The sequence below is a fragment of the Allobosea eneae genome, assembly GCF_042657265.1.
GTDB lineage: Bacteria > Pseudomonadota > Alphaproteobacteria > Rhizobiales > Beijerinckiaceae > Allobosea > Allobosea eneae.
In genome coordinates this window covers 1-55006 of record NZ_JBHSLW010000039.1, presented here as the reverse complement: position 1 = coordinate 55006, position 55006 = coordinate 1, and the positions used below count along the sequence as shown (strand labels likewise).

Sequence of the window (55006 nt, the reverse complement as noted above, 5' to 3'; positions counted from 1 at the left end):
GCGAGCGCTTGTAGCGCAGCACCGCGAGCGCAGCTTCTGCCGCGCCGCCGCCCTTGTCCATCTCGCTGCGGTTGGCACGGGCCCAGGCCTGGGCCTCGTTCTCGACGGTGAGGATGCCGTTGCCGAGCGGCAGGGCGAAGGCGACGGAGAGGTCCATCAGCGCTCGCGAGCTCTCGCCGGCGACGATGTCGTAATGGCCGGTCTCGCCGCGGATGACGGTGCCGAGCGCGACGACGGCCTCATAAGGATCGACCGCCTCGTCGGCGGCGCGCAGGCCGATGACGATGGCGGAGGGGATTTCGAGCGCGCCGGGCACGGTCACGACATCGACGCGGCAACCGGCCTTCTCGAGCACGGCGGTGGCGCCGGCGAGGAGCTCGTCGGCGAGCCCATCATAGAAGCGGGCCTCGACCACGAGCACGCGGGCGCCATCGAGTGGAGTGACCGAAACGGCCGATGATTGCCGGGGTCCGGCCATGGTGACATTCCTCGTCTGGGATTGAGGACGCTGGTTAGCCGCCCGGGCGCGCCTCCGCAAGCCGCGCGGCATACCTGGCCATCAGATCGACCTCGACATGGACGCCGTCTCCCTTGCGACGCTCGCCCCAGGTGGTCACGCTGAAGGAATGCGGGATCAGCAGCACGGTGAAGACATCGTCCTCCACGGTGTTGACGGTCAGCGATGTGCCGTCGAGGCAGATCGAGCCCTTGGCGGCGATGAAGCGGGCAAGCCCCTGCGGCGCGCGGATATGGAAGCGCGCGGTCGCGCCCCAGGGCTCGCTCGGATCGGGCGCGATCTCGTCGATCTTCAGGATGGTGCCGACGCCGTCGACATGGCCGGTGACGAGATGACCACCGAGCTCGTCGCCCATCTTCAGCGAACGTTCGAGGTTGATCTTCGTACCGGGCGCCCATTCGGCGACCCTCGTCTTGGCCAGGGTCTCGGCCGCGGTCTCGACCTGGAAGGTGCAGCCCGCCTCACCGTCCTCGCGCGGCTTGAGCGCCGTCACGGTCAGGCAGACGCCGGCGCAGGCGATCGAGGCGCCGAGCTCGATGCCGGCAGCTTCCCACGGGCAGGCGATGTCGAACTGCTTCAGGCTCGGGCCCTTGGTCTGCGCGCGGGTGACGGTGCCGATGGCAGTGACGATGCCGGTGAACATCAGGCGATCCTTGTAAAGACTTCGAAGCCGTCGCAGCCGATCTGCCCGGCTGCGCTGACGGCGTAGATTTCGGGATCGGCAAGCAGCGCCGCAAGCCCCGGCCGGACGGCGACGATACCCTCGGCGCCAAGCCGCTTCGGCGACGTCGAGATGATGACCTCGTCGGCGAGGCCCCGCAGCGCCAATTGCTCGCCGACCGTCGGACCGCCTTCCGAGAAGACGCGGGTGATGCCGCGGGTCGCCAGCAGGCGCAGGGCCTCGGCGAGATCGAGATGGCCATCGGCGCCACGCGAGACGCGCATGACCTCGACACCGGCGGCGACGAGCCTCTCCTCGGCGGCGACCGGTGCATTCTCGGCGGCGATCACCCAGAGCGGCACGGTCGCCGCGCCCTGAACCAGCTTGGCTTCGAGCGGCAGGCGGAGCGAGGAATCGAGCACGACGCGGATCGGCGAGCGGATCTCCATCCCCGGCAGGCGCACGGTCAGCAGCGGATCGTCGGCGAGGACGCTGCCGATGCCGAGCATGATCGCATCATGGCTGGCGCGCAGGCGATGCACCCATTCGCCCGATTCCGGGCAGGAGATGGCGAGGCGTGACCCCCCTGCCCCGCCGGCAAAGCCATCGGCGGTGCGCGCGACCTTGAAGGTCACCATCGGCCGGCCTTGCGTCACCCGCAGCACATGGCCGCGATGGCTGCGCTGCGCCTGATCTTCGAGCACGCCGGTGACGACCTCGACGCCCGCCATGCGCAGCAGGGCATGACCGAGGCCGGCGATCTGCGGGTTGGGATCGGCCATGGCCGAGACGACGCGCCTGACGCCGGCGAGCAAGGTGCGCTCGACGCAAGGCGTGCCGCCGCGGACGGTGCGATGCGAGCAGGGCTCGAGCGTGACGTAAAGCGTGCCGCCGCTCGCAGCCGCACCAGCCTGCTCGAAGGCCATCGCCTCGCCATGCGGGCGGCCGCCCGGCTGCGTATGCCCCTCGCCGACGAGCACCGGACCGTCCGGGCCATCACGCACCACCACGGCGCCGACGCTCGGATTCGGCCAGGTCCGGCCGAGCCCGCGCGCGCCGAGCTCCAGCGCCCGCGCCATGAAGGCGCGGTCGATCGCGTCCTGGTCAGGCATCGTCGCGAGCGGGGGCAGGCTTGGTGCCGGGCTCGATCTCGTCGCCGCCGAGCTGGCCGAGCAGTTCCTCGAAATCGCGGGCCTCGCGGAAATTCCGGTAGACCGAGGCGAAGCGGACATAGGCGACGTCGTCGAGCGACTTCAGACCCTCCATCACCAGCTCGCCGATGGTCGAGCTTTGAATCTCGCCTTCTCCGGAGCTTTCCAGCTGGCGGACGATGCCGTTGACCATGCGCTCGATCCGCTCGGGCGCGACCGGGCGCTTGCGCAGCGCCACCTCGATCGAGGTCTGCAGCTTGTCGCGGTCGAAGGCGGTGCGCCGGCCCGAGCGCTTGACCACGGTGAGCTCGCGCAACTGCACGCGCTCGAAGGTCGTGAAGCGGCCGCCGCAATCGGGGCAGACGCGCCGACGCCGGATCGAGGCGTGATCGTCGGTCGGCCGCGAATCCTTCACCTGGGTGTCGAGGGAACCGCAATAGGGACAGCGCATGGCGGGCTTTCAGACGGGTTGAGCTTCAGCCCCGGCCTCGTCGGCCACGGCTGCGGCAAGATTGGCGCTCGACCAGGACGGCCAGCCGGTGCCGGCAAAGTCGCGATCATGCGACCAGATATCGGCGTCATAGGTCCAGGCAAGCGCAAGGATATGCGCGTCATTGATGCTGCCGTTGCGCGAGCCGACGGCGCGCCGAAGGCTCTGCGCAGCGGCGCCAAGCCCATCGTTGTAGCGGACCTCTTCGACCATTTCGATCGCTTCGAGGATCTCGTTCGCGATCTCGATCAGGATCGGAGTGTCCGGCGCGAGCCGAGACAGCACATGCCTGACTTCCAGCGCAGCTCCTGACGAGATCACCAGCGCGCGCCGGGCGCCAATCTGCTCCAGGAGCGGCCGGGCCCGAAAACCGAGCACGGCACTCAGGATGATGTTCGCATCGACGACGAGCGTCTCCGAAGGCTTGCGCATCAATCGTCGCGTTCGCCGAGGAAGCGCTCGAGCCGCAGCTTCGTCTCGGGCGACAGCGCCGCATGATATGCGTCGGCGCGCTTCAGCGCGGCGGAGATCCGTGCGGTATCGGGTCGCTTGACCGGCACCAGCAGCCCAACCGTCGCCGAGCCGCTCTTGATCGGAACGGGATGCGGCAGGGCCTGGATGGCGCCCGCCGACATCTTCTGGAGTTCGCGCATGGTCACGCTCTGACGGCTCATATCGGCCTCCTTGCCGACATGTATGTAAACCCGTAGGGCGGCCTATTCAAGCCGCCCCTCAGAGCTCGCGTCCTCAATAGATCGGGAAGCGCGCGGTCAGCTCGTGGGCCTTGGTCTTGACCGCCTGCTCGACGGCGGCGTTGCCCTCGTCGCCACTGGCGGCGAGGCCGTCCAGCACCTCGGCGATCAGCTCGCCGACCTTCTTGAACTCGGCGACGCCGAAGCCGCGCGAGGTCGCTGCCGGGGTGCCCAGGCGGATGCCGGAGGTGACCATCGGCTTCTCCGGGTCGAAGGGGATGCCGTTCTTGTTGCAGGTGATGTGAGCGCGCCCGAGCGCGGCCTCGGCCGCTTTGCCGGTGACCTTCTTCGAGCGCAGGTCGACCAGCATCAGATGGTTGTCGGTACCGCCGGTGACGAGGTCGAAGCCCTTCGACTTCAACGTCTCGGCCAGCGCCTTGGCGTTGGCGACGACGGCGTGGGCATAGGTCTTGAACTCAGGCTGCAGCGCCTCGTGGAACGAGACGGCCTTGGCGGCGATGACGTGCATCAGCGGGCCACCCTGCAGGCCAGGGAACACGGCCGAGTTGATCTTCTTGGCGATCGCCTCGTCATTGGTCAGCACCATGCCGCCGCGCGGGCCGCGCAGGGTCTTGTGGGTGGTGGTGGTGACGACATGGGCGTGCGGGAACGGCGAGGGATGGGCGCCGCCGGCGACGAGCCCGGCGAAATGGGCGATATCGACCATGAAATAGGCGCCGACCTTGTCGGCGATCTCGCGGAAGCGGGCGAAATCCCAGTGACGGGCATAGGCCGAACCGCCGGCCACGATGATCTTCGGCTTGTTCTCGATCGCGAGGCGCTCCATCGCGTCATAGTCAATCAGTTGATCGACGACGCAGACGCCATAAGGCACGACCTTGAACCACTTGCCGGACTGGTTGACCGGGGCGCCATGGGTGAGGTGACCGCCGGCGGCGAGGTCGAGGCCCATGAAGGTATCGCCCGGCTGCATCAGCGCCATGAACACGGCCTGGTTGGCCTGCGAGCCGGAATTCGGCTGGACGTTGGCGAACTGGCAGTCGAACAGGCGGCAGGCGCGCTCGATCGCGAGCTTCTCGGCGATATCGACGAACTGGCAGCCACCATAATAACGCCGGCCCGGATAGCCCTCGGCGTATTTGTTGGTCATCACCGAGCCTTGAGCCTCGAGCACCGCCTGCGAGACGATGTTCTCCGAAGCGATCAGCTCGATCTCGTCGCGCTGGCGACCGAGCTCCAGCTCGATGGCGCGGGCGATCTCGGGATCGACATCGGCAAGACCGGCGCCGAAGAAGGAGTTGGAGAGGTGCTTGTCGCGCGCGGCGTCGGTCATGTCCGGCTCCTGAAAAATGCAGCGGCCGATCGCGGCCGATCCCCGCGCGGTCCCTATCACGCAGAGTGAGGCTGTCCAAGCGCTAGATGGACGCGGCTAATGAGCCTTCACCGCGCCCCGGATCGGACCGACGAGCGATAGACGAGCTTTCTGCGCGCAGCCGCCTGCATCAGCTTGCGGAAGCTCGGGCATTCCAGATGGCTCGGAGCCGGGCAATCGGCGACATGGCGCAGGATATCCCGCAGCGTCCGCAGCTCGGCCATCTGGCGCTGCAACTCGTCCGCCTTGTCGCGCAGCTGGTCGCGCGGGATGTCGGGCCGACCATCGCGCCCGAACATTCCGGCGATCTTCTCCAGCGAAAAGCCGGCCGCCTTGCCCATGGCGATCAGCGACAACTTCAGCAGCACGTCGGCATCGAACTGCCGCCTCAGGCCCCGTCGCCAGAGCGAGGCAATCAGGCCGATCTCCTCGTAATAGCGCAAGGTCGAGGGCGCGACACCCGAGCGCTCGGAGACCTCTCCAATGTCCAGAACAGGCATGCTTGACCTCAAGTCGACTTGAATTCGTACGCTCTGCCGAACGCATTATTTCGGCAAGAGGTTCATCATGGAAGCTGTTCATGTTTCGAGGCAAATTCCCGTCTGGCAGGATCGGCGCGCCATCGCCCTGCTGCTGGCGGCATCGCTCACCACCATGGCGAACGCGACGATCGCTCCGGCGCTGCCCGGGCTGGAACGACTGTTCACGGACGATCCCGATTCCGCGTTGCTGACGCGGCTGCTCGTACCCGCGCCTTCGCTCAGCGTCGCGATCGTTGCCCCGCTCGCCGGGGTCGCAGCCGACCGGATCGGACGACGCCCGCTGCTGCTCTTCGGCGTGATCCTGTTCGTGCTCTCTGGCTGCGCCGGGCTCGTCCTGCCCGACCTGCAGACGATCTTCATGAGCCGCCTCATGCTGGGCATCGCCGTCGCCCTGATCATGACGGCGCAGACGGCGCTGATCGGCGACTATTTCACTGTCGACACCCGCAATGCGTTGAGCGGCCTGCAGATCTCGGCCCGCAATCTCGGCGGCCTCGTCTTCATCCTGATCGCCGGGTGGGTCGCGACGCTTTCACCGCGCCTGCCCTTCGCGATCTATGGGCTGGCGGCCGTCTTTCTGCCGCTGATGTGGCTGGTGATCTTCGATCCGCCGCGGCAACTGCCAGCGGCCAGCGTGAGCCTGGCGAGCGATCGCGACGATGACCGATCCTGGCGGCTGCCTCTCACCCTGTTGGTCCTGCTGCAAGGCGCAACCAACATGATCTTCTTCATCATGCCGACGCAGCTGTCTTTCTTCCTGGATGCGCAAGGCTATGACAGCGCGATCATGACCGGTGTGGCGCTAGGCATGCTGATGCTGTCGGGCGGCGGCTTCGCCCTGCTCTATGCGCGTTTCCAGCGCGCCGTCGGCTATGCCGGCATTTTCGCGCTGGGCTATGGTGCGATGGCGCTCGGCTTCCTGCTGCTGGTGGCCGCGTCGACCACCCTGTCGATCTTCGCAGCCCTCGCCGCGATCGGCGCTGGTTATGCATTGGTCTCGCCAAGCTTCGTCGCGCTGGCCCTCAATTTTGCCCCGCCGCAGAAACGCGGGCTAGCCGGCGGCATCCTCACTGCCTCGATCTTCATCGGCCAGTTCTGCTCGCCACTCGCCAGCACGCCGCTGATCGCGGGATACGGCTACGTCCCTCTCCTTTGCGGCACGGCTGCCCTGCTCACCATCATGACGATGATCGCCGTGCTGGCGGGTGGCGCGAACCGCCTGCGCAAGCAATAGTGCGGCGATATGGAACGCGGCGTAGCGCCCGCTTTCCTCTATTCAGCGGTACAAGCCGGCCGACTCGTCGTCGAGCGGCGCAGCCGCCGGCCGCAATCGAACCGACATCGCGATGTCGCAAGGGCCCTGCGATATCGAGCAACGAGAAAAAGGGGATGCCGGCGTGACCCAGGATGCGCAGCAAATCGAAGCCGAAGCTCCGGACTGGCCGCCGAAACGCCGCTCGCCCCTGCACGCCTTCCTTGAGAGCGGCGCCGCCGCCGGCGTGCTCCTGGTCTTCGCCGCAGCGCTGGCGCTGATCATCGCCAACTCGCCGCTCGGCATCGTCTATTTCACCATCCTGGAAGCGAAGGTCGCCGGCCTTAGCGTCCTGCACTGGATCAACGATGCCCTGATGGCGCTGTTCTTCCTGCTCGTCGGGCTGGAGATCAAGCGCGAGTTCATCGAGGGCCAGCTCGCGACCTGGAGCCGGCGGGCCCTGCCTGCACTGGCCGCGCTCGGCGGCATGGTCGCGCCGGCGCTGATCTATGCCACGCTCGCCCGCAGCGACCCGGACGCCTTGCGCGGCTGGGCGATCCCCGCCGCCACCGACATCGCGTTTGCCCTCGGCGTGCTCGCCATCCTCGGCTCGCGCGTGCCGGTTTCGCTCAAGATCTTCCTGACCGCGCTGGCCATTCTCGACGATCTCGGCGCGATCCTGATCATCGCGCTGTTCTACTCGGGCAATCTATCGCTGCCGATGCTGGCCGGCGCCGGCGCCTGCCTTGCCGTGCTGATCGTGCTCAACCTGCGCGATGTCCGCTCGCTGCCGCTCTATCTCGCCATCGGCGCCGTGCTCTGGTTCTTCGTGCTGAAATCCGGCATCCACGCCACGCTCGCCGGCGTCGCGTTGGCGCTGACCATCCCGCTCGCCGGTCGCGGTACCGAGAGCGACGAGCCCGAGCACTCGCCGCTGCACACGCTCGAGCACCGGCTTCATCCCTGGTCCTCCTATTTCATCGTGCCGATCTTCGGCTTCGCCAATGCCGGCGTCTCGATCGCCGGCATGTCGCCTTCGCTGCTATTGACGCCGGTGCCGCTCGGCATCGTGCTCGGACTCTTTCTCGGCAAGCAGATCGGCGTCTTCGGCTTCGCCTGGCTCGCCGTCCGGCTGGGCCTAGGCACCATGCCGGCCAAGGCGACATGGGCGCAGCTCTATGGCGTCTCGCTGCTCTGCGGCATCGGCTTCACCATGAGCCTGTTCATCGGGGCGCTCGCTTTCGCGAACAATCCTGCACTCAACGATGCCACCAAGATCGGCGTGCTCGCCGGCTCGGCGCTGTCGGCGGTGATCGGCTATGTCGTGCTCCATCTCGCCGGCCGGCATTTGGCGACGCAAGAGGATGAACCCGTGCCGGCGGCGGTGCAGCGGCAACGGGCTCGCTGAGACGCGATCACGAAATTGTCGCAGCTGCGGCGGAACCAAGGCAGATGAAGCGCGTTGCCCTTCCAGCGGTGGAGGTGGCAATGGGTTTCAGTCTTGTAGAAATCTCGATCGTGATGGCGTGCATCTCGCTGCTCGGCTATCTGATAGCCGACGACATGGCCTGACCTGAACCGCTTGCGGCTGGGTCAGCTCGCCTGCACCAGTCGCCGCAGCCGTTCGCGCCCGGCGGCTCTGATGTGAGCGCGCGCTGCGGCCTCCGCGCTGGCGGCATTGCGAGCCTCGATCGCCGAGACGATCGCGTCGTGTTCGGCATGCGCCTGCGCCGCCCGGTCCGTATCGAGCAATGTCGAGGCTCCGAGCAAGGCGCGTGCGTCGCGCAACGCGCTCAGGGCCTTCAGCAGATAACGGTTATGGGCCGCGCCGTAGAGCGCCGAGTGGAAGCGTTCATTGTGACGGGCCAGTTCCGGCGGACGGGAGAGTAGCCCGGCCTCGATCGCATGGAGGTCGCGCAGCAAGGCGACCTCGCCGTCTGAAGCCTGGCGCGCGGCGAAGGCGGCGACGGTTCCCTCCAACACCTCGCGCATCGCATAAAGCTCGGACACCGCCTGATGATCGAGCGTCATCACGACGAGCGTGCGCGAATCGCGGGTGAAGAAGCCCTCGGCCTCGAGCCGGCGGACCGCCTCGCGCAAGGGCGTGCGGCTCATCGCGAGGCGTGCGGCGAGGTCCTCCTCGCGCAGGCGCATGCCCGGCCTGAGCTCGCCGGCATCGATCGCCTCGCGCAAGCGCGCATACGCTTGGCCCGCAAGCGAGCGCACCGGCTGGACATCCGCGAACACCGTCAAATTGCAACCTCTCCCACTACCCAATGTCGGCTGCGGTGATCGCCCGCCCCCACGCCGAAATCAACGCTTGCCGTCTGCGTCGTATTTCAGCATACTTCAGTATACCGAAAATGAGAACAGCCTGGGAGGCCACCTTGTCACGCCGGATCACGAGCCTGCTGCTCGCAGCCGCATTCACCGCCGCATCCGCCATCGCCGCCAAGGCCCAGAACTGGCCAAGCAAGCCGATCACCATGGTCGTGCCCTATGCCGCCGGCGGGGGCACCGACGTGATCGCCCGGGCGGTGGCGCAGAAGCTGCAGGATCGTCTCGGGGTCGGCGTCGTCGTCGAGAACCGCGCCGGGGCCGGCGGCAATCTCGGCACCACGGCCGCGGCACAGGCCCCGGCCGACGGCTACACCGTGCTGATCAGCAATATCGGCCCGATGGCGGTCAATCCGAGCCTGTTCAAGAACCTGAAGCACGACCCGGCCGAGGTGCTGGAGCCGGTGACGCTGATCGCCAAGGCGCCGCTGCTTCTGCTGGTTCACTCGTCGGTCAAGGCCAATTCGGTCGCGGAACTGATCGCGCTCGCCAAGGCGCAGCCGGAGTGGCTGACCTATGGCACCGCCGGGCACGGCTCGGCCAACCACATCGCCACTGCGCTGTTCGAGCTGATGGCAGGCGTCAAGCTGAAGCACGCTCCCTATCGCGGCGCCGGCCCGGCGCTCAACGATTTGCTAGGCGGGCATATCCCGATGATGTTCGCGACGCTGCCTTCGGCGATCGGCCATGTGAATGGCGGCGGCCTCAAGGCGCTTGCCGTCACCACGGCCGAGCGGGCTCCGGCCCTGCCGCAAGTGCCGACGCTCGCGGAAGCCGGCGTGCCCGGCTACGAGGCGAGCGGCTGGTACGGCGTCTTCGTGCGCAAGGGCACGGCGCAGGCGATCATCGACAAGTTGCGCAGCGAAGTCGCGACCATCATCAACCTGCCGGAGGTGCGCCGGAACCTGGAGCTGGAAGGCGCCCAGCCGATCGGCAACACCCCGGGCGAGTTCGCCGCCTTCGTCAAGGCCGAGCGCGAGAAGTGGTCGAAAGTCGTCGCCGAGGCCGACATCAAGATCGAGTGACGCTCCCCTTGTCGCAGCATTTCCTCACCATCCGACCAGGACCGACGCCGACATGACCGACGCGACATCCCCTGCCCTGCGCCTGCTCGTCCTCGAAGGGGATGGCATCGGCCCCGAGATCGCGGCGGCAACCTGCAAGGTGCTCGACGCTGCGAGCGCGCTCTTCGGCTTTGCCCTCTCCTATGAGCGGGCGGAGATCGGCTTCTCGGCGCTGAAGAACCAGGGCACAACCTTCCCCGAGACCGTCCTGGAGGCGGCGAAGCGGACGGACGGGGTCATTCTCGGCCCGGTCTCGCATAATGAGTACCCGCCGGCCGAGAAGGGCGGGCTGAACCCGTCCGGGCAGCTGCGCAAGCGCCTCGACCTCTACGCCAATATCCGCCCGGCGCGCTCGCGCGAGGGCTTTGCGCCGCGCTGCGGCAAGCCGCTCGACCTCGTCATGGTGCGCGAGAACACCGAAGGCTTCTATTCCGACCGCTCGATGCATCTCGGCCCCGGCGAGATCATGCCGACGCCGGACCTCGCCATGTCGTTCCGCAAGGTGACGCGGCAGGCTTCATTACGCATCGCCGACAGCGCCTTCGCGCTGGCCCGCCAGCGTCGGCGCAAGGTCACGGCCGTGCACAAGGCCAATGTGCTGCGCATCTCCGACGGGCTCTTTCTGGAATGCGTGCGCTCGGTGGCGGAGCGCTATCCCGATGTCGAATACGAGGAGAAGATCATCGACGCCATGGCCGCGCTGCTGGTGCGCGACGCCAGCGTCTTCGACGTGATCGTCACCACCAACATGTTCGGCGACATCCTCTCCGACCAGGCCTCGGAGATTTCCGGCAGCCTCGGCCTCGCCGCGTCGCTCAACGCTGGCGAGGACCATGCAGTGGCGCAGGCCCAGCACGGTTCGGCTCCCGACATCGCCGGGCGCGACCTCGCCAATCCGGCTTCGCTGATCGGGTCGGCCGCAATGCTGCTCGCCTGGCTCGGTGAACGACGGCAGGCCCCTGCCCTCCTCCAGGCCGCGCAAGCGATCGAGCAGGCGATCGACCTGACGATCAAGGCGCCTGAGCTGCGCACGCGCGATCTCGGCGGCCCACTCGGTACGCGCGCCTTCGCAAGCTGCGTTGCCGCCAATCTCGCCGAGGCGACGAAGGCTGCCTGATTCAGGCGCAACTGCCCGTCCCGCGGAGATTATGACGGCCGCGGGAACGCCGTCAGGGCTGGCGCATTGACAGGGTGCGCTTCCCTGGTCCGGGGCGCGGCTGGAGCCTTGCGATGTCGACTGCCGATCATTCCGTCACCTCAATCAAGCGCCTTGCCTGCGACCTCCAGCAATGGCCCTCCTCCCTGACCGCCAAGGCACTCGCGCGGACGGCGAAACGTGCAACAGCATCCGCCGAAGAACTCGCCCCCCACTTCAAGCGAGTCCATGCCGCGGCAAACGCACTGCTGAGGCCTGGGACCAGGCCGGATACCGCCTATGCCGAATTGCGGCAGGCTGTGGCGATCCTCGACAGCGTCGTGAAGGCTAGGCGAAAGGCAAAGACCAGCCTGCAATAGCCTGCCGTACAAACAAAAAGCCCCCGGCAGAAGCCGGGAGCTCAAACTGCAAAAAGCTGAATCCCGGATCGGGATCAGATGTCCTGATCACCCTGCAGAGCGGCGACGGCCGCCGGGCCGAGGCCATCCTTGTTGTAGATGTCGTCGCGGAACTGCACGCCGCCATCGGGCGTCGCCCAGGCGGTGATGTAGACCCAGTAGCACGGCACCGGATTGGCGATGCGGGCGTTGACGCGCTCGCCCGAGGCGATGGTCTCGTCGATCTTGGCGCGATCCCAGCCGGGCGTCTCCTTGAGCAGGAAGGCGATGTAGTCGCGCACGTTCTGGACGCGAATGCAGCCCGAGGAGACGAAGCGGAAATCGTCGCCGAAGATGCCCTTCGATGGCGTGTCGTGCATGTAGACGCCGTGCGGGCTTGGGATGTTGATGCGCACGAAGCCAAGCGAATTGAATTCACCACCCGGATCCTGGCGGAAGGTGTAGCGCGTCGCCTCGTCCGAGTTCCAGTTGACGCGCTCGGGCGGAATCTCGCCGCTCGGCCCGATGATGCGGATCTTGTTCTCGGTGAGGTAGCCCGGCTCCTTGCGCATCTTCGGGATCAGATCCTTACGGATGATCGAAGCGGGAACCGTCCAGGTCGGGTTGAAATTGACCTCGGGAATCTTCGTCTGCAGCAGCGGCGACTGGCGGTCGATCTTGCCGACGCCGGCAGCGTGGCGGGTCGCGACATGGCCGTTCTCGACCGTCTCGATCGCAGCCGCCGGGATGTTGGCCACGACATAGCGGTTGCCGAGATTGCCCGACCAGGTGCGCAGGCGCACGATATTGGTCTCGAGCTGGCGGATGCGGCGGTCGACCGGCACGTTGAGCGCAGCCAGCGTCGCACGGTTGATGCTGCCGGTGGTCGACAGGCCCATGCGCGACTGGAAGCGGCGCACGCCGCCCTCGACATAAGAATCGTAGATGTTGCTGTCGCCGGCCGAGGCGTCGAGATCGCCGGTGATGATCAGGCGCTGGCGCAACGCCACGACACTCGCGCCACGCGAGCCGACCGAGAGCCGCTCGCTGACCTGCAGGCTCGGCCAGCCGCCGCGCGCGGCGAGGTCCCGATACGTCTCGACAGCCTGCTCGGTCGCGGCCAGAGCAGCCGGCGACAACATCGGCGTCGAGGAGCGCTGCACGGCATTGCGCGAACCGGCATCATAGCTCTGGCGCCACTCGGCCTGCTGGGCGAAAGCCGGCAGGCTCGCCCCGGCGGCAGCAGTCGAGAGCAGGGCCAGAACCGTCTCGCGGCGGGTCAGGCGGATATTCGGCATCGATCGTTACCCCTTGGACTTCGCAAATCAATGGAGCGGGACGCGACCCGCCCCTTCGGCCAGGCATTACGCCACGGCCGGTCGCTGGGGACGATCCCTTACCACAGTTAACAGCTCATGATGAGCGCGGCATTTTTGAGGCGGCGATGCGTCGCGCTCACGCGGGTTTGATCGCTGGGGCCGAAGGCAAATCACTGTTGCCGGAAAGAAACAGGCGCACGCGCTCCGGCCGGGAGGCCGAAGCGCGCTGCGGGATATCCTATCGAATGGGGCCGGGCGCCCCGCCTCTCAGAGCTTGTAGCGGATCTGGTCGGTCCAGAAGCGCTCGAGGCGCAGCAAAGCGTTGTTCATCCGCTCGAAATCATCGGCCGCGATGCCGCCGATCTGCTCGACCGTGCGGACATGCTTGTCGTAGACGCCCTTGACGATGTTGTGCACCTCGCGACCCTTGTCGGTCAGGCTGATGCGCACCGAGCGGCGGTCGATCCGCGAGCGGGCATGGTGCAGGAAGCCGAGCTCGACCAGCTTCTTGACGTTGTAGGAGACGTTGGAACCGAGATAGTAGCCCCGGGTGCGCAGCTCGCTGGCCGAGAGCTCGGCGTCGCCGATATTGTAGAGCAGCAGGGCCTGCACGCTGTTGACGTCGTCGCGATTGCGGCGCTCGAACTCGTCCTTGATCACGTCGAGCAGCCGGCGATGCAGCCGCTCGACCAAGGTGAGAGACTCAAGGTAAAGCGGCTTCACCTTGAGCTCAACACCTTCGGACGCAGCCGGCTCCACAGTCTTTACATTGCTCTTCATGGTAATATCCCGCCTGTTGATTACCGGCCAGGATTTGTCTCCCGGTCCGCTTCTGAGAGACACCATAGGCGGGGCGGATGAAAACGAGTTTAAATATCAGGATGAATCAGGGATTTACCCATTTGGGTGAATCCAAAATGAACCGCAAATCCCTTAAGCTAAAGCGCTTCTTACCACAGCCCAGCGTATTCGACGCAGGAGCGCTGCCTCAGGATTCCTGGTTTTCGGCAGCCCAGGTGGCGAGGAAATAGGTCAGCATCAACGCGACATAGGTGCCGATCAAACCCGGCGAGAGCGTCAGCCAGCGCGGGAAGAAGAAGCCGAGCAACAACTGGCTGACGGCGGCGAGCAGCCAGAGCACGCCGCCCCAGGTCGCGGTCAGCCAAAGGCCGACGCCGGCGACGAGATCAAAGACCGCGAAATAGACGGTGATCGCCTGGAAGGTCAGCGGGCGCGTCTCGAAGGCAGGGCCGGGCTCGAACACCAGCCCGAGGCCGAGGATCGTCGCCCAGTGCATCAGGCCCTTGCCGATCCAGATCACCGAAAGCAGTCGCAGCAGCCAGACTAGGATCAGCCGCCAGCGTATGCCGCGCTTCCTGGCTTCGCCCGCCTGCGCCGGGCCGCGCAGAACCTCGCCGTCGCGCGATACCGCCATCTCAGCGGCTCAACACGAGTTCAGTCTCGCCAAGCGGCGCAAAATAGGCCGCGACCGCCGCCGAATCGAGTTCCTCAAGTGTCTGCGGCCGCCAGCTTGGCGCCTGGTCCTTGTCGATCACCACCGCGCGCACGCCCTCGTAGAAATCGTGGCCGTGCGGAATGCGCGAGACGATGCGGAATTCGAGCTGCATCGCCTCGGCGAAGCCGAGCGCGGCGCCGCGGCGCATCTGCTCGAAGGCGATGGCGACGCTGGTCGGCGATTTCGCCCGGATCGTGGCCAGCGCCTTGGCGGCGAAGGCATCACCGGCCGCCGCCTTGGCGTCGAGCCGGCCGAGCACGTCGGGCAGCGTCGCCGCGCCGAAGCAATGCGCGATCGTCGCGCGCTCCGGCGCGAGCTTGCCCGGTCCGGGATCGATGGCGAAACGGGCGAGCACCGCCTCGACCTGCTCCGGACCGGTCAGCGCCTCGGCGAGCTCGGCCATGCGGGCCGAGGGAACCGCATGTGTCGCGAGCCCGAGCGCCAGCGCATCGGCCTGGCCGACGCGGTCGCCGGTCAAAGCGAGATAGGTGCCTGCATGATCGGGCAGCCGTGGCAGGGCATAGGTCGCGCCAACATCAGGGAAGAAGCCGATGCCGACCTCGGGCATGGCGAAGAGCCAGCGCTCGCCGGCGATGCGATGGCTGCCATGCAGGGAGACACCGACACCGCCGCCCATGACGATGCCGTCGACCAAAGCGACATAGGGCTTGGGATAGCTCTTGATGCGGGCGTTGAGGATGTACTCCTCGCGCCAGAAGGCGAGCATCTCGTCATATTGGCCGGCCTTGCCGAGATCGTGCAGGGAGCGGATGTCACCGCCGGCGCAGAAAGCCTTCTCGCCCGCTCCGGTGACGACGACGCGTGTGACGGCGGGATCATGCTCCCAGGCGTCGAGCGCCTTGGCCAACTCACGCACCATGACGAGGTTGAGCGCATTCAGCGCCTTCGGCCGGTTGAGCAGGACAAAGCCGGCGCTGCCGCGGATGTCACAGATGATGTCCGGCTCGTCCGCCATGGCGCTCTTTCGTCTGCTCCGGCTCCAGGCCCGTGTTTGGGCGCTGGCCCCGGAGCTGTCAACGCGCCGGGCGGCGCATCGGCGCACGCTGCGCCTTCGCGAAGCGCCCACGCGCAGATGATCCGCGATGCGACCTTCATGCCTGTTTTGGAATGGTTCCGATGTGCTAAAGCATCGCCGGCGAACAGGTATCGGATTGCAAGCGGAGACGTCGATGGCATCGAAGGTTGTGCGCCCCTTCCCGGCGCCGCAGGAGCGGCAGGCCGAGGCTGCGGCCGCCATGACGGATTCGCTCGGCCTCACCCGCCGCATGCGCCGGAACCGCAAGGCCGAGTGGTCGCGCCGGCTGGTGCGCGAGAACCGCCTGACCAGCGACGACCTGATCTGGCCGATCTTCCTGATCGATTCCGCGGAAGCCGTCTCGCCAGTCGCCTGGATGCCGGGCGTCGACCGGCTCAACATCGACGAGGCCGTGCGCCAGGCCGAGGCCGCGGCCAGACTCGGCGTACCAGCCATCGCGCCCTTTCCTTATGTCGACCGTGCCTTGCGCGACGAGACCGGCTCGGAAGCGCTCAACAGCCGCAACCTGATGTGCCGGGCGGTGCGCGCGATCAAGGCGGCGGTACCGGAGATCGGCATCATCTGCGATGCGGCGCTCGACCCCTATACCTCGCACGGCCATGACGGCGTGATGGACGGGGAGCGCATCCTGAACGATGCCAGCGTCGGCATCCTGGTCCGGCAGGCGCTGGCCTTGGCGGAGGCCGGCGCCGACGTGATCGCGCCCTCCGACATGATGGACGGGCGTGTCGGCGCGATCCGCGCCGCGCTCGACGCCAGCGGCCATGAGGACGTGCAGATCATGGCCTATTCGGCCAAGTACGCCTCGGCCTTTTACGGCCCGTTCCGCGACGCGATCGGCACCAACGCCACGCTGATCGGCGACAAGCGCACCTACCAGATGGACCCGGCCAACAGCGACGAGGCCATCGCCGAGGTCGCGCTCGATCTCGAAGAGGGCGCCGACATGGTGATGGTCAAGCCCGGCCTGCCCTATCTCGACGTGATCGCACGGGTGAAGGACACCTTCTCGGTGCCGACCTTCGCCTATCAGGTCTCCGGCGAGTACGCCATGATCATGGCCGCAGCCAATAATGGCTGGCTCGACGGCGACAAGGCGATGCTGGAGAGCCTGCTCGCCTTCAAGCGCGCCGGCGCCGACGGGGTGCTGACCTATTTCGCGCCGCGCGTGGCGAAGATGCTGAAGGAGCGCGGCTGAGCAAGGGCCGTCATTCTCGGGCGAAGCGAAGCGGAGACCCGGCGCGCTCCTGAAAGAGATGCTCGGGTCGAGCATGACGCCATGCACGAGCGCTGTTCCGCCCTGTTGTGAAGCAGGCTAGCTTCCGCCGCGATGCGCGCCCTGCTCACGTCGATTCTGCTCTGCCTCGCGCTCGCCGCCTGCGGGCGCTTCGACACCGATCAGATTCGCGCCTGCCGGCTGGCGATCCCGGCGCTGAACCCGACCGACGCCGTCATCACCATCGAAGGCAGTGGTACCGGGCCGCGCGCCGACATCCTGCGTATCGTGTACCGGGCGCAGGCGCCGGGCGAGCAGCCCCGGCGGCGCACGATCGACTGCATTTTCGCTGGGGAAGGCACTGCGCTACAGCGCGGCGCGCTGGCGGGCCTAGCGTCCGACGGCGTGCCGATGACCGACGCCAGCTTCCTGCTGCTGCGGCGCTTCTATCTCGAATACAAGGCCGAGCCGCCGGTCGATCCCGGCATGTCGGCGGGCGCCGACCTCATCAGCCTCTCTCCCGGCCTCGCTTATGGCCTGCAACAAGGACTCGCCGCCCTGCCATCGGCCGCGATCTACGCGCTGCTCGCCAGCGCCTATGCGCTGATCTACGGGCTCAACGGCCGGATCATCCTGACCTTCGGCGAATTCTCGGCGCTCGGCGCGCTCGCCGCCGTGGTCGGCGTGGCGCTGACCTTGTCGCTTTCAGTCTCGACGCCGGTCTCGGGCCTGTTCATCGCCTTTGCCGTCGCGATCGCCGTGGCTGCCTTCCACGGCTTCGCCATGGGCCGTTTCGTGTTGCGCCATCTCAACAAGCGCAATGGCCAGCAGGTGCTGATCGCGACGATCGGGCTCGCCATCGCGCTCTCGGAATATTTGCGCCTGGCGCAGGGCGCCGAATTGCGCTGGCTGCCGCCGGTCTTCAACGAGCCATGGCCGCTGGCGCGGGCCGAGCAGTTCATCGTCACCGCGACGCCTGTCTCGCTCGCCATGGCGGCGCTCGGCTTCTCAGCCGCGACCTGCCTCATCCTTTACCTCGCCCGCTCGGCCTATGGCCGGGCCTGGCGGGCGGTCGCCGACGATGCAAGGACCGCCTCGCTGTTCGGGGTCGACACCGGCGCCGTCCATGATCGGGCGCTGATCATCGCTTGTGCGATCTGCGGCGCCGCCGGCGTCATCGTCACGGTGATCTATGGCGGGATGGGTTTTTCCGGCGGCTTCACGCTGGGCTTGAAGGCGCTGGTCGCGGCGGTGCTCGGTGGGATCGGCTCGGTGCCAGGCGCCTGCCTCGGCGGGCTCGCCATCGCCGCCTTCGAAGTGCTGTGGTCGGCGACGATGCCGCTCGAACAGCGCGACATCGCGGTCTATAGCTTGCTCGCCGTGACGCTGATCCTGCGCCCCGGCGGCTTCTTCGGCGACGGCGCGCTGACGCCGCGCCAGGTCTGACAAACGATACGACGGGGTAACGGATGGATAGCGGCTTCGCGATCAGCTTCGCCGATATCAAGGCGGCTGCGCAGACTATCGCAGGCCATGTGCTGAAGACGCCGCTGATGCCGGCGCCGCGCCTCTCTGCGCTGACCGGGGCCGAGATCTTCGTCAAGCACGAGAACATGCAGGCGACCGCCTCCTTCAAGGAGCGCGGCGCGGTCAACAAGCTGCTGAGCCTCACCGACGACGAAAAGCGTCGCGGCGTCATCGCCATGTCCGCGGGCAACCATGCTCAGGCAGTGGCCTATCACGCCCGGCGCTTCGGCATCCCGGCGACGATCGTGATGCCGGAGACGACGCCGCTGGTGAAGGTCGAGAACACCCGCGCCCATGGCGCCGAAGTCGTGCTGTTTGGCGAGACGCTCTACGAATCCGCGCAGAAGGCGCAAGAGATCGCCGCGCAGAAGAGCCTGGTCTTCGTCCACCCTTATGACGATGCGGCGGTGATGGCCGGCCAGGGCACGGTCGCGCTCGAGATGCTGCGCGAGGCGCCCGATCTCGACATGCTGCTGATCCCGCTCGGCGGCGGCGGGCTGATGGCCGGCAATGCCGTGGCGGCCAAGGCGCTGAAGCCGTCGATCGAGATGATCGGCGTCGAGGCGGCGCTCTACCCCTCGTTTCACAACGCCGTGCATGGCGCGCAGATGCCGATCGGCGGGGCCACACTGGCCGAGGGCATCGCGGTCAAGACCGTCGGTACGCAGACCCTGCCGGTGGTGAAGGAACTGGTCTCCGATATCGTCCTCGTCGGCGAGGACCTGATCGAGCGCGCCGTCAACGCTTATGCGACCTTGCAGCACACGCTTGCCGAAGGCGCGGGCGCCGCCGGTCTCGCCGCGATGCTGAAGGAGCCGGAGCGCTATCGCGGGCGCAAGGTCGGGCTCGTGCTCTGCGGCGGCAATATCGATGCCCGCCTGCTCGCGGCGATCATGGTGCGCGAACTCGAGCGCGAGCAGCGCATCGCCGCCTTCCGCCTCACCGCTAGCGACCGGCCGGGCCTGCTCGGCAAGGTGGCGAGCCTGTTCGGCACGCTCGGCGCCAACATCCTCGAGGTCAGCCATGGCCGGCTCTTCCTCGACGTTCCCGCAAAGGGCGTGATGCTCGACGTCACCATCGAGACCCGCGACGAAGCGCACACCGCCGCGATCGAGGAAGCACTGCGCCAGGAAGGCTTCGCGCCACGGCGAATCTATCCGCGCGGCCTTGCGGAACCGGCCGGCTGATCAAACATTATCGTCCGGTGGGCCATCATGGCCCCTGAGCAATGAGGAATTCAACGTCGATGTCGAACCCGTCCTATCGCCAGCCGCCGATCGTCGCGCTGGAGGACCGGCCGCTGCAGGATACGCGCGGCGTGCTCGGCTCGCGCCTGTTCGCCTGGATCGGCGACGTCGTCGTGCTGTTCATCCTCGGCAGCATCGTTTGGTTCCTGCTCTTCGTCCTCGGCATCCTGACCTTCGGCCTGACCTGGCTGCTGATGGGTGGTGCGACGATCGCGGTCGCGCTCGGCTATGCCGCCATCACCATCGGCGGCCGCAAGCAGGCGACGCTCGGCATGCGCATGGCTGGCTTGCGGGTCGAAACCGTCTCGGGCGGCCGGCCGGATGCGCTGGCGGCGGCGGTGCACGCGTTGTTCTTCTATGTCGCGGCTGGCACGGTCGGCCTCTGGTTCCTCGATGTCGCCTGCGGGTTGGTGCGCGAGGACCGGCGCCTCGGCCACGACATCCTGACCGGGCTCGTGGTAGTGCGCGCCTGAGCCGATCTCAAAAGCGATAGCGCAGCAGCAGGCCGATGCGGGCCAGCGGCGGGATCAACGAGAAGAACTGCATCGCAAGGCGTGCCGGCCACGACATACGAGCGATCTGGGCGGGATCGTAACCATCAGGGTCATAGGCCGTCATTTCGGTCACCAGCTCCAGTCCCGGCACCTGCCGCTCGAGCTCGCAGGGATCGTCGAGCGACCAGTGCAGCGCCGCGCCGGTCGCCTTGATCGAGGGCTGCATCGCGATCAGCTTGAGGCCGAACGGACTATAGGCGTCGAAGACGATCTCCCCGCTCGGGGAGCGCTGCACCAGCCGCTCCAGCAGCAATGGCACCTCTTCTTCCGGCAGATAGAGCAAGAGCCCCTCGGCCACGATCATCGTCGGGCGATCCCGCGGCAGCCCGGCGATCCAGCCTGGCTCCGTCACCGACGAGCCGATCAGATGATAGCCGTCGCGCGCCGGGTAGAGCTTTTGCCTGAGCGCGATGACATCCGGATAGTCGATGTCGTACCAATCGACACCGGCCGGCGGATCGATGCGGAAGACGCGGCTGTCGAGTCCGCAGCCGAGATGCAGCACCAGAGCTTCGGGGTGCCTGGCGAGAAAATCGCGTGTCCAGCCATCGAGCGCATGAGCACGCATGGCGAGGCCGACCATCAGGTCGCGGTTGACCTTGAGCCTGGCGAAATCATAGTCGATGCGAGTCGCAGCCTCGGCGGCGAAACGATCCTTGAGCAGGGAATCGGGCAGCAGGCTCTCGCCGGCCTTGGCCCAGAGCGTGATCAGCAGGGTTTCCTTCTCGCGGGTCAACGCGACCGTTTCGGTCTGCATTCGATCCCTCTGTTCCGGGGGCTTCCCGGCATCCTCGCGCGCAGACTAGCATCGGCGCGCGAGTTATCCCATGCGGCGCCCCCGCCGCAGGCTTGCCGCTTGTTGCCGGCGCGCCGACTGCTAAACTCAGTCCAAATTCGGCGGTTCGGGAGGCGCCCCGACGTGACACGTCCCTTGCGGGATGCCCCGCAATTCTATCTGACCTCGCCAACGCCCTGCCCCTATCTGCCGGGCCGCGAGGAGCGCAAGGTGTTCACGCACCTCGTCGGCGCGCGGGCGCGCGACCTCAACGACGTGCTTTCGCAAGGCGGTTTCCGGCGCTCGCAGAGCATCGCCTACCGCCCGGCCTGCGAGACCTGCCGGGCCTGCATCTCGGTCAGGATCGTCGTCGCCGATTTCCGGCCCTCGCGCAGCTTCCGCAAGATCGCTTCGCGCAACAGCGACCTGATCGGCGAGGCGCTGCCGCCGCAGCCGCGCTCCGAGCACTACTCGCTGTTCCGCGGCTATCTCGACGACCGCCATCCCGAAGGCGGCATGGCGACGATGTCGGCGCTCGACTTCGCCATGATGGTCGAGGACACCCATGTCGAGACCAGCCTGATCGAATACCGCAGGCGCGGCCCCGACAGCGGCTTCACCGGCCGTGGCCAGGGCGACCTTTTCGCCTTCGCTTTGACCGACCGGCTGAGCGACGGGCTCTCCATGGTCTATTCGGTCTACGATCCCGCCCTCGAGGCCCGCTCGCTCGGCACCTTCATGGTGCTCGAGCATGTCGAGCGCGCCCGCAAGCTCGGCCTGCCTTACGTCTATCTCGGTTACTGGGTCGAGGACTCGCCGAAGATGGCCTACAAGGCCCGCTTCCTGCCGCAGGAACGGCTGATGCCGCAGGGCTGGGAACGGGTGGGCTGACGCCTGTCGTGCGTCATTCTCGGGCGAAGCGAAGCGCAGACCCGAGAATCTCTGGACGAGAAGGCGCTGACAGGAGCCCCCTCTCGCATGAGATGCTCGGGTCAAGCCCGAGCATGACGAGAATCGCAGTTTAAATCGTTTAATGCGCGCGGCTGCGCTGCAAAATCCGCACTTGCCTGCTGAGCTCCCGCTGCGCAAGGTGCCTGCAAGGCCGCCGAAACGGCCGCACCGGAGGAACCATGACGGATACGCTGACCGAGCGCCTCGAACGCTGCTACACCGGCATCATCCACGATACGATGCGCGCCATGGGGCTGAAGGACTTCACCCTGCCGCCGGCGCTGCGCCCGCTGCTGCCCGGCGTGAAGCTCGCCGGCCCGGCCTTCACCGTCGAGGGCAAGACCGGCGAGTTCGATGCGCACGAGACCCTGCTCGGCTGGACCGGCCTGCTCTCCGCCGCCAAGCCCGGCCATGTCTGGGTCTGCCAGCCCAATACCGAAGAGGTCGCGCTGATGGGCGAGCTCTCGGCCGAGACGCTGAAAAACAAGGGCGTGCGCGGCTGCGTCATCGACGGCCTGTCGCGTGATACCGAATTCATGGTCGAGATGGGCTTCCAGGCCTATTTCAAGGCCTATACCCCGCGCGATATCGTCGGCGTCTGGCTGCCCAAGGCGGTCGACGAGCCGATCAAGATCGGCGAGGTCTGGATCCGGCCCGGCGACTATATCCTCGCCGACCGTGACGGCGTCGTCCGCATCCCCCTGGAGATCATCGAGGAAGTGCTGGAGAAGTCCGAGACGGCGATCTCGGCCGAGAACAAGGTCCGCACCGCGATCCTCGCCGGCACCGATCCCCAGCAGGCCTATCTGCAGTTCGGCAAGTTCTGAGTTCTGGACCATCTCGTGCAAGTCGTCCCGGACAAGCCGCGCCAGCGGCGCCGATCCGGGACCCATGCCTGAACCGTTCAGGAATGGATCCCGGGTCTCCCTGCGGTCGCCCGGGATGACCACGATGAAGTGATCGGAGGAGAAGATGTCAGCCCACGATCCCCGCCTGATCCTGCTCGACCCGCGCGACAACGTCTTCGTCGCGCGCACCCGCCTGCCGGCAGGCGAGCCGATCGAGACCGGCACGGGCCCGGCGGTGATCGACCGCGACATCGCCCTCGCCCACAAGATCGCCCGGCGCGCCATCGCGCCCGGCGAGAAGATCCTGAAATACGGCGCGCCGATCGGCGTGGCGACGATCGCGATCGCCGCCGGCCACCACGTCCATGTCCAGAACATGAAGAGCGACTACACGCCGACCTATCATCTCGAGGACGAGCGCAAGGCGGGAGCGACGCAATGAGCGAGCTCAGAGGCTATCTCCGCAGCGACGGCCGCAAGGGCATCCGCAATGTCGTCGCCGTTGCCTATCTGGTCGAATGCGCCCACCATGTCGCGCGCGAGATCGCCCTGCCCTGGCGCGAGCACGAGGTCCACGCCATCGGCTTCCCGGGCTGCTATCCCAACCCTTATGCCGAGAAGATGATGGAGCAGCTCTGTACCCATCCCAATGTCGGGGCGGTGCTGCTGGTCTCGCTCGGCTGCGAGAGCTTCAATAAATATGCGCTGGAGCGGGCGGTGCGCGCCACCGGCCGGCCGGCGAAGACCATCGTGATCCAGGGCACCGGCGGCACCCGCGCCTCGATCAAGGAGGGCCGCGGCTGGGTCGAGGAGCAGCGCATCGCGCTCGACGCTGCCGAGACCGTGCCGATGCAGGTCAGCGAGCTGGTGATCGGCACCGTCTGCGGCGGCTCCGACGGCACCTCCGGCATAACCGGCAACCCGGCGGCGGGCCGCGCCTTCGATCAGCTCATCGCCGAGGGCGCCGCCTGCATCTTCGAGGAGACCGGCGAGCTGATCGGCTGCGAGCACATCATGGCGGCGCGCGCGATCACCCCTGAGCTCGGCGTCGAGCTGGAGAAATCGGTCGCCAAGGCGGCGCGCTACTATGCGACGCTGGGCTACGGCTCCTTCGCCGCCGGCAATGCCGAGGGTGGGCTCTCGACCATCGAGGAGAAATCGATGGGCGCCTACGCCAAGTCCGGCGCCTCCCCGATCTCGGGCTTGCTCAAGCCGGGCGACGTGCCGCCGCGGGGCGGGCTCTATCTGCTCGACGTGGTGCCGGATGGCGAGGTCCGCTTCGGCTTCCCCAACATCAACGACAATGCCGAGATCGCCGAGCTGATCGCCTGCGGCGCGCATTGCGTGCTGTTCGTCACCGGGCGCGGCTCGGTGGTCGGCTCGGCGATCTCGCCGGTCGTCAAGATCTGCGCCAATCCGGAGACCTATCGCCGAATGAGCGACGACATGGATGTCGATGCCGGCCGTATCCTCGAAGGCCGGGCCAGCCTCGACGAGGTCGGCACCGAGATCCGCGACCTCGTCGTTTCGCTGGCGCAAGGTGGCCGGACCAAATCGGAAGAGCTCGGCCATCAGGAATTCATCCTGACCTATAAGAGCTTCGAGCCGCTCGGACCGGCCTGCCTGCCGGCAGCCTGAAACCTGTTCAAGTCATCCCGTGCTCGATGTAGGGGTCGAGGACACGGCCGAAATGCCCGTAGTGAGATGATATCATGCAGAAATACACGCAATAGTTGTATAACACTTTGAAAAACTGAAGATTCTTCGTCCGGCTTAAGACTAAATCAAACGCCGCTGCGGCATGTTTCAGAAACCGGCTGAGGATACCGCCGGAGCCCTGTGGAAGAATCCATGCTGCAGACCCTCACGCGCATGCCGGCGGAGATGTCGTCCGAATCGCGGCGCAAGCTCCTCAACGCGGTGACCGACCTGTTCTTGCTCGATCGCGATCCGAGCCAGGAGTCGAAGGAGCACTACGGCGATATCGCGCTGCGCTCGCTGCCGCATCTCGGCGGCGACGATCGCCGGCAATACGCCGAGTCCGTCGCCGAGACGCAAACGCTGCCGCGACAGGTTGCGGTTTCGCTGGCGAACGACGCCGACGCCGGGGTCGCGCGACTCGTGCTCAAGCTCTCCCCTGTCCTGACCGACACGGATCTCGCCGCCATCGCCGTCAGCCAGACGCAGGCCCATCTCGCCGCCATCGCCGAACGTGCGCGCCTGTCGGAGGGCGTCACCGACATCCTGGTCGAGCGCGGCGACAGCAGGGTGCTCAGAACCGTCTCCGGAAATGAAGGCGCCCAGTTCTCCGACCACGGATTCGATCGGCTGCTGCAGCGCGGCGGTGACGATACCGAGGTGAGCGAAGCCCTGTCGCGCCGCTCCGACCTGTCACCGCAGCGTGCCCAGCGCGTATTGCGCATCATGGAACAGATGGCCGACCAGTCGGAGCGCAACCAGGATGTCGAGACGCTCGCCAAGCAGGCGCGTCAGCAAAGGCTCGAAGTCAAGCTGCTGCTCTCGGATCTGCGCGCAAAGACCCGCACGCTCGACGATGTCGTCTTGATGCTGGCGGAGGAGGACCGCGCCTTCCACCTCGCCCAGGTCATCGCGACCAGTGCCGAGATCACCAATGAGCAGGCGCTTCGCGTGCTGATGCAGCGCGATGTCAGCGGCATCGCCGTGCTAGCGCGCATATTGGAACTCGGCAAGAGCACCTTCCATGCCGTCCTGGAACTGCGGGCACGCCGTCTTTATTTCAAAGCGAAGGACATCGAGGATGACCTGCGCGACTATGTCCAGCTCGACATGGCCACCGCCGAGCGGACGATGCGCTTCCTGCGTCTCAAGACCAAGGTGAGCTAAGCCGGTCGGCATCGCGCCACAAAAGCGCGACAATCGCGCCCTCTCCTGCTATGCCATGAGCATGATCCAGGCTGCTGGCAATCCTAGCATGAAGATTCTTTTGGGCGGCACCGCCCTGGCCGCGTTGTTGACGCTCGGAACCCAGGCGCAGGCGCAGGCCTTCCTGCCGCTCTCCGGCTTCGGCATTCTGCCTTCCTTCGCCTGGTCGCAGCCGACCGTGTCGCCCGGCGGCGTCAAATGGGAAGGTTCCTATGCCCGCATCTCCAGCGGCTTCCAGGTGACCAGCTCGAAGCATTTCGGGACATCGGCCGGCCCGGTGATCGGGCTGGAAGGCGGCAAGATGTGGCGCGACGGCGACTTCGTCTACGGCATCGCCGGAGTGCTCGACTTCGCGCCGAGCTTCGGCGGCTACAACAATCCAGGCTTCAACCAGGCGAGCTATACCCGCGACATCGCGGGCGCATTCCAACTCAAGGCCGGCGTGTTCGCGACGCCCGACGTGCTGCTCTATACGAGCGTCGGCATGTCCGCCGCCAACGAGACCTTCCGTTATGGCGCGACGGCTTTCTCGACGCCGTTCTCACGCTCCGACATCGCCGTCAGGCCGGAGGCGCGCGCCGGGGTGCAATGGGCAGTGACCGACAAGGTGACGCTCGGGCTCGAGGTTGGCGTGGTCGGCCCGGCGATCCGTTGACGATGCGATTCAAGACGCTGACGGATTGATTCAGGCTGCCGGCGTAAGCCTTTGAAACAGCGTCATTCTAGGGCGGAGCGAAGCGCAGGCGCGAGAATCTCCTGACGAGAAGACGCCGATCGGAGACTCCTCCGGCCCGAGATGCTCGGGTCAAGCCCGAGCATGACGTCCTGCCCTCACCCCCCGAACTTATTGTTCTTCGGGAAGCCCTTGGGCGGCAGGCGGCCGGCCTCGGCGCGGTGGCCGAGCCATTCCAGCAATTCGGCCTGCGCCACCGTCCAGGTCCGGCCAGACGTGTCGAGCCAGGTCAAACCGTCCTCCAGCTTGAAGACCTTGGCGTCCGAGAGCCCGCCATCCTTGTAGCGCTGCAGCCTGACACCCTTGCCGCGGCTCATCTCCGCGACCTCGGAGATCGGGAAGCAGAGCAGCTTGCGGTTCTGGCCGATGATCGCGACATGGTCGCCCTCGGCCGGCACCGCCAGCATCGCCTCGACCGGCGCCTGGACGTTCAGCACCTGCTTGCCCTTGCGGGTGTTGGCGACGACATCGTCGGTCGGGACGACGAAGCCGCGGCCTTCCGTCGTCGCGACCAGCAGCTTCAGGCCGGCTTTGTACGGGAAGGCGGCGACGATATCGGCGCTCTCCTCCAGCTCGATCATCAGCCGGATCGGATCGCCGAAGCCGCGCCCGCCGGGCAGCTTCGAGGCCTCCAGCGTGAAGACCTTGCCGTTGGTCGCCATCACCAGGATCTTGGCGGTGGTCTCGCTGAAGAAGGCGGTGCGGAGCGCGTCGTCGCCCTTGAAGGACAGCGTCGAGAGATCCTGCACGTGGCCCTTCAGCGCCCGGATCCAGCCTTTCTTCGAGATCACCACCGTCACCGGCTCGCGCTCGACCATGGCCTGGGTCAGGTCGATATCGGCAGTGTCGGGCATGTCGGCGAAGGTCGTACGGCGCTTGCCGATCGCCGTCTCCGGGCCGAACAGCTTCTTCACCTCGCGGATGTCCCAGGAGATGGTTTTCCACTGCTGCGCCTCGGAGGCGAGCAGGCCCTCGATCTGGCCCTTCTCCTGGGTCAGTTCCTCGAACTCGGTCTTGAGCTGCATCTCCTCGAGCTTGCGCAGGGCGCGCAGGCGGGTGTCGAGGATGGCGTTGGCCTGGACCTCGGTCAGCTCGAAGGCCTTCATCAGCTCGATCTTGGGCTCGTCCTCCTCGCGGATGATCTTGATCACCCGGTCGAGGTCGAGATAGACGATCAGCAGGCCGGCGAGAATTTCGAGGCGCTTCTCGATCTGGCCGAGACGGAAGCGCGAGCGCCGCTGCAGCACCTCGCGGCGATGGTCGAGCCAAGCGCGCAGGGCTTCGGCGAGACCGAGCACGCGCGGCACCAAACCACCGGTCAGAACGTTCATGTTCATCGGAATGCGCGCTTCGAGCTCGGAGAGCCTGAACAGCGATTCCATCATCAGGTTGGCGTCGACATTGCGGGCACGCGGCTCGATGACGATGCGGATGTCCTCTGCCGATTCGTCGCGCAGGTCTGCCACCAGCGGCAGTTTCCGCTCGTTTAGCAGCTCGGCGATCTTCTCGATCAGCCGGCCCTTCGAGACCATGTAGGGGATCTCGGTGACGACGGCGAGCCAGGTGCCGCGGCCCTGATCCTCGACATGCCAGCGCGCCCGCGTACGGAAGGCGCCGCGGCCGGTGCGATAGGTCTCGACCATCGACGAGCGCGACTCGACGATGATGCCGCCGGTCGGGAAATCGGGCCCCGGCACGAAGGTCATCAACTGCTCGGACGTCGTGTCCGGGTGCTGGATCAGGTAGAGCGCCGCATCGCAGAGCTCGGCGGCGTTGTGCGGCGGGATCGAGGTCGCCATGCCGACCGCGATGCCTTGCGAGCCATTTGCGAGCAGGTTCGGGAAGGCGGCCGGGAGCACCATCGGCTCCTCGTCCTCGCCATTATAGGTCTCGCGGAAATCGACCGCGTCCTCCTCGATCCCATCGAGCAGGAGGCGCGCGACCTCGGTCATGCGCGCTTCGGTGTAACGGTAGGCGGCGGCGTTATCGCCGTCGATATTGCCGAAATTGCCCTGGCCGTCGACGAGCGGGTAGCGCTGGGCGAAATCCTGCGCGAGGCGCACCAGCGCATCATAGACCGACTGGTCGCCATGCGGGTGGAACTTACCGATGACGTCGCCGACGATGCGGGCGCATTTCTTGTGGACCTGACCGGGATCCAGCCGGAGCAGGCGCATGGCGTGCAGGATGCGGCGGTGGACGGGCTTCAGCCCGTCGCGCGCATCCGGCAAGGCGCGGTGCATGATCGTCGAGAGCGCATAGGCGAGATAACGCTCTTCGAGTGCGCTCTTCAGATCGACGCGTTCGGCTTCCTCCTCCGGAGGCGGCTCGACGGGTTTGCCCATGCTTCTACTGACCTTCCGACCTAACCTTCTCTAAGCCCTCATCCTGAGGAGCCGCAAAGCGGCGTCTCGAAGGATGCTTCAGGAGGCAACTGGAGCATCCTTCGAGACGCGATCTGCGATCGCTCCTCAGGATGAGGGCTGGAGGGTACGAATCACTCCTCATGACGATGCCGGGGCGCATGGGCAAGTGCAAAGAATCAAGCTGCGGCAATCTGCAATCAGCCGTGGATTCTCGCCGCCAGCTCCAGCAGGCGCGCCCGCTCGGGCGGCTCCTGCAGGCCGCGCGGCTCATAGAGGTCGCGGCGCAGGAAAAAGCCGGTCAGGGCGAAGCCGGCAGCGATCTCGGCCGGCGCCGGCCGGCGCGCACCCTGTCCCTCGCTCAGGAAGGGCGGCAAGGCGAGGAGCCGGTCGAGATAGGGTTCGGCCGCCTTGCGGCTGACCGCCTTGCCGGATTTCGGCGAGACATGGGTGAGATCCTCGCGCAGGCCGGTAACGGCGCAGCGTTCGAGGGAGAGCCCGTAGCCGAGCTCGGAGAGCATCGCGAGCTCGAAGCGCACCATCAGCGCCGGCGCGATCGCGATCTCGTCGAGATGGGCGAGCAGCACCGACAGACCCTCATAGAGGCCGGGATGCGGATCGCGCTCCGGCAGCAGCCGCAACAGGCCCGCGACATTGGCGAGTCCGTAGAGGGCGACCGGCTGGGCCATCAAACGCGCCGCGTGCGAGGTCAGAAGCTCGACCTTGTACTCGCCGAGATGCTCGTCGAGCCGCGCCCGCCAATTCAGCGAGACGAGATTGCCGGGCTGCAGCACCGGTTGTTGCTTGCTGGAGCGACCGCCACGGACGAGGCCGAGATGGCGGCCATGGTCACGCGTCATCACCTCCAGGATCACGGCGTTCTCGCCATGACGCCTGACGCCGATGATCGTGCCCTCGTCGCTCCATTCCATGCGGGGAGAGTTATGGTCCCGCTTATGCGCAGGTCAAATAGCGCGAGTCGTCCCGGGCGGAGCGAAGCGTAGACCCGGGACCCATTCCGGAACGGTTCAGAAATGGATCACGGATCGGCGCGGCTTCGCCGCTTGTCCGGGATGACCCGTACTGGAAAACGTCACGCCACGTACTGCGCGATCCCTCCCCCGAACGACCAGTCCTCGCGCTTGACCTCGACAAGGTTGATGAAGATGTCGTCCGGCTTCAGGCCGGGCTCCTTCTGCAGGTTCTCGGCGATGGCGGCATAGAGCGCCTTCTTCTGGGTGACGCCACGGGTGTTGGCGACGGTAAGCTGGATGATCACCAGGGCGTCGCTGCGGTTGAAGCCAAAAAAGTTGTTGTCGAAGATGAACTCCTCGGCCTCGTGCTGGTGCACCACGGCGAAGAGATCGTTCTCCGGCACCTCGAAAGTGGTGCGCAGGGCGCGATAGACGCCATCGACGATGGCGGCGGGGTGCGAGGCCGGACGGCCGCGGCGCATCGAAATCCGTATCAGAGGCATGACAGGCTCCATTAGCGGGTTGCGGGCGGTCTTCGCCGCCGACGCCTGAGAAACTAGGCTTGAATCAACAATCTGAAAACCGTATCAATGGCGATATCAGTAATCTAATTTTTCGATTTATGATGGGCAACACACTCGATCTCGACGGCGTCAGCGCCTTTCTGCATGCGGCCGAACTCTCCAGCTTTACCCGCGCCGCCGAGGCGCTGGGCACGGCGCAGTCTCTCATCAGCACACGGGTCAAGAAGCTGGAGGAGGCGCTCGGCCAATTGCTGCTGCAGCGGCATCCGCGCCTCGTCCGGCTGACCGCCGAGGGCGAGCGTTTCCTGCCGGCAGCGCGCGAGTTGATGGCGGCGCATGAGCGGGCGCTGGCGTCCTTCCAGCAGGTTCAGGAGCGCATCAGCATCGGCATCAGCGAGCAGGCGGTCGGAGCCGACGCCCCCGCCCTACTGGCACGGCTCGCCAGGCACGACCCCTCGCTGGTGATCGGTTTGCGGATCGAACCGTCCACAGCGCTTGACACGGCCTTCGAGCGCGGCGAGCTCGATGTCGCGGTGATCCGCCGGCTGGGCTCGGGCCGCACCGGCGAGGTGCTGCGCCGCGACGCTTTCGGCTGGTTCGGATCGCCGTCGCTGACGAAGCCGGATGGGCCGGTGCCGCTGGTCAGCCTGATGCCGGAATGCCGCCTGCGCCGCCACGCTATGGAAGCGCTCGACAGTGCCGGCCTACCCTGGCGCGAGGCCTTCATCGGCGGCGGTATGGCGGCAGTGCTGGCGGCGGTCGAAGGCGGGCTCGGCGTCTCGCCGCTGGCGGCGCGGATCGCGCCGCGCGGGGCGATCGATCTGGGGCCGGACTGGGGGTTGCCGGCGCTCGACACCTTCGAGGTCGTGCTGCGCAGCAATGTCGCGACGCCGCGCGCCAATGCCTTCGTCAGGGAGCTGGCGGCCGCGTTCCGGGCGGGGTGAAATCAGCCGTCATTCTCGGGCGGAGCAAAGCGCAGACCCGAGAATCTCATGACGCGAAGGCGCTGATAAGAGCCTCTTCCGGCCCGAGATGCTCGGGTCAAGCCCGAGCATGACGAGCGCTACGCCACCACCCTCTCGACCCGGCTGATCACCCGCTTCTCGCGCAATTCGCTGATGATGGCGCTGAGGTGCTTCAGGTCCCAGACCGTGAGGTCGATGGTGACGTCGGTGAAGTCCGGCGTCGGGCGAACCATCGCGACGGCGTCGATATTGCCGTCATGCTCGGCGATGGTGGTGGTGATCTGGGCAAGCGAGCCCGGCTCGTTGATCGAGTTCAGCTGGATGCGCGCCGGAAAGCGCTGCGGGCGCTTGTCGTCGAGATCCCAGCGCACATCGAGCCAGCGCTCCGGCTCATTGTCGAAGGCGGCGAGCGAAGGCGACTGGATCGGATAGATCGTCACCGCCTCGCCCGGCGTCAGGATGCCGACGATGCGGTCGCCCGGCACGGCGCCGCCGCCCGGCGCGAAGCGCACGGGCAGGTCGCCGCCAAGGCCGCGGATCGGGATCGCGTCGGAGCCCGGCGTCTCGTTCGGCAGCTTGAACTTGAGGTTCTCGCCCTGACGCAGCTCGAACCAGCCCTTGCCGGGCGGCGCCGCCTTGGCTTCGCCGCCCGTCGCGCGCTTCTCCGGCTCGAGATCGGGATAGACCGCCCGTACCACATCGCCGGAGAACATCTCGCCGCGCCCGACGGCCGCGAGCACGTCGTCGACAGCGGTGCGGGCGAGCCGCTTCAGCGCGGCCTTGAGCTTGTCGTCGGTGAAGGGCCGCTCAGCCCGAGTAAAGGCACGCTCCAGAATCTGGCGGCCGAGGCCGGCATATTGGCGGCGCACGGCGACGCGCGTGGCGCGGCGGATGGCGGCGCGCGCCTTGCCGGTCACCACCAGCGATTCCCAGGCGGCCGGCGGGGCCTGGCCCTCGGCACGGGTGATCTCGACCTCGTCGCCGTTCTGCAATTCGGTCAGGAGCGGCGCGATCCGGCCGTTGATCTTGGCGCCGACAGCGGTGTTGCCGACATCGGTATGGACGGCATAGGCGAAGTCGATCGGCGTCGCGCCGCGCGGCAGCGCGATCAGGCGCCCCTTCGGCGTGAAGCAGAAGACCTGGTCGTGGAAGAGCTCGAGCTTGGTGTGCTCGAGGAATTCCTCGGGATTGTCGCCCTCGGCCAGGAGATCGACGGTGCGGCGCAGCCATTGATAGGCGCGGCTCTCGTCGGCGGCAGCGACAACGCCCGCCGTGCGCCCGTCCTTGTAGCGGGCATGGGCGGCGATGCCGAATTCGGCGACGCGGTCCATGCCGTCGGTACGGATCTGCAATTCGACGCGCTGGCGGCCGGGGCCGACCACCGTGGTGTGTAGCGAGCGATAGTCGTTCTGCTTCGGCGTCGAGATGTAGTCCTTGTAGCGGCCCGGCACCATCGGCCAGGTCATGTGGACGATGCCGAGCACGCGGTAGCAGTCCTCCGGCTTGTCGACGATGACGCGGAAGCCGAAAATATCGGAGAGCTGCTCGAATGAGACGGATTTGCGCTCCATCTTCTTCCAGATCGAATAGGGCCGCTTGCGCCGGCCATAGACCTGCGCCTCGATGCCGCGTTCGGCGAGCTTTGCCTTGAGATCGCTCTCGATCTCGCCAATGACCTTGCCCTCGCGCTGGGTCACCTCCTCCAGCCGCTTGGTGATGGTTTCGTGAGCCTGCGGCTTGATGTGGCGGAAGGCGAGCTCTTCCAGCTCCTCGCGCAGCTCCTGCATGCCCATGCGGCCGGCGAGCGGGGCATAGATCTCGATCGTCTCCTCGGCGATGCGCAGGCGCTTCTCCGGCGGCACATAGTGCAGCGTGCGCATGTTGTGCAGCCGGTCGGCGAGCTTGACCAGCAGCACGCGGATGTCATCGACGATGGCGAGCAGGAGCTTGCGAAAGTTCTCGCCTTGCGCCGCCTTCTTCGAGACGAGGTCGAGCTTCTTGATTTTGGTGAGGCCGTCGACGAGGCGGCGGATATCGGGCCCGAACAGGGTCTCGATCTCCTCCAGCGTCGCCTCGGTGTCCTCGACGGTGTCGTGCAGGACGGCGGCGACGATGGTGGCGTCGTCGAGCTTGAGCTCGGTCAGGATCGCCGCGACTTCGAGCGGATGGGCGAAGAAGGGATCGCCCGAGGCGCGCTTCTGCGTGCCATGGGCACGCATGGCGTAGACATAGGCGCGGTTGAGCAACTCCTCGTCGGTGTTCGGGTTGTAGCGCTTGACCCGGTCGACAAGCTCATATTGCCGCATCATGCCCATGCGGGCGCAACTCCACCGCTCAGTTCAGCTGGATTCATTTCAATATCGACGATGGCGCCAGTCCCCGGCAAGGCGAATTCGCACAGGACGGGCATGAAAAAAGCCCGGCAGGGCCGGGCTTTAGCAGATATCGTCAACGCTTTCCGACAGCTCAATCCTCGTCGTCGGCGCTCTCGGTCGGCGGCACGAGGCCGTCGAGGCCGCGCAGCAAGTCGTCCTCGCTCATCCGGTCGAACTGGATCTCGGAATCGGGCGTCGCCGCGCTCGGCTGGCTGCTGGTCAGCAGCGGCACCGTGTCGGCTTCCGGCTCGTCGACCTCGACATGCTTCTGCAGCGAGTGGATCAGGTCTTCCTTGAGATCCTCGGGGGTGAGCTTCTCGTCGGCGATCTCGCGCAGGGCGACGACCGGGTTCTTGTCGTTGTCGCGCGGGACGAGGATCGAGGAGCCCGAAGCGATCATGCGGGCGCGATGGCTCGCCAGCAGAACCAACTCGAAGCGGTTCTCGACCTTGTCGATGCAATCCTCAACGGTGACGCGAGCCATTCGCGGCTCCTTCTGATCTTGCGCGATGCGATGGAAAGGTTGAACGGCGCTCATACAGGCTGAGCGCTTGCGATGCAAGGTTTTGCACCGGCTTGCCGGCAGCGCGCCCGATCATGGCGACGCCACCGTCTTCAGCCACTGCCGGACAGCCTGAACGTCGGCGCTGGCCATGTTCTCCTCTGTGGCGACCAGATGATACTGGTGCCCTTCGATCACCGGGCCGAACGGGTGGACGAGCACGCCGCGCGACAGTTCGTCCTCGACCAAGAGCAGGCTGGCGATGACGACGCCCTGCCCGGCAACCGCGGCCTGGAGGGCGTGGCTTTCGTCGGTGATTCGCAGGCCGGCATCGACATTCAGGCCCGGCACCTGCGCCAAGGCCTGCCAGCGCCGCCAGTCCGGCTGCAGGTCCCGGCGCCGCCATTCCGAATGGATCAACGTCGCCGCGGTGAGATCGGAAGAGTCGCGCAGGCCGAGCGCAGGGCTGCAGACGACGCCGAAGCGGTCCTGGCACAGCACCTCGGAGGCCAGACCTGCGAACGGCCCTGCCCCGTAGCGCACGGCGATGTCGGCGGCACCGCCGGCCAGATCGACGGCGTCGTCCGAAGCGTGCAGCCGCAGCGCGAATTGCGGCCATTGCGCCTGGAACGCGCTCAGGGCCGGAATCAGGCGCCGGGCGGTGAAGAGTGTCGTCGCGCTGACCGTCACCGCCCCGCGCGCGGGCGCCGGAGACAGCGCGGCGATGGCCCGCGCAAAATTATCAAGACCGTCCCTGAGCACGGGATAAAGCTGCGCGCCGGCCGGCGTCAGCGAGACGCGCCGGACATGCCGCTCGAACAGCGGCAGGCCGAGCGTCGCCTCCAGCAGCCGCATCTGGTGGCTGATCGCGGTCGGCGTCACCGCCAGTTCGTCAGCCGCCTTCCGGAAGCTCAAATGCCGCGCCGCAGCTTCGAAGGCGCGCAGCGCGGCCAGCGGCGGAAGTTTCCGGGGATTGGTCACAGATGAAATTACCTCATCTATCAGCTGAGGAATTCGCCTTTGTAGCACAGATGGATAACGACCTATCTGAAGGAAAGCGAGAGCTTCGCATGAGCTGCTCGGGTTCATGGAGATCGTTATGCAACCCCTCAATATCCTCCAGATCGATGCCAGCGCCCGCCCCGGCATATCCGGCATCGACCCGCGCGGGTCGCACACCCGCCGCCTGACCCGCCGCTTCGTCGAGCGCTGGCAGGAGGCACGGCCGCAGGACAGCGTGACCTATCGCGATGTCGGCCGGCAGCCGCCCTCGCCCGTCAGCGGCGACTGGATCGCCGCAGCGTTCACCCGGCCCGAGCGCCGGGACGAGGCGGCGCGAGCCTGCCTCGCCGAGAGCGATATCTTGGTGCAGGAGTTGCTCTGCGCCGACCTGGTCGTGATCGGAGCCCCCATGTATAATTTCGGCCTGCCCGCCCAGCTCAAGGCCTGGGTCGACAATGTCGTGCGCGTCGGCGTGACCTTCGGCTTCGACCGGAGCCGCCAGGGCGAGCCATATTGGCCGATGCTGCCGGCGGGCAAGCGCCTCGTCATCCTCTCCTCGCGCGGCGACTACGGCTACGACCCCGGCGCGCGCCTTGGAGACATCAACCTGGTCGAGCGCGGATTGAGCGTGCCGATGAGCTATCTCGGCCTGACGCAAACCCATTCGATCGCCATCGAGTATGACGAGTTCGGCGATGAGCGCCTGCGGGCGTCGATCTCGGCGGCCGAGGCCGCGGTCGATGGGTTGGTCGCGGAGCTGGCGCGGAATGCTGCCGAGGTCGTGGAGCGCGAGCCTGTGATGGCCTGACCGAACCGCAGCGACGATCCGGTGAAGCAGCCAAGCCGACCGGGTCGTGGCGCTGCCCTCAGAGCCCGCGCATGCGGGCAACGAGCTCCTCGACCAGCGGCTCACGCGGCTCGACTTGGCCCGGCATCCTGCCAGCCATGGCCGGCAGCTCCTCCGGCCGCTGCTCCAGGAAGCGCATGCGCATCGTCGTCGCCACCGCCTCGCCGAAGGCGATCGCCTCGCGATTGCCGATCGAGGACAGGAAGGCGATGGTGCTGGCCGAGGCGTCGGCGATGGCGGCCCGGATGATCTGCTGGTCGCGCTCGTTGCCGAGGCGCATGGCGAAGACGGTCGAGCATTGCGACAGGATGGTCGGGTCGAGCTCGCCCGGGCGCTGCGTCACAATGCCGAGATATGCGCCGTATTTGCGCCCTTCCTTGGCGATGCGGGCGATGGCCTGGCGCGTCGGCGCGAAGCCGAGCGCCTGATCCTGCGGCACATAGCGATGCGCCTCTTCGCAGAGCAGCAGGATCTCGTAGCTGCCGCGGCTCGCCATGGCGAGATCGAAGGAGAGCCGCGCCAGACTGGACGCGACTGCGTTGACGACCTCCGAGGGCAGCCCGGCGAGCTGGAACACGGTGACCGGCCGGCCGCGATGCGGCACCCGGAAGATCTGGCTGATCACCGGCGCAATCGTCTCCATGCTGTTGGCATGGGCGAAGAGGAAGCCGTAGCGCGGATCGCCATGCAGCGTCTCCAGCCGCACCCGGAGCGCGCGCAGGGTCGTGCGCGGATAGCGCAGCTCGTGCAGGCCGATCAGCTCGTCGATTGCGGTGAAGAGATCGACCAGGCGATAAGGCGCGGCCAGCCCGGCCGCCCCGCCGGCCTCGGCGGTCCGGCGCGCACCGCCCAGGTCCAGCGGGCGCTTCAACAGGCTGGTACCGAGATCGCGCGCCATGTCCTGAGGGGAAACGGTGCGGTAGCGGCTGCGGGCGACGGCGATGACCTCGCGCAGGATTTCCGCCTCGTCCTCCAGCGGCGGACGCCCGCGGAAGACAATGTCGGCGAACTCCTCGAAGCGGAACAGCCAGAACGGCAGGTCGAGCGTGCTCGCATCGATCCGGGCCGAATTATCCGGGAAGGCGTGGGCGTATTCGTTGTGCGGATCGAGGATCAGGATCCGTAGGTTGGGCTTCGCCTCGATCGCCTTGCGCAGCATCAAGGCGACGGCGCTCGACTTGCCGACGCCAGTCGTGCCCAGCACGGCAAAGTGGCGCGAGAGCAGGCGCTCGATGTCGATGCTGGCTGCGACCGAGGCGTCTTGGGTCAGCGTGCCGAGGACGACGCTCTTGCGCTCGCCGAGATCATGAATGAGCTCCAGGTCGCGCGAGCGGATGCGATGCGCCAGCGCACCAATGGGCGGGTAGCTGGTGATGCCGCTGTCGAAGCGCGCTGTGCCGTTCTGCCCATCGACGACCTCGCCGAGCAGCTCGACCTCGACCGCGACCGCATTGGTTCCGGTCTCCTTCCAGATCGGCTCCAGCGCCCGCATCTCGTAAACCAGCCCGACCACGCGGCTCTTCCCGAGGCTGATCGAGATCAGCCGGCCGATGGCGCAGCCGTCGGCCGCGCCCTGCCCCGTCGCGTTCGCCGCGATGGTGGCGCGTGAGCCGGAGCAGCCGATCACGCGGCCGAGCGCGCGGTCGGCCGACCGGTTCGGGTCGCGCCGGTCGGGCGCAATCTCGCTCTCGAACTGCAGATGGTTCGCGGGAAGCTGCATGATGGCCCGGAAACGCCTCGGAGGTTTTGCGAAGGCTAGTTTCCAGGGCTTAACAACAGCCACGCCGCGTATTTCGTGCATCGCCAGGAATTGCACGCAATGCGCGCAATGATCGATCAAGAATACTGACGGCGTCGATCACATCCCTTGCCTTGAACCCTTGCTGCCCGCGGCGTAGACGGCGAAGGACGAAGGGGGCGATGATGACCAGCAACCGCTTGCGCCTGGGCGTGAATATCGACCATGTCGCGACCGTGCGGAACGCCCGCGGCGGCGCCCTGCCCGATCCGGTGCGTGCCGCGCATCTTGCCATCGCAGCCGGCGCCGACGGCATCACCGCCCATTTGCGCGAGGATCGCCGCCATATCCGCGACACCGACATGCAAAGGCTCGCGAGCGAGCTCAGCAAACCGCTCAATTTCGAGATGGCCGCAACGACGGAGATGATCGGCCTCGCCGAGAGGTTCAGGCCGCACGCCGCCTGCCTTGTGCCGGAGAAGCGCGAGGAGCGCACGACCGAAGGCGGGCTCGAAGTCGTGGGCCAGGCTGAGGCGCTGGCTGCCCCGATCGCCCGGCTGCGGGACGCCGGCTGCCGCGTCTCGCTGTTCATCGAGGCGGATGAGGCTCCGATCGCGATGGCGGCCAAGCTCGGCGCGCCGGTCGTCGAGCTCCACACCGGCACCTGGTGCCACGCCGTCGCCGACAGCCATGCCGAGAAGGCGCAGGCCGAGTTCGAGCGGCTCGCCAAAGGCGCGGCATTCGCCGCCTCGCTCGGGCTCGAGGTCCATGCCGGCCACGGGCTCGACTACGACACGGCGCGCCAGCTCGCCGGCATTCCGGCCTTCGTCGAGTTCAACATCGGCCATTTCCTGGTCGGCGAGGCGATCTTCGTCGGCTTCGAAACCGCGATCGCGGGGATGCGGCGGGCGATGGACGAGGGCCGTGCTGCCGGCCGATGAGCCGGCGGCGGCAGCGCGTCACGATGCTCGATCGGGCGAGTAGCCCTCCCGGTGCTGCCTGCCCAGGTCACCGATCTCATCCCATACCGCCTTCGAGCCGACCCATATGTGGCGGGCGACCCGCAAAGCACCACCGCCCTCGTCAATGAGGCCGGCTGGAATGAACGTCCGCCGGTCGTCATTGGGACCCGGCACTGGAGAGCCACAAGTTCGACAGAAGCAGGCTTGCCAATCGGCGCCGGGCTTTTTCCAGATCTTGATCTGATCCTGGCCACGCAGCCAGCGAAAGACCTGATTATCGACGACCACGACCGCGATGCCGTTGCCGCCGGTGAAGCGCCGGCAGATCGAGCAGTGACACACGAAAACGTCGGATAGCGGCGCATCGACCTCGAACGCAACCGCGCCGCAATTGCACTGTCCCCTCGCCATGTCGGCCTCCCCTTCGCTGCGCTCGACCGTATTGCCGGCGTCGCAACGAGTCCCCGGTCAATGGACGAGGGCGGCGCCGCCGGTTAAACCCTCGCCATGATCCTCGGCATCGGCTCTGATCTCTGCGACATCCGCCGCATCGAAAACTCGCTCGCCCGCTTCGGCGAGCGCTTCACGCAGCGCGTCTTCACGGCCGGCGAGCAGGCGAAATCCGACCGCCGCGCCACCCGTGCGGCCTCCTATGCCCGCCGCTTCGCCGCCAAGGAGGCCTGCTCGAAGGCGCTCGGCACCGGCATCCGCTCCGGCGTGTTCTGGCGTGACATGGAGGTGGTGAACCTGCCGAGCGGGCGGCCGACCATGCGGCTGACCGGCGGCGCCGCAGCGCGTCTCGCACAGATGGTACCACCGGGGCATGAGGCGGTCGTGCATGTCTCGCTGACCGACGATCCGCCTCTGGCGCAAGCCTTCGTGGTGATCGAGGCCAGGCCGATCCAGGCCTGACCTCGTTTCGCATAGCGCTATTCGGCGGGAGCCGGGGTAACGCCGGTGATCTGGCCCTTCGGCTCGTCGCTCAGCCAGCGGTAGAGGACACCGCCGAGCACGCCGCCGATGATCGGCGCCACCCAGAACAGCCAGAGCTGCTGCAAAGCCCAGCCGCCGACGAAAAGCGCCGGGCCGGTCGAGCGCGCGGGGTTCACCGAGGTGTTGGTGACCGGGATGCTGACCAGGTGGATCAGGGCGAGGCCGAGGCCGATGGCGAGCGGTGCGAAGCCGGCCGGCGCCTTGCCATGGGTCGCGCCCATGATGATGAACAGGAACATCATGGTCATCACCACCTCGGTCAGGAAGGCCGAGGCCAGCCCGTATTTGCCGGGCGAATGTTCGCCATAGCCGTTGGAGGCGAAGCCCTTTGCGAGATCAAAGCCCGGCGCACCGACCGCGATGAAATAGAGCACCGTGGCAGCGAGGATGGCGCCGACGACCTGCGCGACGATGTAGGGAACGACCTGACTGGTCGGGAAGCGTCCACCGGCGGCAAGGCCGATCGTGACGGCCGGATTGAGATGACAGCCGGAGATGTGGCCGACCGAATAGGCCATGGTGACGACGGTCAAACCGAATGCGAGAGAAACGCCCAGCAACCCGATGCCGACCTGCGGGAAGCCCGCCGCTATCACGGCGCTGCCGCAGCCGGCGAAGGTCAGCCAGAAGGTCCCGATCACCTCTGCGACATAATTTCTCGTGCTCATGTCGATTCCCCCATTGGTTGCGATCACAGGACTGTGATCCCAGGGCGACCCAGCGTCAATCTGGCGCAGACGCAGAGGCCAGCCGCGCCGATGAAGGCCGGCCGTCAGGCCAACGCAAGTTCCGGTAGGCAGCGCTTTACCGGTCTCCGCGCGGCGTGGGCCGGGCCCGCCTGCAGCGGCGCTCGCAGGGTCGCCTTGCGCTGCGGACACCACCCGGGGCTCTTCGGCGCCGGCCAATGGGAGTATCGGCATGACGTGCCTACGGCCTGCGCAAGGGCCGCCCATCCCTGCCATGTTGCTTTGCCATGCCGCAGCTGCGTTGTCCGACGCCCGATAGTCGGCTAGACCGCGCACTTGAAACGCAGCCAGCAGGAGCCCCGCGTGGCGAACGACGCCGAGATCAAGAGCAAGACCAAGGACGAAGGCGGCATCCTCGAGACGATCAAGGTCGTCGTCCAGGCGCTGCTCATCGCCCTGGTGATCCGCACCCTGCTGTTCCAGCCCTTCAACATACCCTCGGGCTCGCTGATCCCGACGCTGCTGATCGGCGACTACCTGTTCGTCTCGAAATACACCTACGGCTATTCGAAGCACTCGATGCCGTTCAGCCCGCCGCTGTTCCAGGGCCGGGTCTGGGCCGCCGAGCCCAAGCGCGGCGACATCGCCGTGTTCAAGCTGCCGAGCGACAATTCGACAGACTACATCAAGCGCGTCATCGGCCTGCCGGGTGACCGCATCCAAATGATCGACGGCGTGCTGCACATCAACAACCAGCCGGTGAAGCGCGAGCGGATCGCCGATTTCGTCACCACCGACGCCTGGGGCCGTGCCACGAATGCGATCCAGTATCGCGAGACGCTGCCGAACGGGGTCAGCCACCAGATCATCGAGCGCGAGGGCGACACCGGTACCTTCGACAACACACCGGTCTTCACGGTGCCGGCCGGCCATTTCTTCATGATGGGCGACAATCGCGACAACTCGCTCGATTCGCGCGACCGCAGCGTCGGCTACGTGCCGTTCGAAAACTTCGTCGGCCGCGCCGAGATTATCTTCTTCTCGATCGACGAGGGCGCGTCGGCCTGGCGCATCTGGGAATGGCCCTGGACGGTGCGCTGGAACCGCATGTTCTCGACGATCAAGTGAGCAAGACCACCGACAGCGGCCGCAAGCTGCCCGAGCTCTCGCGGCTCGAAGACCGGCTCGGCCACCGCTTCCGCGACCGGGCCCTGCTGGAGACGGCGCTCACCCATATGAGCGCCGATCCGCGCCGGATCGCGAGCTATCAGCGGCTCGAATTTTTGGGCGACCGCGTGCTCGGCCTCTCGGTGGCCGATATGCTGTTCACCACCTATCCGCAGGCCGAGGAAGGCGACATGTCGCGCCGCCTGGCCGATCTCGTGCGCAGGGAGACCTGCGCTGCTGTCGCGAGCGCCTGGGATGTCGGCCCGCACTTGCGCCTCGGCGAGGGCGAGATCCTCTCGGGCGCGCGCAAGAACAAGGCGATCCTGGCCGATGCCTGCGAGGCGATCATCGGTGCCGTCTTCATCGACGGCGGCTATGGCGCCGCGCGTAAGCTGGTCGAGGCCGGCTTCGGCGAGCGGCTGCTGACGCCGGCGACGCCGCTGCGCGACGCCAAGACCGCGCTGCAGGAATGGGCGCAGGGCCAGGGCCATCCGACGCCGACCTATTCCGAGCGCGGCCGCTCCGGCCCCGACCATGCGCCGATCTTCCGCATCGCGGTGCGAATCGGCTCTTTGGCCGAGGCCGAGGCCGAAGGACGCTCGAAGCGGCTGGCCGAGCAGGCGGCGGCCGAAGCCTTCCTGCGCCGGCAGGGATTGTGGAACGAAGGGGCGGAGGCTGACCATGGCTGAAGGCGACCAGCAGACCCGCTGCGGCTTCGTCGCGCTGATCGGCGCGCCCAATGCCGGCAAGTCGACGCTGCTCAACCAGCTCGTCGGCGCCAAGATTTCGATCGTCTCGCGCAAGGTGCAGACGACGCGCACCCAGGTGCGCGGCATCGCCCTCTCCGGTCAGACGCAGATCATCTTCGTCGACACGCCCGGCATCTTCGCGCCCAAGCGCCGGCTCGACCGCGCCATGGTGACGAGCGCCTGGGGCGGGGCGACCGATGCCGACCTGATCGGCGTGCTGATCGATGTCGGCCGCTTCGATCATGAGGAGAACACGGCGCTGCTGGAGAAGCTCTCCGAGCTCAGGCAGCCGAAGTTCCTGATCCTCAACAAGATCGACACGATTCCGAAGGAAAAGCTGCTCGCCATCACCGCGGCGGTGAACGAGCGGGCCACGTTCGAGGCGACCTTCATGGTCGCGGCGCTGACCGGCTATGGCGTCAAGGACATCCTGAGCTGGCTCGAAACGCGGATGAAGCCCGGCCCCTGGCTCTATCCGGAAGACCAGATTTCGGATGCGCCGCTGCGCTTCCTCGCCGCCGAGATCACGCGAGAGAAGATCTTCGAGCGGCTGCACGACGAATTGCCCTATCGCTCGACCGTCGAGACCGAGAGCTGGCAGCAGCGCCCGGACGGCTCGGTCCGGATCGAGCAGACAATCTATGTCGAGCGCGAGGGCCAGCGTAAGATCGTGCTCGGCGAAGGCGGCCAAACGATCAAGGCGATCGGCCAGAAGGCGCGCGTCGAGATCGCCGAAGCGGCCGAGGCGAAGGTGCACCTCTTCCTGTTCGTCAAGGTTCGGGAGAACTGGAGCGACGATCCGGAACGATATAGTGAGATGGGACTGGACTTTCCGAAAAGCTGAACATCTACGCGTTCGCACGCGCAAATGGCAAAATCCGATCACAATCTTGCGCGCCGCGCGGCATCTACCACATAATTGCCGAAGGAGTGCTCGATTTGAAGCGCTGCCCCGACATTATTCAACCTTGATCCACGCCGATTCTTATTGATCGACCCTATTTGAGCAGGAGCCATTACATGGCAGGTGAACCGCGCATCGCGCTCTTCATCGACGGCGCCAACCTTTACGCGACGTCGAAGCAGCTCGGCTTCGATATGGACTACCGTCGTCTGCTCAAGGAATTCCAGGGCCGCGGCAATCTGATCCGGGCCTTCTACTTCACGACACTGGTGGAGAGCGAAGAATACACTTCGATCAGGCCGCTGGTCGACTGGCTCGACTATAACGGCTACCGGGTCATCACCAAGGCCGCCAAGGAGTTTACCGACGCGACCGGCCGCCGCCGCGTCAAGGGCAATATGGATATCGAGCTCGCCATCGAAATGCTCGAGCTCGCGCCCCATCTCGACCATATCTACCTGTTCTCCGGCGACGGCGATTTCCGTCCTTTGGTCGAGGCGGTGCAGCGCAAGGGCGTCAAGGTCTCGGTGGTCTCGACCATCAACACCACTCCGCCCATGGTCGCCGACGATCTGCGCCGGCAATGCGACGAATTCGTCGAGCTCGCCAGCCTGATGCAGAAGGTCGGGCGCGACCCGGCCGAGCGAGCCGCCCGGGCACCCGGGCAAGCCAATCCGGGGCTGGAGCGCCGCTATGGCATCCGCCAGGGCGACGAGACGCCGGAAGGCTGAACCTGTCCTTCTCTCTCGCGTTGTCGATGGAAGAGGAGCGGCGTCGAGCGGCAGGCACTTGACCGCGTCTGCGGCTCGCGCAAGCTCTGTTCCGCAACGACACCCGGAGGGCACGCCTTGCAACGCCGCAGCTTTCTCACCGGCCTCGCCGCCGGGTCCGCCTTCGTGATCGCCCGCCCGGCTCTGGTGCTGGCCCAGACCGCACCAGCGCCCGCCGCGCCGCCGCCGGTCTTCACGTTACCGAAGCTTTCTTACGCCTATGAGGCGCTGGAGCCGGTCATCGATGCGCAGACGATGCGCATCCATCACTCCCTGCACCATCAGGCCTATGTGAACGGCGCCAACGCCGCCGCCGGCCAGTGGGAGGCCCTGCGCACCACGCCGATCGAGACGGTGCTGGCCGATCTCAGCGCCGCGCCCGACACTGTCCGCACCGCGGTGCGCAACAATGTCGGCGGTCACTGGAACCACAGCTTCTTCTGGGAGCTGATGACCCCCGGGGGCGCACAGCAGCCCAGTACGGAGCTGAAGAGCGCGATCGATAGCGCCTTCGGCTCGGTCGACGAATTGACGAAGCGGGTCAATCAGGCCGGCACCACGCGCTTCGGCTCGGGCTGGGCCTGGCTGGTCGTCGGCAAGGACAAGAAGCTCGCGATCATCTCGACGGCGAACCAGGACACGCCGCTCGAGCTCGGCGCCAAGGCGGTGCTCGGCGTCGATGTCTGGGAGCACGCTTATTATCTGAAATACCAGAACCGCCGGCCGGAATACCTCACCGCCTGGTGGAAGACGGTGAACTGGGACAAGGCGAACGAGAATTTCAAGAAGGCTATGGCATAACGACGGAACTTCCCTCGGCCTCTCCCGTTATGGTTGTAATGGGGAAGCCGGGGGTGGCGCATGTCGGATGATGCCAGCGAGATCGCACGCGCCTGCTACAAGGCCTATGTCGACAAGGATCGAACCGCGATCGAAGCGCTCATCGCCGAAGACTTCCACTTCACCAGCCCGCTCGACAACCGCCTCGATCGCACGGCCTATTTCGAGCGTTGCTGGCCGAACAGCGAGCGCATCCGCGCCTGCACATTCAAGCGCCTCATCGCGATCGGCGAGACGGTCTTCGTCACCTATGAAGGCGAGGCCGTCGACGGCAAGGGCTTCAGCAACACCGAGGTCATGACGATCCGTAACGGCGAGATTGTCGAGGTGGAAGTCTATTTCGGCTGGTCTCTGCCCCATCCGGCGCCGGAAGGCGGTTTCGTCGAGCCTGACGGTCTGACCTCCGAATAGGCGCAGGTTTTGGCGTCTTATCCACCCGTCTTCAGGATGCGGGCCTTGTCGCGGTTCCAGTCGCGGGTCTTCTCGGTCTCGCGCTTGTCGTGCAGCTTCTTGCCCTTGCCGAGGCCGAGTTCGACCTTCGCCCGCCCCTTGTCGTTGAAATAGACCTTGAGCGGGATGACAGTGAAACCCTCGCGCTGGATCGCGCCCATCAGCTTGTTGATCTGGCGGCGATGTAGCAGCAGCTTTCGTGGCCGGCGGACATCGTGGTTGAAGCGGTTGGCTTCGAGATATTCCGGGATATGGGCGTTGAACAGGAAGAGCTCGTTGCCCATCGGGCCGGCATAGCTCTCGCCGATCGTCGCCTTGCCGCCGCGCAGCGACTTGATCTCGGTGCCCTGCAGGGCGATGCCGGCTTCCAAGGTCTCGGTGATGGCATAGCTGTAGCGCGCCTTGCGGTTGTCGGCCGCGAGCTTGTAGCGCTCTGGATCGGGCTTGCTCATCGAAACTCTCCGGTAGTCGGCATTGCCGGCTACCTCACTTAAGCATTCAGCAGGCCGGCGTGAACCATGGCGCTGCGAATGACTTCGCCGGTCGCCGGCGTCACCGGCAGCAAAGGCAGGCGGACCTCTTCCTCGATCCGGCCGAGGCGCTTCAGCCCATGCTTGGCGCCGGCAAGGCCCGGCTCCTTGAAGATGGCGTCGTGCAGCGGCACCAGCCGGTCCTGGATCTTGAGAGCCCCGGCGTAGTCGCCCTTGAGGGCGCAGGCCATCAGGTCGGCGCAGAGCTTGGGCGCGACATTGGCGACGACCGAGATGCAGCCATGGCCGCCGGCCGCCATATAGGCGAGCGCGGTCATGTCTTCGCCCGAGAGCTGGATGAAATCGGGACCGAGCACATGGCGCTGCTGCGAGACGCGGGCGAGATTGGCGGTCGCGTCCTTCACCCCGGCGATGTTCTTGAGCTCATAGAGCCGGGCCATGGTCTCGACCGACATGTCGATCACCGAGCGCGGCGGGATGTTGTAGATGATGATCGGGATTCCGATCGCGTCGTTCACCGCCTTGAAGTGCTGGTACATGCCTTCCTGGGTCGGCTTGTTGTAGTAGGGCGTTACCACGAGCACCGCCTGGGCGCCGGCCTTCTCGGCGTGCCTGGCCAGCGAGATCGCCTCGGTGGTGTTGTTCGAGCCGGCGCCGGCGATCACGGGCACCCTGCCCTTGGCCTGGTCGATGACGATCTCGGTGACGCGGCCGTGTTCGTCATGGCTGAGCGTCGGGCTCTCGCCGGTGGTGCCGACCGGAACCAGCGCGGTCGAGCCGCTCTCGATCTGCCAGTCGACCAACGCGCGCAACGTCGCTTCGTCGATCTTCCCGCCTTTGAACGGCGTCACCAGTGCGGGCATCGAACCGGTGAGTGGCGCATGCTTGGTCATGGACGGTCCTGAAAACGACAAAGTTCGGCGTGAAACGGGCGACAGACATAGCCTTTCAGCCGCAGTCCGCAAAGCCGGCAACCCATCAAAAATCGTGGCGGCATGGTTAGGACTTCATAAAGCTCCCTGCGGGAGCATGGCTACTGCTACGATCCGGCTTGCTTGGGGGGATGCCTCATATGGCGCTATCGCCGGGCCGACGGTTCTTCGGAGCCGGCCTGACGCTCATTATGGTGACTGTTGGACCCTGCTCTGCGGGCCCTGACGGCTCGCATCCATTGCAGATCGATCGCCTGGCGCGCGTCGGCACGAGCGACGACACCGGGCCTGCGAGCGTCGACGTCGGCGTGACCGCCTCGCTCGCGCCACAGACCGAGCCGGCTGCACCGCGCGTTCCGCCGGCCGAGATCGCCCGGCCGGAAGAGCGCGTCGACCTCGAACCGCTGAAGAAGGCCGTGGCGGCCTATCGGGCCGGCAAGCTGGAGGATGGCGACGGCATCGCCCGCCGCATCGACGACAAGGCGGTGCGCGGCATGCTGGAATGGGTCGCGCTGCGCAGCTTGTCCAATGTGGTGAGCTTCGAGCGCATCGCCGAATTCCTCGACGAGTTCCCCAACTATCCCGGCACGACGCCGTTCCGCCGCCGCGCCGAGGCGGCGCTGGTCAACGACCGGCGCTCGCCTGAGACCGTCCGTGCCTTCTTCCACGGCCGCGAGCCGATCAGCCCGGCCGGGCGCATCGCGCTCGCCCGCGCTCTTGCAGCCGAGGGCAAGAGGGACGAGGCGCTGGCGCTCGCCCGCCGGACCTGGCTCAAGGATCATCTCGGCGCCGGGCTCGAGAAGATCGTGCTCGACAATTTCGGCGACAAGCTCACCACCGCCGACCATCGCCTGCGCACCGAACGCTATCTCTTCGCCGGTAAGAGCGAGGAGGCGCTGCGCAATGCCGCGCGCGTTTCGCAGGACTATGTCGCGCTCGCCAAGGTCCGCCTCGCCAGCGCCAAGGCCAAGGGGCCGATCGCGCAGAAGCAAATCGACGCCGTGCCTGCCGCGCTGAAGAAGGACATCTCCTTCGCCTTCCTGCAGGCGCAGCAGGCGCGCCGCTCCGGCAAGCCGGCCGATGCCGCCAAGGCGATCGCCGATGTCCCGCGCGATCCGGCACTGCTCGGCGACGGCGACGGCTGGTGGGAAGAGCGCCGGCTGATCGCCCGCAAGCTGCTCGACGAGGGCGACGCCAAGGGTGCCTATGCGGTCGCCGCCGGCCATGGCGCCGAGGACACGGCCGAGCGAATCGACGCCGAATGGCATGCCGGCTGGATTGCGCTGCGCTTCGAAAAGGACGCCGAGCGGGCCGCCAAGCATTTTGCCGAGGCCGCCAAGATCGCCGAGACCCCGATATCGGTGGCCCGCGCCACCTATTGGCAGGGCCGCGCCGCCGACGCGCTGAACAAGAGCGACGAGGCCAAGACCTTCTATGCCCGCGCCGCCGAGCATCCGGTTGCCTATTACGGCCAGCTCGCCCGCGCCCGGCTCGGCCTCACCGACCTGCCGGTGCGGCGCACCATGGCGGCGCCGCTGGCGCATCTGCCCGGCTTCAAGGCGGCCAAGCTGCTCTATGCGATCGAGGCGCCCGACCTCGCCGGACAATTGCTGATCGACCTCTCGCAGCGCCTGCACGATGCCGCCGCGCTCGAAGCCATCGCCGACATCGCCCGACAGCGCGGCGACGCCAGGACCCTGCTGACCATCGGCAAGATTTCGCTGCAGCGCGGCTTCCCGCTCGACGAGGCCGCCTTCCCGACCTTCGGCGTGCCCGAGTTCCCAACCCTGGGCGATCCGATGGAGCGCGCCATCGTCCATGCCATCGCCCGGCAAGAGAGTGCGTTTGATCCGGCCGCGGTCTCGCATGCCGGTGCGCTCGGCCTGATGCAGATGATGCCTGCGACGGCCCGCGAGACGGCGCGGCGGGCGCAATTGCCGTTCGAGCTCGACAAGCTGACCAAGGACCCGCTCTATTCGGCCAAGATGGGCGCGGCCCATCTCAACGACCTGCTCGGCGACTGGCGCGGCTCCTATATCCTCACCTTCGCCGCCTATAATGCCGGCTCCGGCAATGTGAAGAAGTGGATCACCGCCTATGGCGATCCGCGCCTGCCCGAGGTCGACGCGGTCGACTGGGTCGAGCGCATCTCCTTCACCGAAACGCGCAACTATGTGCAGCGGGTGATGGAGAATCTGCAGGTCTATCGCCAGCGCCTCAACCAGCGCACCGCCTATATGATCGACTACGATCTGAAGCGCGGCGGCAAGCGGGATTAAGGGACGTCCCGCATTTCGCGATCAACGTCATGGAGGGCGTGGACTGAGCCCTGCTTTCGCTCACCCCATCGCCATGGTTAGGTGCGGCATGCCCGCTTTCGCGTCGAGTCCCCAATGAATTCCGATACCGGCTTCCGCTCCCTGTTCATCAGCGCTCGCGACGGGCTGAAGCTGCATGTGCGCGAATACGGACCGCAGGTAGCGCCCAATCTGCCGATCGTCTGCCTCGCCGGGCTGGCGCGCACCTCTGCCGATTTCCATGAGCTCGCGCTGGCCCTGGCGGAGGACGGGCCGCGCCGGGTGCTGGCGCTCGACTATCGCGGCCGTGGCCGCTCGGACTATGCCAAGGACTGGCGCGACTACGACATCCGCGTCGAGCTCGACGACCTCATGCAGGTTCTGGCGGCGACCGGCGTCGAGGAAGCCGTCTTCATCGGCACCTCGCGTGGCGGGCTTCTGAGCATGGCGCTCGGCGCGGCACGGCCCGCAGCGATCCGCGGCGCCGTTCTCAACGATGTCGGGCCGGTGATCGACGCGCGTGGCCTGCTGCGCATCCGCGGCTATGTCGGCAAGCTGCCGACGCCGCGCAGCTTCGCCGAAGGCGCCGAGATCCTGAAGCGGCTGTCGGACCAGCAATTCCCACTCTTCAGCGCGGCCGAGTGGGAGATCATGGCGCGCCGGACCTGGACCGAGCGCAACGGCGCGCTGGTGCCGGACTATGATCCACGTCTGCTGAAGACGCTGGAGGAGCTCGACCTCGAAGCCCCGCTACCTGAGCTCTGGCCCTATTTCGCGGCGCTGAACCATGTCCCGCTGCTAGCGATCCGCGGCGAGAATTCCGATCTGCTGGCGGAAAGGACGTTGGAAGAGATGGGGCGTCGCCATCCGCGCTGCGAAACCTTCACCGCGCCGGGCCAGGGTCATGCGCCTTTGCTCGGCAGCAAGGACATGATCCGCCGCATCGGCCGGCTGATCGCGAAGGCGGAGAAGCAGGCGGCCTGAGCCGCTCAGCGCCTCTTCTTGCGGCGCTTCGCCTTCATCGCGCGCGAGTGCTCGGTCTCACCGCCGCCCGCAAGGATTTTTGCCTCGGCCTGCCATTGCTCCGCCACATCGCGGCCCGGGAAGCCGGTATGGTGGGCCAGGAAGCGCAATTCGTCCGGCCCCAGCGCAACGATCTGATCGAAATGCCAGATGCCGAGGCCGTTCAGCGTCTCGGCGATCGCCGGGCCGATGCCATCGATCAGGCCAAGATCGTCCGGCTTGCCGCCGCGAGCGCCCGGCAGGAGGTTGCTCGGGCGCTTGCCTTCGAGTGCCGCTCCGGAGAGCGGGATCGCTGTCACCGGCTCGACCGTCGTCGCGGTTCGTGCCAGCGCAGCCGCCTGTGCCACCCAGTCCTCACGCTCGATCCGCCCCGGGAAAGCGAGATAAGTGCCGACCCACTCGACGTTCTCAGGGGTCCAGGCGGCGATCTGGCTGAAGTGCCAGATGCCGAGCGCATGCAGGCGCGCCTCGTTCTGCAGGCCGATGCCCTTGATCAGCTTGAGATCGTCGGGCTGCCCGCCGTGGGCGGCGATGAAGCCGGCCGGGCGCTTGCCGGCGATGGCATCCTCGCCCTCGACCTTCGGCATCGCTGCCGGCTCGGCGGAGGCCGTCCCGACAACGCTTTCCCGTGCGGTCGGCCCTGGAAGAGCCGGAGCAGGCTGCGGCAAGGCAAGGCGGGGTGCCGGGGCGGCGAGCGCCGTGAGCGCCTCGCCTTCACCGGCGAACAGGCTGCCGATCAGGCAGCCGGCGGCATAGGCGAGCAGATAGAGCAGCGCCGTCTCGATCCAGAACGCCACCTGATCGTTGACCAGCCGTAGCCAGACCAGCGCCGCCAGCGCGGCCCAGAGCATGGCGAGGCCAAGGGCCGGGCCGCCAGCGAAACCACGCGGGCCGCCGCGGCCGGTCAGCCAGCCAAAGACGAGGCCCATCGCGAAAGCGGCGAGGAGGAACCAGGCGAACTGGATCGCAAGATAGAGCATCGCCGCCCCCTATTTCGCCACGGTGAACTGAACGCGGCGGTTCTTCACGCGCGCATCGGGATCGCCATGGGCGACCAGCGGCCGGTCGGTCCCATACCCCTTCACCTCGAGCTGGGCCGGGCCGATGCCGCGACGGATCAGCTCTTCGCGGACGCGCAGCGCCCGACGATTCGACAGATCGAGATTATTGAAGCCGCTGCGCTCACCGTCGAGATTGGCATGGCCCTCGATAGTGACGCGCGAGGCGGGGCACTGCTTGAGGATGGCGGCAGCCTCGGTCATCGCCCGCTCGGTTACCGGGTCGAGCGTCACCACGGCCGTCCCCTGGCCGAACATGACATAATAGCGCTGCGTCAGCGCATCGAGCTCGTTCTGGCAGGTGCTCGGCGGATCGATGACGCAGCCGGTCTGGCGCATGCCGACCTCGGCCTTGCCAATGAAGCCGTCGGGCAGGCCGCTCGCCAGATTGGTCTCGACCTCGTCGCGGATCAGCGCCCGGCAGGTCAGCCCACGCACATTGACCTCGCGATCGACCACGCTGGCCGAGCCCAGATCAAGCCGTAGCAGGTCCTGAACCACCCCGCGCGCCGCCACTCCGAATCCGGTCGGCGCCGCCGGCAGTATCTCGGTTTCGTCGCTGACGCGCCCGCGCAAGGGCGAAGCCTCGATCAAGGCCGCAATCGCGTCCTTGGCCGCAGCATCGGGCAGATAGCCGCCCAGATAGCCTCCGGATTTGTCGATCGAAGCGGTGAAACCATAGCTGCGTAGGGCGAGCAGCGGCCGGCCCGAGAGCGAGAGCCCTGCCGGCAGCGCCTTGCCCTTGAGCGCATCCTGCAAAACCTGCCAGCCAGCCTTGTCCGCCGCAGCACCGGTGAGGCTGAGCGCGGAACCGGCCAGCGAGACGCTGCCTTGCGCCATCCTGCCGAGGAGCCCGAGGGCGAAACGGGTCGCCTCACCGTAATCGGGGCCGCCGCGCGGCACAGCTTCGACCACAGTCCGATCGACGACCTCGCCGCCGGATAGGGCCGCGCGCGCCGCCTCCAGGACAGCCGCCTTGGCCGCTGCATCAGGCGCGACACCGGACAGGACGATACCGTTTTCGGATTTTTCCGCACGCCATTGCAGCGGCCGCGGCGCTGTGCGTGGCGCAGGCTGCGGCTCGATGGTCGTAGCCGGGCCAGGCGTGACTGGGGCCGGATTGGCCGGTGCCGGCATGCTCGGCGTCGCCGGCTCGGCTGGCGGCGCATTGGTCGATGGCGCCGGCGCCGGCTCGCTCTTCGGCGCCGGCGGCTGAGGCGGGCAGGCGATGCTGGCGAGCGCGACGGATCCGGGGCCGTCGCCCTGCGCGATGGTCAACTTCAACGCCTCGCAGGCCTCGTAGCTCTCCGGTCCCTGCCCGGAGATGCGATAGGCGTCGCCCTCGATCTCGGTCTTGCCACTGCGCAGGCGGGCGAGATCGGCGATGGCACGTGTCACCCTGGCCGCGAAGGCTGGCGGCTCGCCGGCCGCCGGCAGCATGCGGTCGCTCACCGCCCCGGCCGCCGGAAACGCGCGCCCGAGCAGCGCCGTGATCTCGCGGCGCATCGCGTCGGACGGATAATAGCCGGTGACCGAGACCGAACCAGAGGCATCCTTCTCAGCGCTCCAGCGATAAGGCGCCACTATTGGCGGGCTGAGCGTGCAATCGACGCGGGTGAAGCCCTGCGGAGGGGCAGCGGAGGCCTTCTCGCGCAAGGCGATGAAGCTCTCCGGCGTCGCGGCCGTGCCCTCGACACAGTAGCGGGAATCGTCAAGCGCGACCTTGCCGGCAGAGAGTTGGCCGAGATCGCGCATCAGTAAGCCGGCCAGGTCGGCGAAACCGACTGGCGCGCCGAATGCGATCTTCTGCTGATCGTCGATCCGCAATCCCGGTCTCAAAGCCCGCGCCGCGCCAAGCAGCGCGGATGCGGTGGCTTCGTCCGGCACGGAGCCGGAGAGCGTGACGAGATCGCCTTGCCGCGCTGCCGACCAGCTATAGGGCCTTTGCGCGATGACCTGCGTCAGCCCGCCGAGGACGCGCCGGACGCCGAATTCCGACTGAAGCTGTGCCAGCGCCTTGTTGGCGCCGTCGGACGTGACCGCCTCACCGTCGAGGTAGACATCGCGGCCGCTGATTTTGACAGAAACGCCGCGCGCGCCGGATGCCGCTCCTGCCACCGTACTCGCTGCGAGCGCCCTGGCCTCGATATCGCGCCTGATCGACTCGGTGTGCAGCACATTGGCGGACGCCCAGACCACGGCGACCGGAACGAGCCCCCAGAGCCAACCGGCGTGCCGCGCCATGCCGAAAATCCCGTCCTGTTCCAGGAACCGCTCGCGCCGAATCCGGACGCATACAGCCCTTTGCAATCACGCCCCATCGCAGCTTCAAGTCAAGCAAGCGGCCGATCCGCTATTGCGACAGTCAGATGGTGTTTCGACGAGGTAAGGCCCGCAGTAAACGAAAAAAGCCCCGGGTTTCCCCGGGGCTTCCTTGAGCGATCTTACGATCGATCAGAAGTCGCGCTGGATGCGGAGACGGCCAGCCCAAGCATCGTCGTTCTTGATGCCGAGCGCGCCGTTGCGGACGATACCGACGCCGTTGACCGCAGTGCCGACCCGATCACGCAGCTCGACGCGGGTGTAGAGGACTTCCACACCGATATCGAGGCCCGAGACCGGCGACCAGATCAGGTTACCAGCAACGATGAACTCCTTCGGATCAAGCGAGCGACCGACAGCACCGATGGCGTAGTTCGCGACCGGGTTGTTGTAGCCGAGCTTGATTTCCGAGTACGAGCCGTAGAGCTCCGAACGCAGCTGCGGGGTCCAGAAGTGGCGCAGACCAGCGACGACCGACCAGCCGGTCGAGGTCTTGGTGGAGCCGGTAGCCGGATCATAGCCGATGTCGCCCAGGATCAGAGGGCCGGTACGGCCGACGCCGTAGTTGCCCGACCAACCGAGGTAGCCGAGAGCGCCGTCAGCATAGGCGGCCTGCAGGAACAGGTGATCGCCAGCCGCAAGCATCGGCAGGTTGATCTTCACGCCGCCCTGGATCGCCCAGCCGTACTCGTCCGAGCTGAAAGCAATCGGAGCGATCGCAGCGCCAGCAAGGGTGAGGCCAGAGACCTTACGCTGGGTGAGAGCACCCGACAGCTGAGCGGAGCCCCAGCCCTGATCGACGCGCAGCGAGGCAACGATGTCCGGGAAATCCTGACCTTCGTACAGGACGCTGGCACCAGCGCCGCCGAAGCCGAGGAAGTTACGGGTGAAGGCGCCGTTCTCGCGGTTGCCCGTGCCCGAGGTGCGGTCTTCGACCGAGATCGTGGCCGAGAAGCCCGAACCGAAGGTGGCGGTGTAGGCCAACAGGTTCAGACGCGAGTCAGCCGTACGGAGGGTCGAGAAGCCGAAGTCGTTCGCGTAGAAGTCGAAGAACGACTGAGCGCGACCAGCGGTGATCGGGCCGAACTGAACGAAGGCCAGGTCGAGGAGCGACGAGGTCGAGGTCGAGGTCGAGTGGATGTTACCCGGGAAGGTGATGCCCTGGTTACCAGCCGGAGTGGTGTTCAGGTACATGCCCGAGTTGTTGGTCAGCTCGTAGCGGAAGAACGTACGCAGCGTGCCGTAGGCAGTGGCGGTGCGGGCGTCGACGTTCAGACGGCCACGAGCGCGCATGCCGTAGGCGTCCTGCAGGTCGCCGTAACGGGTGCCGACCGTGTACTCAGCACGGACACGACCACCAACGCGAAGGCAGGTGTCGGTGCCCGGGATGTAGAAGAAGCCCGCGCCATAAGCGGAGCAAACGCGAACGTACTCGACCGGAGCGGCCTTCCGCGAAGGAAGGTCGGCGGCCTGAGCCCCGGCAACCGCGGCGATGCCGGCGGCGGAACCGAGGAGGAGGCTCTTGACGAGCTTCATTTGATTACCTCCAAAAGAGTTTCGAGACCCTCGGGCGTCGGCACGTTCTAACCGGTGGCCCCAGGAGACCTGTCCGGCGAACCCGCCTATCCCGGTCTTTCGCCCGCGTCCCCGAACCGTTCGGAGGCGAAGACGAAAAACAGCGACCGGGAACGTCCGTAAGCGCCGCGCCAGCACCCTATGGATTAGGGATTGAGGATTTCCGGAAGCGCCACGGCATGAGATCTTCGACGCCGCTTTGCGGGTGGCCGTTGATG

The 55006-nt window shown here is 66.7% G+C and carries 55 protein-coding genes and 1 pseudogene (1 of these 56 cut by a window edge); 28 read left to right on the top strand and 28 right to left on the bottom strand.

What is annotated here, in order from left to right; genetic code table 11:
* The 8 genes and pseudogenes from ribH to ACFPOB_RS23065 all read right to left on the bottom strand — a co-directional run.
* Positions 1 to 478, bottom strand: partial view of a 6,7-dimethyl-8-ribityllumazine synthase gene (ribH, locus tag ACFPOB_RS23100; RefSeq protein WP_377800726.1) — the 5' portion only. The gene continues 20 nt to the left of window position 1, outside the view; 478 of the gene's 498 nt are visible here — the first part of the coding sequence; the start codon lies at positions 476 to 478; its stop codon lies beyond the left edge, outside the window.
* 34 nt (positions 479 to 512) lie between these two features.
* The gene (locus tag ACFPOB_RS23095; protein WP_377800725.1) at positions 513 to 1160 is read right to left on the bottom strand and encodes a riboflavin synthase; all 648 of its coding nucleotides are present in this window, start codon (positions 1158 to 1160) and stop codon (positions 513 to 515) included.
* Complete coding sequence (gene ribD, locus ACFPOB_RS23090; RefSeq protein WP_377800804.1) at positions 1160 to 2257, bottom strand: bifunctional diaminohydroxyphosphoribosylaminopyrimidine deaminase/5-amino-6-(5-phosphoribosylamino)uracil reductase RibD; 1098 nt, start codon at positions 2255 to 2257, stop codon at positions 1160 to 1162. The genes ACFPOB_RS23095 and ribD overlap by 1 nt, the downstream gene beginning before the upstream one ends.
* A pseudogene (gene nrdR / locus ACFPOB_RS23085) lies at positions 2175 to 2780 on the bottom strand (transcriptional regulator NrdR). The gene ribD and the pseudogene nrdR overlap by 83 nt, the downstream one beginning before the upstream one ends.
* A 9-nt stretch (positions 2781 to 2789) precedes the next feature.
* On the bottom strand, positions 2790 to 3251 hold the full coding sequence (locus ACFPOB_RS23080) for a PIN domain-containing protein (protein WP_377800724.1): 462 nt from the start codon (positions 3249 to 3251) through the stop codon (positions 2790 to 2792).
* Entirely contained in the window at positions 3251 to 3493 is a 243-nt protein-coding gene (locus tag ACFPOB_RS23075) for a hypothetical protein (RefSeq protein ID WP_377800723.1), read from the bottom strand. The genes ACFPOB_RS23080 and ACFPOB_RS23075 overlap by 1 nt, the downstream gene beginning before the upstream one ends.
* A 73-nt stretch (positions 3494 to 3566) precedes the next feature.
* The gene (gene glyA, locus ACFPOB_RS23070; protein ID WP_377800722.1) at positions 3567 to 4865 is read right to left on the bottom strand and encodes a serine hydroxymethyltransferase; all 1299 of its coding nucleotides are present in this window, start codon (positions 4863 to 4865) and stop codon (positions 3567 to 3569) included.
* A 107-nt stretch (positions 4866 to 4972) separates the two neighbouring features.
* Complete coding sequence (locus ACFPOB_RS23065; protein ID WP_377800721.1) at positions 4973 to 5404, bottom strand: helix-turn-helix domain-containing protein; 432 nt, start codon at positions 5402 to 5404, stop codon at positions 4973 to 4975.
* Between the two features lie 67 nt (positions 5405 to 5471).
* Between ACFPOB_RS23065 and ACFPOB_RS23060 the strand changes: the two genes are divergently transcribed.
* The 3 genes from ACFPOB_RS23060 (at position 5472) to ACFPOB_RS23050 (ending at position 8270) form a co-directional block, all read left to right on the top strand.
* Positions 5472 to 6680, top strand: a complete 1209-nt coding sequence (locus ACFPOB_RS23060; RefSeq protein ID WP_377800720.1) for an MFS transporter — start codon at positions 5472 to 5474, stop codon at positions 6678 to 6680.
* 163 nt (positions 6681 to 6843) lie between these two features.
* Positions 6844 to 8106: a Na+/H+ antiporter NhaA gene (nhaA, locus tag ACFPOB_RS23055; protein ID WP_377800719.1), complete on the top strand. Its 1263-nt coding sequence runs from the start codon at positions 6844 to 6846 to the stop codon at positions 8104 to 8106.
* Positions 8107 to 8150: 44 nt separating this feature from the next.
* A complete protein-coding gene (locus tag ACFPOB_RS23050) occupies positions 8151 to 8270 on the top strand; it encodes a prepilin-type N-terminal cleavage/methylation domain-containing protein (protein WP_377800718.1) in 120 nt (39 codons plus the stop codon).
* A gap of 21 nt (positions 8271 to 8291) precedes the next feature.
* Here ACFPOB_RS23050 and ACFPOB_RS23045 read toward each other — a convergent pair whose 3' ends face one another.
* Positions 8292 to 8945: a GntR family transcriptional regulator gene (locus tag ACFPOB_RS23045; protein WP_377800803.1), complete on the bottom strand. Its 654-nt coding sequence runs from the start codon at positions 8943 to 8945 to the stop codon at positions 8292 to 8294.
* Positions 8946 to 9085: 140 nt separating this feature from the next.
* On the opposite strand from ACFPOB_RS23045, the gene ACFPOB_RS23040 reads away from it, so the two are divergent.
* The 3 genes from ACFPOB_RS23040 to ACFPOB_RS23030 all read left to right on the top strand — a co-directional run bounded on the left by ACFPOB_RS23040 (position 9086) and on the right by ACFPOB_RS23030 (position 11614).
* Positions 9086 to 10060: a Bug family tripartite tricarboxylate transporter substrate binding protein gene (locus tag ACFPOB_RS23040; protein WP_377800717.1), complete on the top strand. Its 975-nt coding sequence runs from the start codon at positions 9086 to 9088 to the stop codon at positions 10058 to 10060.
* A gap of 52 nt (positions 10061 to 10112) precedes the next feature.
* Positions 10113 to 11216 carry an isocitrate/isopropylmalate dehydrogenase family protein gene (locus ACFPOB_RS23035; RefSeq protein WP_377800716.1) on the top strand — a complete coding sequence of 368 codons (1104 nt, stop codon included), beginning with the start codon at positions 10113 to 10115 and terminating at the stop codon, positions 11214 to 11216.
* A 113-nt stretch (positions 11217 to 11329) separates the two neighbouring features.
* Positions 11330 to 11614 (top strand): hypothetical protein, encoded by a 285-nt coding sequence (locus ACFPOB_RS23030; RefSeq protein ID WP_377800715.1) that lies wholly within the window; start codon positions 11330 to 11332, stop codon positions 11612 to 11614.
* 74 nt (positions 11615 to 11688) lie between these two features.
* Here ACFPOB_RS23030 and ACFPOB_RS23025 read toward each other — a convergent pair whose 3' ends face one another.
* The 4 genes from ACFPOB_RS23025 to ACFPOB_RS23010 all read right to left on the bottom strand — a co-directional run bounded on the left by ACFPOB_RS23025 (position 11689) and on the right by ACFPOB_RS23010 (position 15443).
* Complete coding sequence (locus tag ACFPOB_RS23025; protein WP_377800714.1) at positions 11689 to 12930, bottom strand: L,D-transpeptidase family protein; 1242 nt, start codon at positions 12928 to 12930, stop codon at positions 11689 to 11691.
* 288 nt (positions 12931 to 13218) lie between these two features.
* Positions 13219 to 13731, bottom strand: coding sequence for a transcriptional regulator LdtR (ldtR, locus tag ACFPOB_RS23020; RefSeq protein ID WP_092158706.1), 513 nt, complete (start codon positions 13729 to 13731; stop codon positions 13219 to 13221).
* Between the two features lie 208 nt (positions 13732 to 13939).
* Complete coding sequence (locus ACFPOB_RS23015; RefSeq protein WP_377800713.1) at positions 13940 to 14386, bottom strand: DUF6163 family protein; 447 nt, start codon at positions 14384 to 14386, stop codon at positions 13940 to 13942.
* Position 14387: 1 nt separating this feature from the next.
* Entirely contained in the window at positions 14388 to 15443 is a 1056-nt protein-coding gene (locus tag ACFPOB_RS23010; protein ID WP_377800712.1) for an enoyl-CoA hydratase/isomerase family protein, read from the bottom strand.
* Between the two features lie 280 nt (positions 15444 to 15723).
* Between ACFPOB_RS23010 and hemB the strand changes: the two genes are divergently transcribed.
* The 4 genes from hemB (at position 15724) to ACFPOB_RS22990 (ending at position 19987) form a co-directional block, all read left to right on the top strand.
* The gene (hemB, locus tag ACFPOB_RS23005; protein WP_377800802.1) at positions 15724 to 16722 is read left to right on the top strand and encodes a porphobilinogen synthase; all 999 of its coding nucleotides are present in this window, start codon (positions 15724 to 15726) and stop codon (positions 16720 to 16722) included.
* 132 nt (positions 16723 to 16854) lie between these two features.
* Positions 16855 to 18186: a branched-chain amino acid ABC transporter permease gene (locus ACFPOB_RS23000; protein ID WP_377800711.1), complete on the top strand. Its 1332-nt coding sequence runs from the start codon at positions 16855 to 16857 to the stop codon at positions 18184 to 18186.
* Positions 18187 to 18209: 23 nt separating this feature from the next.
* Positions 18210 to 19454, top strand: coding sequence for a threonine ammonia-lyase (locus ACFPOB_RS22995; RefSeq protein WP_377800710.1), 1245 nt, complete (start codon positions 18210 to 18212; stop codon positions 19452 to 19454).
* A gap of 59 nt (positions 19455 to 19513) precedes the next feature.
* On the top strand, positions 19514 to 19987 hold the full coding sequence (locus ACFPOB_RS22990) for an RDD family protein (RefSeq protein ID WP_377800709.1): 474 nt from the start codon (positions 19514 to 19516) through the stop codon (positions 19985 to 19987).
* Positions 19988 to 19994: 7 nt separating this feature from the next.
* Here the strand turns inward: ACFPOB_RS22990 and ACFPOB_RS22985 are convergent, their stop codons facing one another.
* Positions 19995 to 20825: a class I SAM-dependent methyltransferase gene (locus tag ACFPOB_RS22985; RefSeq protein ID WP_377800708.1), complete on the bottom strand. Its 831-nt coding sequence runs from the start codon at positions 20823 to 20825 to the stop codon at positions 19995 to 19997.
* Positions 20826 to 20987: 162 nt separating this feature from the next.
* On the opposite strand from ACFPOB_RS22985, the gene ACFPOB_RS22980 reads away from it, so the two are divergent.
* The 6 genes from ACFPOB_RS22980 to ACFPOB_RS22955 all read left to right on the top strand — a co-directional run bounded on the left by ACFPOB_RS22980 (position 20988) and on the right by ACFPOB_RS22955 (position 26201).
* Positions 20988 to 21734: an arginyltransferase gene (locus tag ACFPOB_RS22980; protein WP_377800707.1), complete on the top strand. Its 747-nt coding sequence runs from the start codon at positions 20988 to 20990 to the stop codon at positions 21732 to 21734.
* 239 nt (positions 21735 to 21973) lie between these two features.
* Positions 21974 to 22621, top strand: coding sequence for an RraA family protein (locus tag ACFPOB_RS22975; protein ID WP_377800706.1), 648 nt, complete (start codon positions 21974 to 21976; stop codon positions 22619 to 22621).
* A 145-nt stretch (positions 22622 to 22766) separates the two neighbouring features.
* Positions 22767 to 23084, top strand: coding sequence for a UxaA family hydrolase (locus ACFPOB_RS22970; protein ID WP_377800705.1), 318 nt, complete (start codon positions 22767 to 22769; stop codon positions 23082 to 23084).
* The gene (locus tag ACFPOB_RS22965) at positions 23081 to 24280 is read left to right on the top strand and encodes a UxaA family hydrolase (protein WP_377800704.1); all 1200 of its coding nucleotides are present in this window, start codon (positions 23081 to 23083) and stop codon (positions 24278 to 24280) included. Before ACFPOB_RS22970 ends, ACFPOB_RS22965 begins: the two co-directional genes overlap by 4 nt.
* Before the next feature lie 213 nt (positions 24281 to 24493).
* Positions 24494 to 25507, top strand: coding sequence for a DUF2336 domain-containing protein (locus tag ACFPOB_RS22960; protein WP_377800703.1), 1014 nt, complete (start codon positions 24494 to 24496; stop codon positions 25505 to 25507).
* Between the two features lie 88 nt (positions 25508 to 25595).
* Entirely contained in the window at positions 25596 to 26201 is a 606-nt protein-coding gene (locus ACFPOB_RS22955; RefSeq protein WP_377800702.1) for a hypothetical protein, read from the top strand.
* A 176-nt stretch (positions 26202 to 26377) separates the two neighbouring features.
* Here the strand turns inward: ACFPOB_RS22955 and parC are convergent, their stop codons facing one another.
* From parC to ACFPOB_RS22940, 3 genes are all read right to left on the bottom strand, one after another.
* The gene (gene parC / locus ACFPOB_RS22950) at positions 26378 to 28624 is read right to left on the bottom strand and encodes a DNA topoisomerase IV subunit A (protein ID WP_377800701.1); all 2247 of its coding nucleotides are present in this window, start codon (positions 28622 to 28624) and stop codon (positions 26378 to 26380) included.
* 218 nt (positions 28625 to 28842) lie between these two features.
* Positions 28843 to 29574 carry a DNA repair protein RecO gene (gene recO / locus ACFPOB_RS22945; protein WP_377800700.1) on the bottom strand — a complete coding sequence of 244 codons (732 nt, stop codon included), beginning with the start codon at positions 29572 to 29574 and terminating at the stop codon, positions 28843 to 28845.
* Between the two features lie 161 nt (positions 29575 to 29735).
* Positions 29736 to 30119, bottom strand: a complete 384-nt coding sequence (locus ACFPOB_RS22940) for a tautomerase family protein (RefSeq protein WP_377800699.1) — start codon at positions 30117 to 30119, stop codon at positions 29736 to 29738.
* 122 nt (positions 30120 to 30241) lie between these two features.
* Between ACFPOB_RS22940 and ACFPOB_RS22935 the strand changes: the two genes are divergently transcribed.
* The gene (locus tag ACFPOB_RS22935; RefSeq protein WP_377800698.1) at positions 30242 to 31084 is read left to right on the top strand and encodes a LysR substrate-binding domain-containing protein; all 843 of its coding nucleotides are present in this window, start codon (positions 30242 to 30244) and stop codon (positions 31082 to 31084) included.
* 119 nt (positions 31085 to 31203) lie between these two features.
* Here the strand turns inward: ACFPOB_RS22935 and ACFPOB_RS22930 are convergent, their stop codons facing one another.
* The 3 genes from ACFPOB_RS22930 to ACFPOB_RS22920 form a co-directional block, all read right to left on the bottom strand.
* Positions 31204 to 33414 (bottom strand): RelA/SpoT family protein, encoded by a 2211-nt coding sequence (locus ACFPOB_RS22930; RefSeq protein WP_377800801.1) that lies wholly within the window; start codon positions 33412 to 33414, stop codon positions 31204 to 31206.
* Positions 33415 to 33571: 157 nt separating this feature from the next.
* Positions 33572 to 33964, bottom strand: a complete 393-nt coding sequence (gene rpoZ, locus ACFPOB_RS22925; protein WP_092158745.1) for a DNA-directed RNA polymerase subunit omega — start codon at positions 33962 to 33964, stop codon at positions 33572 to 33574.
* 111 nt (positions 33965 to 34075) lie between these two features.
* Positions 34076 to 34963, bottom strand: coding sequence for a LysR substrate-binding domain-containing protein (locus tag ACFPOB_RS22920; RefSeq protein ID WP_377800697.1), 888 nt, complete (start codon positions 34961 to 34963; stop codon positions 34076 to 34078).
* A 118-nt stretch (positions 34964 to 35081) separates the two neighbouring features.
* Here ACFPOB_RS22920 and ACFPOB_RS22915 point away from each other — a divergent pair, with 118 nt between their 5' ends.
* A complete protein-coding gene (locus ACFPOB_RS22915) occupies positions 35082 to 35792 on the top strand; it encodes an FMN-dependent NADH-azoreductase (RefSeq protein WP_377800696.1) in 711 nt (236 codons plus the stop codon).
* A gap of 58 nt (positions 35793 to 35850) precedes the next feature.
* Here ACFPOB_RS22915 and ACFPOB_RS22910 read toward each other — a convergent pair whose 3' ends face one another.
* Positions 35851 to 37551: an ATP-binding protein gene (locus tag ACFPOB_RS22910; RefSeq protein ID WP_377800695.1), complete on the bottom strand. Its 1701-nt coding sequence runs from the start codon at positions 37549 to 37551 to the stop codon at positions 35851 to 35853.
* 203 nt (positions 37552 to 37754) lie between these two features.
* Between ACFPOB_RS22910 and ACFPOB_RS22905 the strand changes: the two genes are divergently transcribed.
* Positions 37755 to 38510 (top strand): pyridoxine 5'-phosphate synthase, encoded by a 756-nt coding sequence (locus ACFPOB_RS22905; RefSeq protein ID WP_377800694.1) that lies wholly within the window; start codon positions 37755 to 37757, stop codon positions 38508 to 38510.
* An 18-nt stretch (positions 38511 to 38528) separates the two neighbouring features.
* On the opposite strand, the gene ACFPOB_RS22900 is transcribed toward ACFPOB_RS22905, so the two are convergent.
* Positions 38529 to 38942, bottom strand: a complete 414-nt coding sequence (locus ACFPOB_RS22900) for a GFA family protein (RefSeq protein WP_377800693.1) — start codon at positions 38940 to 38942, stop codon at positions 38529 to 38531.
* Positions 38943 to 39038: 96 nt separating this feature from the next.
* Between ACFPOB_RS22900 and acpS the strand changes: the two genes are divergently transcribed.
* Entirely contained in the window at positions 39039 to 39443 is a 405-nt protein-coding gene (gene acpS / locus ACFPOB_RS22895) for a holo-ACP synthase (RefSeq protein WP_377800692.1), read from the top strand.
* Positions 39444 to 39460: 17 nt separating this feature from the next.
* Here acpS and aqpZ read toward each other — a convergent pair whose 3' ends face one another.
* Complete coding sequence (gene aqpZ / locus ACFPOB_RS22890) at positions 39461 to 40192, bottom strand: aquaporin Z (RefSeq protein WP_377800691.1); 732 nt, start codon at positions 40190 to 40192, stop codon at positions 39461 to 39463.
* Between the two features lie 381 nt (positions 40193 to 40573).
* Between aqpZ and lepB the strand changes: the two genes are divergently transcribed.
* The 6 genes from lepB (at position 40574) to ACFPOB_RS22860 (ending at position 45051) form a co-directional block, all read left to right on the top strand.
* Positions 40574 to 41338 carry a signal peptidase I gene (lepB, locus tag ACFPOB_RS22885; protein WP_377800690.1) on the top strand — a complete coding sequence of 255 codons (765 nt, stop codon included), beginning with the start codon at positions 40574 to 40576 and terminating at the stop codon, positions 41336 to 41338.
* Positions 41290 to 42066 (top strand): ribonuclease III, encoded by a 777-nt coding sequence (gene rnc / locus ACFPOB_RS22880; RefSeq protein ID WP_377800689.1) that lies wholly within the window; start codon positions 41290 to 41292, stop codon positions 42064 to 42066. Before lepB ends, rnc begins: the two co-directional genes overlap by 49 nt.
* Entirely contained in the window at positions 42059 to 42970 is a 912-nt protein-coding gene (gene era / locus ACFPOB_RS22875) for a GTPase Era (protein WP_377800688.1), read from the top strand. Before rnc ends, era begins: the two co-directional genes overlap by 8 nt.
* Before the next feature lie 176 nt (positions 42971 to 43146).
* Positions 43147 to 43761 carry a LabA-like NYN domain-containing protein gene (locus ACFPOB_RS22870; protein ID WP_377800687.1) on the top strand — a complete coding sequence of 205 codons (615 nt, stop codon included), beginning with the start codon at positions 43147 to 43149 and terminating at the stop codon, positions 43759 to 43761.
* A 117-nt stretch (positions 43762 to 43878) separates the two neighbouring features.
* A complete protein-coding gene (locus ACFPOB_RS22865; RefSeq protein ID WP_377800686.1) occupies positions 43879 to 44601 on the top strand; it encodes a superoxide dismutase in 723 nt (240 codons plus the stop codon).
* A 60-nt stretch (positions 44602 to 44661) separates the two neighbouring features.
* A complete protein-coding gene (locus tag ACFPOB_RS22860; protein WP_377800685.1) occupies positions 44662 to 45051 on the top strand; it encodes a nuclear transport factor 2 family protein in 390 nt (129 codons plus the stop codon).
* Between the two features lie 17 nt (positions 45052 to 45068).
* Here ACFPOB_RS22860 and smpB read toward each other — a convergent pair whose 3' ends face one another.
* Positions 45069 to 45542, bottom strand: coding sequence for an SsrA-binding protein SmpB (smpB, locus tag ACFPOB_RS22855; RefSeq protein ID WP_137883819.1), 474 nt, complete (start codon positions 45540 to 45542; stop codon positions 45069 to 45071).
* Positions 45543 to 45580: 38 nt separating this feature from the next.
* Positions 45581 to 46474, bottom strand: a complete 894-nt coding sequence (gene dapA, locus ACFPOB_RS22850; RefSeq protein WP_377800684.1) for a 4-hydroxy-tetrahydrodipicolinate synthase — start codon at positions 46472 to 46474, stop codon at positions 45581 to 45583.
* A gap of 278 nt (positions 46475 to 46752) precedes the next feature.
* On the opposite strand from dapA, the gene ACFPOB_RS22845 reads away from it, so the two are divergent.
* Together ACFPOB_RS22845 and ACFPOB_RS22840 are read left to right on the top strand one after the other, a co-directional pair.
* The gene (locus ACFPOB_RS22845) at positions 46753 to 48792 is read left to right on the top strand and encodes a lytic transglycosylase domain-containing protein (protein ID WP_377800683.1); all 2040 of its coding nucleotides are present in this window, start codon (positions 46753 to 46755) and stop codon (positions 48790 to 48792) included.
* A gap of 114 nt (positions 48793 to 48906) precedes the next feature.
* Entirely contained in the window at positions 48907 to 49794 is an 888-nt protein-coding gene (locus tag ACFPOB_RS22840; RefSeq protein ID WP_377800682.1) for an alpha/beta fold hydrolase, read from the top strand.
* A 5-nt stretch (positions 49795 to 49799) separates the two neighbouring features.
* Here the strand turns inward: ACFPOB_RS22840 and ACFPOB_RS22835 are convergent, their stop codons facing one another.
* From ACFPOB_RS22835 to ACFPOB_RS22825, 3 genes are all read right to left on the bottom strand, one after another.
* A complete protein-coding gene (locus tag ACFPOB_RS22835) occupies positions 49800 to 50813 on the bottom strand; it encodes a hypothetical protein (RefSeq protein ID WP_377800681.1) in 1014 nt (337 codons plus the stop codon).
* Between the two features lie 9 nt (positions 50814 to 50822).
* Positions 50823 to 53135 (bottom strand): OmpA family protein, encoded by a 2313-nt coding sequence (locus ACFPOB_RS22830; protein ID WP_377800680.1) that lies wholly within the window; start codon positions 53133 to 53135, stop codon positions 50823 to 50825.
* Between the two features lie 210 nt (positions 53136 to 53345).
* Positions 53346 to 54749, bottom strand: coding sequence for a porin (locus ACFPOB_RS22825; protein WP_377800679.1), 1404 nt, complete (start codon positions 54747 to 54749; stop codon positions 53346 to 53348).
* Positions 54750 to 55006 lie beyond the last annotated feature (257 nt).

Excerpts from the sequence above, each read along its gene's own strand:
- ACFPOB_RS23075 (WP_377800723.1), bottom strand. The coding sequence starts at position 3,493 with ATGAGCCGTCAGAGCGTGACCATGCGCGAACTCCAGAAGATGTCGGCG.
- recO (WP_377800700.1), bottom strand. The coding sequence starts at position 29,574 with ATGGAATGGAGCGACGAGGGCACGATCATCGGCGTCAGGCGTCATGGC.
- rnc (WP_377800689.1), top strand. The coding sequence starts at position 41,290 with ATGGCCCTGGACGGTGCGCTGGAACCGCATGTTCTCGACGATCAAGTG.
- ACFPOB_RS22905 (WP_377800694.1), top strand. The coding sequence starts at position 37,755 with ATGACCAGCAACCGCTTGCGCCTGGGCGTGAATATCGACCATGTCGCG.
- rpoZ (WP_092158745.1), bottom strand. The coding sequence starts at position 33,964 with ATGGCTCGCGTCACCGTTGAGGATTGCATCGACAAGGTCGAGAACCGC.
- ACFPOB_RS22995 (WP_377800710.1), top strand. The coding sequence starts at position 18,210 with ATGGATAGCGGCTTCGCGATCAGCTTCGCCGATATCAAGGCGGCTGCG.
- ribD (WP_377800804.1), bottom strand. The coding sequence starts at position 2,257 with ATGGCGCGGGCGCTGGAGCTCGGCGCGCGCGGGCTCGGCCGGACCTGG.
- ACFPOB_RS22825 (WP_377800679.1), bottom strand. The coding sequence starts at position 54,749 with ATGAAGCTCGTCAAGAGCCTCCTCCTCGGTTCCGCCGCCGGCATCGCC.
- ACFPOB_RS22955 (WP_377800702.1), top strand. The coding sequence starts at position 25,596 with ATGAAGATTCTTTTGGGCGGCACCGCCCTGGCCGCGTTGTTGACGCTC.
- ACFPOB_RS22960 (WP_377800703.1), top strand. The coding sequence starts at position 24,494 with ATGCTGCAGACCCTCACGCGCATGCCGGCGGAGATGTCGTCCGAATCG.
- ACFPOB_RS22840 (WP_377800682.1), top strand. The coding sequence starts at position 48,907 with ATGAATTCCGATACCGGCTTCCGCTCCCTGTTCATCAGCGCTCGCGAC.
- ACFPOB_RS22965 (WP_377800704.1), top strand. The coding sequence starts at position 23,081 with ATGAGCGAGCTCAGAGGCTATCTCCGCAGCGACGGCCGCAAGGGCATC.
- ACFPOB_RS22910 (WP_377800695.1), bottom strand. The coding sequence starts at position 37,551 with ATGCAGCTTCCCGCGAACCATCTGCAGTTCGAGAGCGAGATTGCGCCC.
- ACFPOB_RS22930 (WP_377800801.1), bottom strand. The coding sequence starts at position 33,414 with ATGATGCGGCAATATGAGCTTGTCGACCGGGTCAAGCGCTACAACCCG.
- ACFPOB_RS23035 (WP_377800716.1), top strand. The coding sequence starts at position 10,113 with ATGACCGACGCGACATCCCCTGCCCTGCGCCTGCTCGTCCTCGAAGGG.
- ACFPOB_RS22835 (WP_377800681.1), bottom strand. The coding sequence starts at position 50,813 with ATGCTCTATCTTGCGATCCAGTTCGCCTGGTTCCTCCTCGCCGCTTTC.
- ACFPOB_RS22935 (WP_377800698.1), top strand. The coding sequence starts at position 30,242 with ATGGGCAACACACTCGATCTCGACGGCGTCAGCGCCTTTCTGCATGCG.
- acpS (WP_377800692.1), top strand. The coding sequence starts at position 39,039 with ATGATCCTCGGCATCGGCTCTGATCTCTGCGACATCCGCCGCATCGAA.
- ACFPOB_RS22860 (WP_377800685.1), top strand. The coding sequence starts at position 44,662 with ATGTCGGATGATGCCAGCGAGATCGCACGCGCCTGCTACAAGGCCTAT.
- ACFPOB_RS22990 (WP_377800709.1), top strand. The coding sequence starts at position 19,514 with ATGTCGAACCCGTCCTATCGCCAGCCGCCGATCGTCGCGCTGGAGGAC.
- ACFPOB_RS23010 (WP_377800712.1), bottom strand. The coding sequence starts at position 15,443 with ATGGCGGACGAGCCGGACATCATCTGTGACATCCGCGGCAGCGCCGGC.
- ACFPOB_RS23060 (WP_377800720.1), top strand. The coding sequence starts at position 5,472 with ATGGAAGCTGTTCATGTTTCGAGGCAAATTCCCGTCTGGCAGGATCGG.
- ACFPOB_RS23065 (WP_377800721.1), bottom strand. The coding sequence starts at position 5,404 with ATGCCTGTTCTGGACATTGGAGAGGTCTCCGAGCGCTCGGGTGTCGCG.
- ACFPOB_RS23080 (WP_377800724.1), bottom strand. The coding sequence starts at position 3,251 with ATGCGCAAGCCTTCGGAGACGCTCGTCGTCGATGCGAACATCATCCTG.
- ACFPOB_RS23000 (WP_377800711.1), top strand. The coding sequence starts at position 16,855 with ATGCGCGCCCTGCTCACGTCGATTCTGCTCTGCCTCGCGCTCGCCGCC.
- dapA (WP_377800684.1), bottom strand. The coding sequence starts at position 46,474 with ATGACCAAGCATGCGCCACTCACCGGTTCGATGCCCGCACTGGTGACG.
- smpB (WP_137883819.1), bottom strand. The coding sequence starts at position 45,542 with ATGAGCAAGCCCGATCCAGAGCGCTACAAGCTCGCGGCCGACAACCGC.
- ACFPOB_RS23050 (WP_377800718.1), top strand. The coding sequence starts at position 8,151 with ATGAAGCGCGTTGCCCTTCCAGCGGTGGAGGTGGCAATGGGTTTCAGT.
- ACFPOB_RS22830 (WP_377800680.1), bottom strand. The coding sequence starts at position 53,135 with ATGGCGCGGCACGCCGGTTGGCTCTGGGGGCTCGTTCCGGTCGCCGTG.
- ldtR (WP_092158706.1), bottom strand. The coding sequence starts at position 13,731 with ATGAAGAGCAATGTAAAGACTGTGGAGCCGGCTGCGTCCGAAGGTGTT.
- ACFPOB_RS23015 (WP_377800713.1), bottom strand. The coding sequence starts at position 14,386 with ATGGCGGTATCGCGCGACGGCGAGGTTCTGCGCGGCCCGGCGCAGGCG.
- ACFPOB_RS23095 (WP_377800725.1), bottom strand. The coding sequence starts at position 1,160 with ATGTTCACCGGCATCGTCACTGCCATCGGCACCGTCACCCGCGCGCAG.
- parC (WP_377800701.1), bottom strand. The coding sequence starts at position 28,624 with ATGGGCAAACCCGTCGAGCCGCCTCCGGAGGAGGAAGCCGAACGCGTC.
- aqpZ (WP_377800691.1), bottom strand. The coding sequence starts at position 40,192 with ATGAGCACGAGAAATTATGTCGCAGAGGTGATCGGGACCTTCTGGCTG.
- ACFPOB_RS23030 (WP_377800715.1), top strand. The coding sequence starts at position 11,330 with ATGTCGACTGCCGATCATTCCGTCACCTCAATCAAGCGCCTTGCCTGC.
- ACFPOB_RS22975 (WP_377800706.1), top strand. The coding sequence starts at position 21,974 with ATGACGGATACGCTGACCGAGCGCCTCGAACGCTGCTACACCGGCATC.
- ACFPOB_RS22900 (WP_377800693.1), bottom strand. The coding sequence starts at position 38,942 with ATGGCGAGGGGACAGTGCAATTGCGGCGCGGTTGCGTTCGAGGTCGAT.
- ACFPOB_RS23025 (WP_377800714.1), bottom strand. The coding sequence starts at position 12,930 with ATGCCGAATATCCGCCTGACCCGCCGCGAGACGGTTCTGGCCCTGCTC.
- hemB (WP_377800802.1), top strand. The coding sequence starts at position 15,724 with ATGACGGATTCGCTCGGCCTCACCCGCCGCATGCGCCGGAACCGCAAG.
- ACFPOB_RS22915 (WP_377800696.1), top strand. The coding sequence starts at position 35,082 with ATGCAACCCCTCAATATCCTCCAGATCGATGCCAGCGCCCGCCCCGGC.
- era (WP_377800688.1), top strand. The coding sequence starts at position 42,059 with ATGGCTGAAGGCGACCAGCAGACCCGCTGCGGCTTCGTCGCGCTGATC.
- ACFPOB_RS22970 (WP_377800705.1), top strand. The coding sequence starts at position 22,767 with ATGTCAGCCCACGATCCCCGCCTGATCCTGCTCGACCCGCGCGACAAC.
- ACFPOB_RS22870 (WP_377800687.1), top strand. The coding sequence starts at position 43,147 with ATGGCAGGTGAACCGCGCATCGCGCTCTTCATCGACGGCGCCAACCTT.
- ACFPOB_RS22985 (WP_377800708.1), bottom strand. The coding sequence starts at position 20,825 with ATGCAGACCGAAACGGTCGCGTTGACCCGCGAGAAGGAAACCCTGCTG.
- ACFPOB_RS22940 (WP_377800699.1), bottom strand. The coding sequence starts at position 30,119 with ATGCCTCTGATACGGATTTCGATGCGCCGCGGCCGTCCGGCCTCGCAC.
- glyA (WP_377800722.1), bottom strand. The coding sequence starts at position 4,865 with ATGACCGACGCCGCGCGCGACAAGCACCTCTCCAACTCCTTCTTCGGC.